Source organism: Streptomyces sp. HUAS 31, assembly GCF_028198125.1.
Lineage (GTDB): Bacteria > Actinomycetota > Actinomycetes > Streptomycetales > Streptomycetaceae > Streptomyces > Streptomyces chartreusis.
Map to the genome: position 1 here is coordinate 115,344 of NZ_CP116354.1, position 57,671 is coordinate 173,014.

At 70.2% G+C, this 57,671-nt stretch carries 49 protein-coding genes (1 of these 49 only partly in view); 17 read left to right on the forward strand and 32 right to left on the reverse strand.

All coding sequences use genetic code 11. The features are described 5' to 3' along the window. Nucleotides 1-58, forward strand: the end of a protein-coding gene (locus tag PGH47_RS42720; protein ID WP_271668393.1) for a DUF2079 domain-containing protein. Its footprint begins 1,214 nt before the window's first position; the window shows 58 of its 1,272 coding nt (coding positions 1,215-1,272); its start codon lies off the left edge, out of view; it ends in the stop codon at nt 56-58. 61 nt (nt 59-119) lie between these two features. Here the strand turns inward: PGH47_RS42720 and PGH47_RS42725 are convergent, their stop codons facing one another. Continuing rightward, the gene (locus PGH47_RS42725) at nt 120-866 is read right to left on the reverse strand and encodes a TetR/AcrR family transcriptional regulator (RefSeq protein ID WP_271668394.1); all 747 of its coding nucleotides are present in this window, start codon (nt 864-866) and stop codon (nt 120-122) included. A 113-nt stretch (nt 867-979) separates the two neighbouring features. Here PGH47_RS42725 and PGH47_RS42730 point away from each other — a divergent pair, with 113 nt between their 5' ends. Then, nucleotides 980-1,888: an arginase family protein gene (locus PGH47_RS42730; protein WP_271668395.1), complete on the forward strand. Its 909-nt coding sequence runs from the start codon at nt 980-982 to the stop codon at nt 1,886-1,888. A 141-nt stretch (nt 1,889-2,029) separates the two neighbouring features. Further along, a complete protein-coding gene (locus tag PGH47_RS42735; protein WP_271668396.1) occupies nt 2,030-3,187 on the forward strand; it encodes an RICIN domain-containing protein in 1,158 nt (385 codons plus the stop codon). Nucleotides 3,188-3,206: 19 nt separating this feature from the next. Here the strand turns inward: PGH47_RS42735 and fabG (PGH47_RS42740) are convergent, their stop codons facing one another. From fabG (PGH47_RS42740) to PGH47_RS42780, 9 genes are all read right to left on the reverse strand, one after another. Further along, nucleotides 3,207-3,980: a 3-oxoacyl-ACP reductase FabG gene (gene fabG, locus PGH47_RS42740; RefSeq protein ID WP_271668397.1), complete on the reverse strand. Its 774-nt coding sequence runs from the start codon at nt 3,978-3,980 to the stop codon at nt 3,207-3,209. Next, nucleotides 3,977-4,444 (reverse strand): MaoC family dehydratase, encoded by a 468-nt coding sequence (locus tag PGH47_RS42745; RefSeq protein WP_271668398.1) that lies wholly within the window; start codon nt 4,442-4,444, stop codon nt 3,977-3,979. The genes fabG (PGH47_RS42740) and PGH47_RS42745 overlap by 4 nt, the downstream gene beginning before the upstream one ends. 53 nt (nt 4,445-4,497) lie before the next feature. Then, nucleotides 4,498-4,905 (reverse strand): Zn-ribbon domain-containing OB-fold protein, encoded by a 408-nt coding sequence (locus tag PGH47_RS42750; protein WP_271668399.1) that lies wholly within the window; start codon nt 4,903-4,905, stop codon nt 4,498-4,500. Beyond that, a complete protein-coding gene (locus PGH47_RS42755) occupies nt 4,902-6,059 on the reverse strand; it encodes an acetyl-CoA acetyltransferase (RefSeq protein WP_271668400.1) in 1,158 nt (385 codons plus the stop codon). The genes PGH47_RS42750 and PGH47_RS42755 overlap by 4 nt, the downstream gene beginning before the upstream one ends. An 86-nt stretch (nt 6,060-6,145) precedes the next feature. Then, nucleotides 6,146-7,036, reverse strand: a complete 891-nt coding sequence (locus PGH47_RS42760; RefSeq protein ID WP_271668401.1) for an ABC transporter substrate-binding protein — start codon at nt 7,034-7,036, stop codon at nt 6,146-6,148. A gap of 59 nt (nt 7,037-7,095) precedes the next feature. Continuing rightward, nucleotides 7,096-7,881 (reverse strand): amino acid ABC transporter ATP-binding protein, encoded by a 786-nt coding sequence (locus PGH47_RS42765; protein ID WP_271668402.1) that lies wholly within the window; start codon nt 7,879-7,881, stop codon nt 7,096-7,098. Continuing rightward, on the reverse strand, nt 7,881-8,789 hold the full coding sequence (locus PGH47_RS42770) for an amino acid ABC transporter permease (protein ID WP_271668403.1): 909 nt from the start codon (nt 8,787-8,789) through the stop codon (nt 7,881-7,883). The genes PGH47_RS42765 and PGH47_RS42770 overlap by 1 nt, the downstream gene beginning before the upstream one ends. Further along, nucleotides 8,786-9,277: a hypothetical protein gene (locus PGH47_RS42775; protein WP_271668404.1), complete on the reverse strand. Its 492-nt coding sequence runs from the start codon at nt 9,275-9,277 to the stop codon at nt 8,786-8,788. Before PGH47_RS42775 ends, PGH47_RS42770 begins: the two co-directional genes overlap by 4 nt. Continuing rightward, nucleotides 9,271-11,421, reverse strand: coding sequence for an acetate--CoA ligase family protein (locus PGH47_RS42780; RefSeq protein ID WP_271668405.1), 2,151 nt, complete (start codon nt 11,419-11,421; stop codon nt 9,271-9,273). Before PGH47_RS42780 ends, PGH47_RS42775 begins: the two co-directional genes overlap by 7 nt. Nucleotides 11,422-11,614: 193 nt before the next feature. On the opposite strand from PGH47_RS42780, the gene PGH47_RS42785 reads away from it, so the two are divergent. Further along, nucleotides 11,615-12,553 carry an Lrp/AsnC family transcriptional regulator gene (locus tag PGH47_RS42785; protein ID WP_271668406.1) on the forward strand — a complete coding sequence of 313 codons (939 nt, stop codon included), beginning with the start codon at nt 11,615-11,617 and terminating at the stop codon, nt 12,551-12,553. A 65-nt stretch (nt 12,554-12,618) separates the two neighbouring features. On the opposite strand, the gene PGH47_RS42790 is transcribed toward PGH47_RS42785, so the two are convergent. The 4 genes from PGH47_RS42790 to PGH47_RS42805 all read right to left on the reverse strand — a co-directional run bounded on the left by PGH47_RS42790 (nt 12,619) and on the right by PGH47_RS42805 (nt 19,441). Beyond that, nucleotides 12,619-14,088: an SWIM zinc finger family protein gene (locus tag PGH47_RS42790; RefSeq protein ID WP_271668407.1), complete on the reverse strand. Its 1,470-nt coding sequence runs from the start codon at nt 14,086-14,088 to the stop codon at nt 12,619-12,621. Between the two features lie 169 nt (nt 14,089-14,257). Continuing rightward, complete coding sequence (locus PGH47_RS42795) at nt 14,258-14,872, reverse strand: HAD family acid phosphatase (RefSeq protein ID WP_271668408.1); 615 nt, start codon at nt 14,870-14,872, stop codon at nt 14,258-14,260. Nucleotides 14,873-15,140: 268 nt separating this feature from the next. Then, complete coding sequence (locus tag PGH47_RS42800; RefSeq protein WP_271668409.1) at nt 15,141-16,670, reverse strand: glycoside hydrolase; 1,530 nt, start codon at nt 16,668-16,670, stop codon at nt 15,141-15,143. A gap of 149 nt (nt 16,671-16,819) precedes the next feature. Next, the gene (locus PGH47_RS42805) at nt 16,820-19,441 is read right to left on the reverse strand and encodes a YwqG family protein (RefSeq protein WP_271668410.1); all 2,622 of its coding nucleotides are present in this window, start codon (nt 19,439-19,441) and stop codon (nt 16,820-16,822) included. Nucleotides 19,442-19,899: 458 nt separating this feature from the next. Here PGH47_RS42805 and PGH47_RS42810 point away from each other — a divergent pair, with 458 nt between their 5' ends. Continuing rightward, on the forward strand, nt 19,900-20,478 hold the full coding sequence (locus PGH47_RS42810; protein WP_271668411.1) for a hypothetical protein: 579 nt from the start codon (nt 19,900-19,902) through the stop codon (nt 20,476-20,478). 147 nt (nt 20,479-20,625) lie between these two features. On the opposite strand, the gene PGH47_RS42815 is transcribed toward PGH47_RS42810, so the two are convergent. Both PGH47_RS42815 and PGH47_RS42820 read right to left on the reverse strand, forming a co-directional pair. Next, nucleotides 20,626-22,116: an MFS transporter gene (locus PGH47_RS42815; protein ID WP_271668412.1), complete on the reverse strand. Its 1,491-nt coding sequence runs from the start codon at nt 22,114-22,116 to the stop codon at nt 20,626-20,628. Nucleotides 22,117-22,254: 138 nt separating this feature from the next. Continuing rightward, a complete protein-coding gene (locus tag PGH47_RS42820) occupies nt 22,255-23,532 on the reverse strand; it encodes an amidohydrolase (protein ID WP_271668413.1) in 1,278 nt (425 codons plus the stop codon). Nucleotides 23,533-23,695: 163 nt separating this feature from the next. On the opposite strand from PGH47_RS42820, the gene PGH47_RS42825 reads away from it, so the two are divergent. After that, entirely contained in the window at nt 23,696-24,781 is a 1,086-nt protein-coding gene (locus tag PGH47_RS42825; protein WP_443048643.1) for an Lrp/AsnC family transcriptional regulator, read from the forward strand. A 60-nt stretch (nt 24,782-24,841) separates the two neighbouring features. Here PGH47_RS42825 and PGH47_RS42830 read toward each other — a convergent pair whose 3' ends face one another. Continuing rightward, the gene (locus tag PGH47_RS42830) at nt 24,842-25,210 is read right to left on the reverse strand and encodes a hypothetical protein (RefSeq protein WP_271668414.1); all 369 of its coding nucleotides are present in this window, start codon (nt 25,208-25,210) and stop codon (nt 24,842-24,844) included. Between the two features lie 9 nt (nt 25,211-25,219). Between PGH47_RS42830 and PGH47_RS42835 the strand changes: the two genes are divergently transcribed. The 3 genes from PGH47_RS42835 (at nt 25,220) to PGH47_RS42845 (ending at nt 26,849) form a co-directional block, all read left to right on the forward strand. Beyond that, nucleotides 25,220-25,498 (forward strand): hypothetical protein, encoded by a 279-nt coding sequence (locus PGH47_RS42835; RefSeq protein ID WP_271668415.1) that lies wholly within the window; start codon nt 25,220-25,222, stop codon nt 25,496-25,498. 89 nt (nt 25,499-25,587) lie between these two features. Next, complete coding sequence (locus PGH47_RS42840) at nt 25,588-26,166, forward strand: hypothetical protein (RefSeq protein WP_271668416.1); 579 nt, start codon at nt 25,588-25,590, stop codon at nt 26,164-26,166. 47 nt (nt 26,167-26,213) lie between these two features. Beyond that, a complete protein-coding gene (locus PGH47_RS42845) occupies nt 26,214-26,849 on the forward strand; it encodes a hypothetical protein (protein WP_271668417.1) in 636 nt (211 codons plus the stop codon). Nucleotides 26,850-26,859: 10 nt separating this feature from the next. Here PGH47_RS42845 and PGH47_RS42850 read toward each other — a convergent pair whose 3' ends face one another. After that, nucleotides 26,860-27,825 carry a LysR family transcriptional regulator gene (locus PGH47_RS42850; RefSeq protein ID WP_271668418.1) on the reverse strand — a complete coding sequence of 322 codons (966 nt, stop codon included), beginning with the start codon at nt 27,823-27,825 and terminating at the stop codon, nt 26,860-26,862. A 514-nt stretch (nt 27,826-28,339) separates the two neighbouring features. Between PGH47_RS42850 and PGH47_RS42855 the strand changes: the two genes are divergently transcribed. Beyond that, nucleotides 28,340-30,874, forward strand: a complete 2,535-nt coding sequence (locus PGH47_RS42855; RefSeq protein WP_271668419.1) for a discoidin domain-containing protein — start codon at nt 28,340-28,342, stop codon at nt 30,872-30,874. A gap of 171 nt (nt 30,875-31,045) precedes the next feature. Here PGH47_RS42855 and PGH47_RS42860 read toward each other — a convergent pair whose 3' ends face one another. The 7 genes from PGH47_RS42860 to PGH47_RS42890 form a co-directional block, all read right to left on the reverse strand. After that, nucleotides 31,046-31,813 (reverse strand): CoA-transferase subunit beta, encoded by a 768-nt coding sequence (locus tag PGH47_RS42860; protein ID WP_271668420.1) that lies wholly within the window; start codon nt 31,811-31,813, stop codon nt 31,046-31,048. Further along, entirely contained in the window at nt 31,810-32,733 is a 924-nt protein-coding gene (locus PGH47_RS42865) for a CoA transferase subunit A (protein ID WP_271668421.1), read from the reverse strand. The genes PGH47_RS42860 and PGH47_RS42865 overlap by 4 nt, the downstream gene beginning before the upstream one ends. Continuing rightward, the gene (locus PGH47_RS42870; RefSeq protein ID WP_271668471.1) at nt 32,730-34,397 is read right to left on the reverse strand and encodes a class I adenylate-forming enzyme family protein; all 1,668 of its coding nucleotides are present in this window, start codon (nt 34,395-34,397) and stop codon (nt 32,730-32,732) included. Before PGH47_RS42870 ends, PGH47_RS42865 begins: the two co-directional genes overlap by 4 nt. A gap of 104 nt (nt 34,398-34,501) precedes the next feature. Then, the gene (gene fabG / locus PGH47_RS42875) at nt 34,502-35,260 is read right to left on the reverse strand and encodes a 3-oxoacyl-ACP reductase FabG (RefSeq protein WP_271668422.1); all 759 of its coding nucleotides are present in this window, start codon (nt 35,258-35,260) and stop codon (nt 34,502-34,504) included. 51 nt (nt 35,261-35,311) lie between these two features. Continuing rightward, nucleotides 35,312-36,145: an enoyl-CoA hydratase/isomerase family protein gene (locus tag PGH47_RS42880; protein ID WP_271668423.1), complete on the reverse strand. Its 834-nt coding sequence runs from the start codon at nt 36,143-36,145 to the stop codon at nt 35,312-35,314. A gap of 8 nt (nt 36,146-36,153) precedes the next feature. After that, nucleotides 36,154-37,497 (reverse strand): aldehyde dehydrogenase family protein, encoded by a 1,344-nt coding sequence (locus tag PGH47_RS42885; protein ID WP_271668424.1) that lies wholly within the window; start codon nt 37,495-37,497, stop codon nt 36,154-36,156. Between the two features lie 87 nt (nt 37,498-37,584). Further along, on the reverse strand, nt 37,585-38,961 hold the full coding sequence (locus PGH47_RS42890; RefSeq protein ID WP_271668425.1) for a carotenoid oxygenase family protein: 1,377 nt from the start codon (nt 38,959-38,961) through the stop codon (nt 37,585-37,587). 327 nt (nt 38,962-39,288) lie between these two features. Here PGH47_RS42890 and PGH47_RS42895 point away from each other — a divergent pair, with 327 nt between their 5' ends. Together PGH47_RS42895 and PGH47_RS42900 are read left to right on the forward strand one after the other, a co-directional pair. Further along, nucleotides 39,289-40,137: a MurR/RpiR family transcriptional regulator gene (locus PGH47_RS42895; protein ID WP_271668426.1), complete on the forward strand. Its 849-nt coding sequence runs from the start codon at nt 39,289-39,291 to the stop codon at nt 40,135-40,137. A gap of 174 nt (nt 40,138-40,311) precedes the next feature. After that, a complete protein-coding gene (locus PGH47_RS42900) occupies nt 40,312-43,083 on the forward strand; it encodes a helix-turn-helix transcriptional regulator (RefSeq protein ID WP_271668427.1) in 2,772 nt (923 codons plus the stop codon). A gap of 64 nt (nt 43,084-43,147) precedes the next feature. Here the strand turns inward: PGH47_RS42900 and PGH47_RS42905 are convergent, their stop codons facing one another. The 4 genes from PGH47_RS42905 to PGH47_RS42920 all read right to left on the reverse strand — a co-directional run bounded on the left by PGH47_RS42905 (nt 43,148) and on the right by PGH47_RS42920 (nt 47,469). After that, nucleotides 43,148-44,128, reverse strand: coding sequence for a helix-turn-helix domain-containing protein (locus PGH47_RS42905; RefSeq protein WP_271668428.1), 981 nt, complete (start codon nt 44,126-44,128; stop codon nt 43,148-43,150). A 145-nt stretch (nt 44,129-44,273) separates the two neighbouring features. Beyond that, on the reverse strand, nt 44,274-44,945 hold the full coding sequence (locus PGH47_RS42910) for a response regulator (RefSeq protein WP_271668429.1): 672 nt from the start codon (nt 44,943-44,945) through the stop codon (nt 44,274-44,276). A 320-nt stretch (nt 44,946-45,265) separates the two neighbouring features. After that, nucleotides 45,266-46,414 (reverse strand): ABC transporter substrate-binding protein, encoded by a 1,149-nt coding sequence (locus PGH47_RS42915; protein WP_271668430.1) that lies wholly within the window; start codon nt 46,412-46,414, stop codon nt 45,266-45,268. 146 nt (nt 46,415-46,560) lie between these two features. Next, nucleotides 46,561-47,469: an MBL fold metallo-hydrolase gene (locus PGH47_RS42920; protein WP_271668431.1), complete on the reverse strand. Its 909-nt coding sequence runs from the start codon at nt 47,467-47,469 to the stop codon at nt 46,561-46,563. A 327-nt stretch (nt 47,470-47,796) separates the two neighbouring features. On the opposite strand from PGH47_RS42920, the gene PGH47_RS42925 reads away from it, so the two are divergent. From PGH47_RS42925 to PGH47_RS42940, 4 genes are all read left to right on the forward strand, one after another. After that, a complete protein-coding gene (locus PGH47_RS42925; RefSeq protein WP_271668432.1) occupies nt 47,797-48,900 on the forward strand; it encodes an LCP family protein in 1,104 nt (367 codons plus the stop codon). Between the two features lie 54 nt (nt 48,901-48,954). Then, the gene (locus PGH47_RS42930) at nt 48,955-49,803 is read left to right on the forward strand and encodes a polysaccharide deacetylase family protein (RefSeq protein WP_271668433.1); all 849 of its coding nucleotides are present in this window, start codon (nt 48,955-48,957) and stop codon (nt 49,801-49,803) included. A gap of 116 nt (nt 49,804-49,919) precedes the next feature. Beyond that, nucleotides 49,920-51,332: an amidohydrolase family protein gene (locus PGH47_RS42935; protein WP_271668434.1), complete on the forward strand. Its 1,413-nt coding sequence runs from the start codon at nt 49,920-49,922 to the stop codon at nt 51,330-51,332. A gap of 149 nt (nt 51,333-51,481) precedes the next feature. Further along, entirely contained in the window at nt 51,482-52,600 is a 1,119-nt protein-coding gene (locus tag PGH47_RS42940) for a hypothetical protein (protein WP_271668435.1), read from the forward strand. Between the two features lie 27 nt (nt 52,601-52,627). Here PGH47_RS42940 and PGH47_RS42945 read toward each other — a convergent pair whose 3' ends face one another. The 3 genes from PGH47_RS42945 to PGH47_RS42955 form a co-directional block, all read right to left on the reverse strand. Next, complete coding sequence (locus PGH47_RS42945) at nt 52,628-53,293, reverse strand: hypothetical protein (RefSeq protein ID WP_271668436.1); 666 nt, start codon at nt 53,291-53,293, stop codon at nt 52,628-52,630. Nucleotides 53,294-53,517: 224 nt separating this feature from the next. Beyond that, on the reverse strand, nt 53,518-54,729 hold the full coding sequence (locus tag PGH47_RS42950) for a PucR family transcriptional regulator (protein ID WP_271668437.1): 1,212 nt from the start codon (nt 54,727-54,729) through the stop codon (nt 53,518-53,520). A 49-nt stretch (nt 54,730-54,778) separates the two neighbouring features. After that, entirely contained in the window at nt 54,779-56,491 is a 1,713-nt protein-coding gene (locus PGH47_RS42955; RefSeq protein ID WP_271668438.1) for an AMP-dependent synthetase/ligase, read from the reverse strand. A 186-nt stretch (nt 56,492-56,677) separates the two neighbouring features. Between PGH47_RS42955 and PGH47_RS42960 the strand changes: the two genes are divergently transcribed. Beyond that, complete coding sequence (locus PGH47_RS42960) at nt 56,678-57,145, forward strand: winged helix-turn-helix transcriptional regulator (RefSeq protein WP_271668439.1); 468 nt, start codon at nt 56,678-56,680, stop codon at nt 57,143-57,145. Nucleotides 57,146-57,671 lie beyond the last annotated feature (526 nt).

Consider the following 57,671-nt stretch of genomic DNA (forward strand, 5'->3'; position numbering starts at 1 on the left):
CGACTTCTCCGGTGAGGCGGGCGGTTATCTGCTGCTGGAACGCGCGGACCGCGGCTGAGACCCGGGGCGCGGACGTTCGCCGAGTGGCCCGCTCCTGCGCACGCCCTTCGTCGTGGCCGTCAGGGGCGGGTCGAGGGGCGGGGGGCGCGCCGTCGCCGGGGGTGGGGGGCCTGGAGGTCGATGCGCCGGGGGCCGGGGTCGGGCAGCGGCCGGAAGGGCAGGTCACCGGAGTAGCCCACGGCGAGGGTGAGCTGGCGGGCGGCCAGACGCCTGGCGTCGGCGAGGGTGAGCCCGCCCGTCTCCGTGATCAGCCGGTGCGTCAGGCCCTCCAGGAGGGCCATGGCGATGGTCGCGACCTCGGCCGGGTCGCAGTCGCTGAAGTCCCCGCCCCGCAGCCCGGCATCGATGACGGCGGCGAGCGGTTCGAGCAGCCGCTTGCGGAACTCGGCGAGCCTGCCGCTCATCTCCGCGGATCCGGCGGAGCGGATCTTCAGTTCCGCCCACAGACGGCATTCGAGGACGTCGTCGTGGGTGAGGGGGAGCCCGAAGTCGATGAGATCGGCCAGGCGCTCGGCGGGGCGGTCACGATGCGACTGGCGGCTGCGGCGCTGGAGGCGGGCTTCCTCCCTGGTGAGCGAGTACGCCAGCGCGTCGGTGAGCAGCCGCTCTCGGGAGTCGAAGTGGTAGTGCACCAGCGCGTTGGAGACACCGGCACGGCGGGCGATGTCGGCCAGCCGTACACCGTCGAAACCGTCCCGGGCGATCAGCTCGACGGCGGCCTGGAGGATGCCGTCCCTGGCCCCGCGCGTCCTGGTCCCGGTCTCTTCGCCGGCCGCGGCGCCGGCGCCCACCGTCTCGTCGTCCACGGGATCGGATCCTGTCACAGCCCCTTGCCTCTCCACACGCCCTGACCTTAATGTCAGGACCGTCTCCTGACTTTAACATCAGGAGATGCCTTCGGGGAGCTAGGAGAGCCTCAATGAGCCGCAACGCGACGATGTTCGGCCCAGACACATTCCTCGGGGTGGACCCCTGCACGCTGGACGATGCCGCCACGTACGAGGGCGCCGACGTGGTGATCGTCAACGCGCCGTCCGACGCGCCCGCCGGGGCCCGACCGGCGTTGCCGCTGCGGATCGACGCGCTGCGGCAGCTGCGGGTGCTCGACGCCGGGGACGTGGGGAGTGCGGCGGCCGTGGCGGACGCGGTGACGAGGGTCGCGACGGCGGGCGCCGTGCCGTTCGTCCTGGGCGCGCACGGCACGATCGCCCTGTCGGACATCACCGGTGTGGCGCTGCGCCACGCGACGGGCCGGATCGCGGTCATTCACATCGAGGCGCACGCGGAGAACGCGGACATCCACCCGGGGCACCCGCACGGCCCCGGCCGGCCGACGGACCGCCTGCTGGAGTCGGGCGCCGTACGCGCGGACCGACTCGTGGCGATCGGGCCGTGCGGCAGCCGGCCGGGACCAGGGACACAGCCGCCCGCCCAGGGGGTGCGCCGCTACGCGCCGACCGAGATCGCCGGCCGCGGCCTCGACGCGTGCGTGGACGAGGCGACGGCCACCGCCGCCCGTGACTGCGACGGTGTCTTCCTCGCGGTCGACCTTCATGCGAGCGGGCCGTGCGCGGCCCGAGGCACGGATTCCCGCGGGGGCCTGACCACCCGTCAATTCCTGCACGCGGTACGCCGGCTGGCGGGCGAGCTGCCGCTCGTGGGGCTGGACGTCGTCGAGGTCTCCGGGCCGCACGACTACCCGGACGTCACCGCGTTCCTCGGCCGGCGCGTCGTGCTGGAAGCCCTCTCCGGCATGGCGTCCCGCCGACGCGGCGACACCTGGCGACCCGCCCGCCCGCTGCTGGTGGGGCGGGGGACGACCGTCTGACGGACTCTCGAATGCCACGCCGCCGGGGCGAGTACCGGCACGGCCAAGTGCTCAAGTACCGCGATCGGTCGGTTCGCAGTGCCGGGATCCGTGTGTCTCATGGAGGGCATGACTGAGAACGAGCATCTCGCGGGCCTCACCGTGTACGAGGCCGCCGACGCGATGCCCGATGTTCCCGCACTGCTGGAACGGGCCCGGGCACTGGCGGCGATCGCCGTGATCATGCAGGACGAGTGGAACGAGCGGTATGAGATCGGGGCGTCGCAGTGCACGGACAGGGGCGGTGTCGTGCTGCGGGGCTGGACACAGAGCCGAGGAGTTCAGGTTCACTTCCATGATGAAGCGGGCACCGTGGTCTTCCTGTGGGACGTCGACGCCGACTTCCTGCCGGAGAACCTGCCCCGCGCTTGGGAGGCGATCCTTGCGCAAGTGCCGAAGGACCTGCGCCCATGTCTGTGGAACGCTGACACGGTGCATTCCGACACGGACCTCCCGTGGATCAATGCCGTGATGTGGCGGCTTCCGGGAGACACCGCCTGGCGCACGGCTGACCTCACGGATGCAGCCTTGTCGGGTGGGTTGGATTGGGAAGACGCGGGTCTTGGAGCATGTATGGGCGAATCCGACGGAGCCCACAACGTGCTGACCGACCTGATCGCCCCGTCGCCCGCAACGGTGATGCTGGAGAGCGGGCTGGGGGTCGAGAAGGCGTCACTCGCGATCGCCGGCGCCGTCCGGCACGTTCTGGCCCTGCGGCCGCTGACGGAGGACATCGTCCGGACCCTGAACCCCGAGGTGTCACTGGCCGACGTGGCCGAGGAGATCGCGGCGACGGGCCACCGCCCCGTTCAGCCGGGCGACGCCCGGCCGCTGGACCGGGGAGAGGGGGAAGGGGACCCACTGGTGATGGGGTCCCGGCATGACCCCCCATTCATGATCGGACATCTCCTGCCGGAGGCGGACGGGGAGGGGTTCCACCGGGTTCTCGTCCACCACTCGGGCAAGGCCCTCACAGCCGAGGGAACGGCTGTGGTGCAAAGCGAACTGCACGACGGCGACAGCCAGAAATGGCTTCTTCAGACGCTCGGCCAGGGCCCTCGACTCCGGGTCGTTGCGAAGGAGTCCGGGCTCGCGCTGCAGGCGGGCTCAGGGCCGGGGGAGCCGGCCCTGCTGGCCGAACCGCACGACGGGGACGAGCAGATCTTCCGTTGGGAGAGCCGCTACGGCTACGGCCATTGGGCTTTCCTGGAGAATCCCGCCACCGGACTGTCCGTCACCATCCGGCCACGGCCCGCCTGATCGGTCCGCTCCGCCCCGCTCAAGGGTGCGAGGAGCCGCCGTCGACGGCGATGACCTGCCCGGTGATGTAGGAGGACTCCGCGGATCCGAGGAAAGCGACCACCGCCGCGACCTCCGCGGGCCGGGCGAGACGGCGCAGCGGGATCTGTTCTAGCCAGCCGTCCACCACGTCACCGGGCACGGCGGCCAGCATCGGCGTGTCCACCGGCCCCGGCGCGACCGCGTTCGCGCGCACCCCGTGGCGGGCCTGCTCAAGGGCGATGGTGCGGGTCAGCCCGACCACACCCGCCTTCGCCGCGCTGTAGTTGGCCTGGCCGAAGGAGCCGTGGCGGCCCTCCGAGGACAGGTTCACGATCGCTCCGCCCGACTCGCGCAGCAGCGGCAGGAACGCCTGGCAGCCCAGCCAGGTACCCGTCAGATGCACGTCCAGGACCTGCCCCCAGTCGGCGTCCGTGAGTTTCTCCACCGTCCGGTCGCGTGTGATGCCCGCGTTGTTGACGAGCAGGTCGAGCCCGGCCTCCCGGTCGCGGACCTCCTGGACCACCCGGGACCAGTCCGCACGCCTCGACACATCGAGCCCCACCGCACGGGAGCCGGTCGCGGGACCCCCGACGGCCGCGTTCGCCGCCTGCGCCGCCGCGAGGTCGCGGTCGGCGAGGAGAACCATCCAGCCGTCCGAGACGAGCCGGTCGGCCACGGCGAGACCGATACCGGATCCCGCCCCCGTCACCAGGGCCACGCGCCGCCGGGAGCCGGGCGTCGCGCGGGCCTCGCCCGCGGGGCCGGCGCTCATCGTCCCTCCTGCGGACGCCGCTCCACCAGCCAGACGTCGCTGCCCTGCTGGACCACGACGCCTTCCTGGTTGCGGACCTCTATGTCGGCGGTGACGACGCCCGTGCCGCGGTCGGAGGCACGCTCGCGGGCCTCGGCGATCGTCCAGGTCGCGGTGACCGTGTCGCCGGGCCTGACCGGGGCCACGAAACGCCGGGTGGTCTGCAGCCAGGCGACCACCTGGAGGCTGGCGAGCATGGGGGTGTGCAGCGCGTACGACATCGACGCGACCAGCATCCCGTGGGCGAAACGGGAGCCGAAGGGATGGTTCGCCCTGCTCCAGGCGTCGTCGACATGCATCGGCGCGTAGTCGCCGGACAGGCCCGCGAAGGTGACGATGTCAGCCTCGGTGACGGTCCGTCCGGCCGTGCTGAACGACGTACCCGCAGGCAGGTCCTCCAGATGGCGCGGGACCTTGATCTCCACGGTACGGGTTTCCTTTCGTGTCGCGTGACGGGCAGCGGCGGCGGCGCTGCCCGTCACCGGTCGAGTTCGAACAGGGGGAGGTGACAGCCGCCGGCCACCGGCTTCCACACGAGCCGGACACGGTCCCCGACGGCGGCCGTCTCACGGTCCGGGCCGACGATGTCGGACAGGAAGCGCACGCCGTCGTCGAGGTCGACGAAGGCCACGACGTACGGGCAGTCCTGCGGGGTCATCACTTCGAACGGGCGGTGATGGACCGAGACGGCGTGCACGCTGCCGCGGCCGGTCGACTCCTCCCAGACGAAGTCCTGCGCCAGGCAGTGCGGGCAGGCCTCCCGCGGGTGGTGGATCAACTGCCCGCAGGCCCGGCAGCGTTGCAGCAGCAGTCTCCTGGACCGGGTGGCGTCCCAGTACGGCGCCGTGCCCGGCCGCTCGGGGGGAAGGAAATCGCTCTGGCTCACAGGGTGTCCTCCGTGCCCAGGACGACCGTGGAGGTCGCCGACAGAATCTCGCCGGTGCCGTGCGCCACGGCGATGTCCGGCGCGTCCAGCTGGCGTTCACCGGCCTCACCGCGCAGTTGGCGCACCGCCTCCGTCAGCAGGAAGATCCCGTACATGCCGGGGTGCGTGTAGCACAGTCCGCCGCCGTTGGTGTTCATCGGCAGCGCGCCTCCCGGCGCCGTCCCGCCGTCCGCGACGAACTGCGCGGCCTCGCCCTTGGCGAAGAAGCCGAGGTCCTCCAGATGAAGCAGCGCCGTGATGGTGAAGGAGTCGTACGCCATCAGCAGGTCGACGTCCCGGTGGGCGATGCCCGCCGCACCGAACGCGCGGGGCCCGGACACCGCGCCCGGTGTCAGCGTCAGGTCCGGCATCGCGTGGATCATCCGGTGCGAGTGCGCGGTGGCCGCGCCCAGGACGTACACGGGCGGCTTTCGCAGGTCGCGGGCCCGTTCCGCGGACGTGACCACGACCGCTCCCGCCCCGTCCGTGACCAGGCAGCAGTCCAGTAGACGCAGCGGCGTGCAGACCTGGGCCGAGGAGAGCACGTCGTCGACCGTGATCGGCTCCCGCAGCCTGGCGCGCGGGTTCATCGCGGCCCATCGCCGGGTGTTCACCGCGATGGCGGCGAGCTGTTCCGATGTGGTGCCGTACCTGCTCATGTGCCGGTTCGCCGCCAGGGCGTAGGAGCCGATCAGGCCCAGCCCGTAGGGGACCTCGAACTCGTCGCGCGGGCCTGGGGGATCGACCCAGCCGCCGCCCCCGCGGCGACGGTCTCCGCGCGGTGTCGCCGCGTAGACGATGAGGACCGTCTCCGCGAGCCCGGCCGCGATCGCGGCCGCCGCCTTCTCGACATAGAGCTCGAAGCTGGAGCCGCCGTTGTAGGTCGCCTCGCTGAACACCGGGGCGATGCCGAGGAATTCGGCCAGGTCGAGCGAGGAGTCCGTGTGCGCGACGCCGTCGACGTCCGCGAGGGTCAGGCCCGCGTCGTCCAGTGCCGCTTTGATCACGCGTGCTTCGAGCGCCCGGCCCCATGCGTCGAGTTCTCCGGTGGGCGACGCCTCCTCGGCGATTCCGACGACGGCGGCGGCACCGCGCATCGTTCGGTTCTGCGGCATGGCCGTTCCTGCCTTTCGGGTGGTGTGGTGATGACGGGATGCGAAAGTGATCGGGCCAGGGGAGGGCCGTGGGTCGACGGCGGTGGCTAGCCGGCGGGTGCGGACTTGGGGTTCACGGGGAACGCGTCCACGGCGGAGTCGCCGAGCTTCCACTTCGTCATGATCCGGTCGTACTCGCCGGACTTCCTCAGCTCCCGAAGCGCCGCCGAGACGGCCTCGGCCAGGTCCTTCGACTCCTTGGCCACCGTGATCCCCATCGGGAACACCCCGGGCAGCCGGCCGTGCACCTTCACGTCCGCCTTCAGCTTCCCGACGACGTAGTCGGCGTTGACGTTGGTCACCAGCGCGGTGTCGGCGCGATTGCTCGTCACCGCGAGCAGCGCGTTGTTGGCGTTCTCGAACTGCTTGATGTCGAGAGCGGGCTCACCGCCGGCCCGGCATTCGCGCGAGGCGTCCTTGAGCAGCGGGATCTCGGTGGAGCCCTGCGGAATGGTCACGCTCATGCCGCACAGCGCCGCGTACGAGTTCAGCTCCGGGCCCTGGTGGGCCACCGGGACCAGCATCTGATCGAAGGCCTCGGCGTACTGCACCATGGTGACCGACTTGAACTTGTCCTCGGTGATGTACATGCCGGCGATCGACGCGTCGAACCGGCCCGCGGCCAGGCCGGGGATGATCCCGGAGAACGAGCCGCGCTTCCACTCGACCTTGACGCCCATCTCCTCGGCGACGGCGTTCATCAGGTCGACGTCCGAGCCGACCATCCGGCCCGAGCCGTCGATGGACTCCAGCGGCGGATAGGTCGGATCGGTCATCACACGCAGGGTCTTGCTCTTGGCGATGTCGTCCGGCAGCAGGGCGACGACCTCGGGGTTGCCGGCGGGAGCGGAGTCGTCGGCCACGAGGTCCGAGCCGCAGGCGCTCAGGGCCGTCGCACAGAGCAGGACGAGACAGAGGGACTTCACGGATCTGGCCATGGGGCGGTTCCTTGGGGGCGCGGTGGTACGAGGCGGGGTGGTGGCCAAAGGGCCGGTGTTCAGTGCAGAACGTGGGACAGGAACGCCTTGGTGCGCTCCTCGCGCGGCGCGTCCAGTACGGCGGCGGGAGTGCCCTCCTCGACCACGACGCCGCCGTCCATGAACACGACGCGGTCGGCGACCTCACGCGCGAAGCCGATCTCATGGGTGACGACGATCATCGTCAGTCCGTCGTGGGCGAGGCCCCGCATGACGCCGAGCACCTCGCCGACGAGTTCGGGGTCGAGCGCCGAGGTGGGCTCGTCGAACAGGACCACGTCGGGCTTCATCGCCAGGGTCCGCGCGATGGCGACGCGTTGCTGCTGGCCCCCGGACAGCTGGTCCGGGTAGGCGTCCTTCTTCTCCGCGAGGCCGACCCGCCGCAGGAGTTCAACCGCCTCCGCCTCGACGACGGACCGTTTGCGCCGGTGGACACGCACCGGCGCCTCCACGACATTCTCCAGGACCGTCATGTGCGAGAAGAGGTTGAAACGCTGGAACACCATGCCGACGGCGGTCCGCTGCCTGCAGACCCTGCGCTCGCTCAACTCGCGCAGCACACCGCCCGATTCCTCGTAGCCGATGGTGTGGTCGCCGACGACGACGATGCCGTCGTCGACCTTCTCCAGATGGTTGATGCAGCGCAGCAGCGTCGACTTGCCCGAGCCGGACGGTCCGAGCACACAGACGACCTCGCCGCGCCCGACGCGCAGACTGACCCCATTGAGGATCTTCAGGGAGCCGTACCGCTTGTGGACGCCGCGTACCCGCACGATCGTGTCCGGCGGTGTCGTGGACGTGGTCATCAGGACCCTCCTTCGGCCCGGCGCGGCGCGCGCTTCGGTCTGCGGACCTGCACGCCCTTGGAGTAGCGCTTCTCCAGGAAGTACTGGCCGACGCTGAGGACCGAGGTCAGCGCGAGGTACCAGACGCTCGCCACGATCAGCAGCGGGATGGTCTGGAAGTTGCTGGCGTAGATCTGCTGCACGGAGTACATGAGGTCGGCGACCGCGAGGACGCTCACCAGCGAGGTGGTCTTGAGCATGTTCACGATCTCGTTCGCGGTGGGCGGGATGATCAGCCGCATGGCCTGCGGCAGCACGATCCGGCGCAGCACCAGACCCGGCGACATCCCCAGCGCCCGCGCCGCCTCGATCTGGCCCCGGTCGACCGAGCGCATGCCGGCCCGCACGATCTCGCTCATGAACGCGGCCTCGTTCAGGCCCAGTCCGATGATCGCGGCGGCGACCGGGGTGATCAGGGCGTTGGTGTTCAGGTCGACGACGGAGAAGACGCCGGGCACGCCCACCCCGATCGTCGGGAACAGTGCGGCGAGGTTGTAGAAGAACACCAGCAGGACCAGCAGCGGCACTCCGCGGAAGAACCAGATGTAGGCCGCGGCCAGCCCCGAGATGATGAAGTTCTCCGAACTGCGCATCACCGCGAGGACGATGCCGAGCAGGATGCCGATCGCCATCGAGACGACCGTCAGCCACAGCGTGAGGACCAGGCCGTCCAGCACGGGTCCGGAGAACAGGTAGGTGCCGATCACGTCCCAGCCGAACCGCTCGTTGCGGGACAGCAGGTAGGCCGACCACAGGGCGGCGGCCAGCAGGGACACGGCGAAGCCGGTACGCCACGGGTGCCGTCGCGCGGCGACGGGCGGGAGCTCGGATTCCGGTCCGCGCCGGAGAGCCTCGACGACGGAGGTCACCGCGCGCCGTCTTCGGTCGTCGCCTCGCCGGCCCGGCCGACCGTCGGCAGCTGGTAGCACAGCCAGGTGGCCGTCATCCCGGGACGGTCGGCGCCCTCGTGTTCGAGCACGCACTCGAAGACGATCAGGTAGCCGTCGTGCTTCGGTTCCACCCGGGCCACGGTCGTGCGGAAGCGCAGCGGCCGGCCGGCCACCATCGGGGAGACGAAGCGGACCCGGTCGAGGCCGTAGTTCAGGCCGTGGGTCGAGTTCATGTCCCAGTTGATGTACTTGCTGATGAAGTGGTCGAGCAGGCCGAGCAGATGGAAACCTTCGAGCAGGCCGTCGGGGTAGAGCAGCCGGTCCTCGGGCGTCATGAACTCGTCGATCATCGTGGCCTCTTCGAACAGCCCTCGAAGCCGGGTGTCGACGCTGATGTAGGGGCTCTCTATCGTCTGCCCGAGCAGGCCGGGGATGTCCTCCAGCCGGACCTCGTTCGTGGTCAGCATGGGTTCTGGTCCTCTCTGCGAACGATGGCGTCGACGGCCCAGAAGTCCTGCGCGGCCGTCATCAGCGGGTTGATCTCGACTTCCTGCAGGGTGTGGTCCTCGGCGAACGCCCGGCTGAAGGCCGCGATCCGGGCCGCGAGCCGTGCGACGTCGACTCCCTTGGAGCCGCGGTAGCCGTGCAGCAGCGGCGCGATCCCCAGCGAGTCGAGGAGCGCGACGGCCTCGTCGTCGGTGAGCGGGGCGGCGAAGGTCCGCACGTCCCGCAGCAGTTCGGCCAGTACGCCGCCGGCGCCCACCGTGACCACCGGTCCGACGGCGGGGTCCCGGCGGGCGCTGAGCAGAAGTTCGGGGCCGTCGGCCGCGACCTGCTCCATGACGATGACTCCCTCGGCCGCGTGATCGCCGGCCGAGGCGAACCGCTGAAGCATCGCGCGCGCCTCCGCCCAGGCCCGGTCACCGGGCACGTTCGTGCGTACGCCCCCGATGTCCGACTTGTGGTGCACGCCGGCGATGACGATCTTGAGCACCACGTTCGGGGCGGTGAACGTGAGGGCGCCCGCGTCGTCGGCCTGAAGCTCGCGCGCGCTCAGGAACCGGCGGGCCGGCACCGGCAGGCCCAGTTCTGCGACGGCCGCGAGACTCTCGAACTCGGGCAGGGCCGCCGAGGGCCGGCTGTCGTGGCCGGTGTGCGGCTGCTCGGCCGCCCCCGTACCGGCGCCTGGCGGGCCGCTCGCTTCCCGGCCGGCGCCCGGCGAGGCGCTCGCGGCCAGCGCCCGCCCTGCGATCCGTGGCGTGCGCACCACAGGGATGCCCTCGTCCAGGAAGGCCCGGACGATCGCCTCGTCGGCATCGCCGTAGGGCGAGTAGACGAAGATCGGGATCCCGGTCGCCTTGCTGACTCCGCCGAGAGCCCGTGCCTCGCCGACGACGGAGGAGAACTCACGCGATCCGGCCTCGTCCTTGTAGAGACCGAATTTCAGTACGGCTCCGATGTCGTCCCGCACCACGATGTCCGCGAGGTCGCCCCACAGCGAACCGTCTCCGTCGTCGTCGATGACGGCGTCCACCGGATTGCCGACCGCGGCCAGCGGGTTCAGGGCCTCGCGCAGCGCCGCCTGCACACCGGGGCTGAATTCCGGGACCCGTAGTCCGGCCCGCTCGACCGCGTCGGCGGTGAGCGTGGCGAAGCCGCCGCCGTTGCCGATGACCGCGACCCGGTCGCTGCCGGCACGCGGCGCGATCGACAACGCCTCGATCAGCGGCATGAGTTGCGACTCGTCCTCGACCTCGATGACACCGGCCTGGGCGAGCAGACCGTCGTAGATCATCGACGGCGAGACGATCGCGGCGGTGTGCGAGACCGCCGAGCGTTGTCCCGAATCGGTCTGCGCCCCGCGCAGGACGAGGACCGGCTTGGTGCGGGCGGCGGCCTTGAGGGCGTCGACGAAGTGCCGCCCGCTCTCGTTCCTGATCCCCTCCAGGTAGACGGCGATCACGTCGACACCGGGATCGCTCGCGCAGTACTCGACGTACTCGTGGATCTCGATGTCGGCCTGGTTCTCGAAGCCGACCACGTTGCGGAACCCGAGCCCGCCGGCCCGCAGCTTCGGCGCGATCGACTCGATGAGCGTGCCGCTGGCGGAGATGAACGCCACGCCGCCGGGCCGCGCGGGCAGACCGAGGAGGTTGGCGCCGGTGGCGCCCGCGTAGACGCCCATCGAGTTGGGGCCGACCACGCGGGTGCCGCGGGCCCGTGCGTATGCGGTGAGTTCGCGTTCGGCGCTCTCGCCCGCCTCGCCGGTCTCGGCGAAGCCCGCGGTGTGCAGGACGACCACCGGGACGCCCAGATCGGCGGCTTCCCTGGTCACCGCTGCCGCAGCCGCGGCGGGCACGGCGACGAAGGCGACGTCCGGCACCTCGGGAAGGTCGGTGAGCGAGGGATGGGACGCGACGCCCTGTACGGGACGGCCGCTGCGGGAGACCGGGTAGCTGGTGCCGTCGAACGACTGGAGCAGGTGCTGGAAGTACAGCCCGCCCATCTTCGCCGTGTCGTTGGACGCCCCGACCACCGCGACGGAGGTGGGCGCGAACAGCGACGACAGCCCGCCCGCTGGGGCGCTGCCGGTGTTGGTGTTCCTGGACATGGCGGCGAGGCTATGGCTGCAAAACCATCTCGTCAATACCTTTTCGGCTGTAGTCTTCCGTCTCAACGAACGAATAGTCTGCCGAATACGAGTACTGCTGGTTTATCGAAGATCTGGTGGTGAGTGGTTCCCCCGCCTCCGGCCGTGCCGTGTTGCTAGGGTCCGGCGTGGTGGCTGACCAGGAAGGACCCGCATGGAGCTCGACGAGTTCGATCTCGCCCTGATCGAGCAGTTGCGCATCGACGGACGGGCCTCGTTCGAGTCGCTCGGCGCGCAGGCCGGCCTCTCGCGCACGGCGGCCCGGGCCCGGGTGCAGCGCATCTTCGAGTCGGGGGCGCTGCGCGTCGTGGCCATGGTTCATCCCGAGATCGACGGGATCCACGCCTTCGGGCATGTGTCCATCGCGGTGCACGGCAGAGCCACGGCCCAGGTCGCGGCGTCCGTCGCGCAGTTCCCGGACACGCCGTTGGTGTCGATCGTCTCCGGCCGGCACTCGATCGTCGCCGAGCTGCGGTCCTCGGACGTGGCGAATCTGGCCGACACGGTGAGCCTGATCCGGTCCGTCGAGGGGGTCCAGTTCGTCGACACGCTGCTCTACACCCACCTGGTGAAGGAGTCCCACGCCCCGGCGGCACATGAGCCGGAGAGCCTGGACCAGTTCGACGACACCGATCGCCTGCTGCTGAACCTGCTGCGGCAGGACGGTCGGATGCCCTACGCCGATCTGGCCGAGCGGGTCGGACTGTCCCGGGGAGCGACGCGCACGCGAGTCCTGCGGCTGATCGAGTCGGGAGTCGTCGCGATCACCGGGATCGTGGATCCGACCGCGTTCGGCATGACGCAGATGACCGGATTCCAACTCCATCTGGAAACCGACGGGGAGACGGCACTGAGCGAGATCGGACGCATCGGGGAGGTGGACTTCCTGGCGCGCACCCTGGGGCGCTGCGACGCGGTGGGCACACTGATCACCCGCACGCGCGCCGAGACGATCGACATCCTGGACCGGATGCGGGCGATCGACGGGGTACGGGACCTCCAGTCGTGGACACACCTGGAGCTGGTCAAGGAGCAGTACGACCGCAGACCGCTGCGGGCCCTGCCACGCTCGGGCGCCGCCGCGCGCGGCTGACAGAACCTTCGGCAGCCACCGGAGCCATGAGGTGGACGGGAGCCGGCACACGCCTCGACCGGCAGTCAGCCGTGACCGAGGCCGGCGGACACGCGGGGGGAAGCACTGTGCACGGGAGGCCCTTCCCCGCCTCCGGCGGCAGCCGCTTGCACGGCCGGTCGGGGCCGGGCGGGTCCCTCCCGCAGTGCGGTGATCGCCGCCAGGGCGTGCACGCACGGGCCGCGCGCGCCCTGGCGGCGGGTCCACAGCAGGCAGGTACAGGTGCGTCGGCCATGGAGTTCGCGCACATGGTGAACCGTTCCGCCGGAGGCCACGACGGCCGTCCCCGACCGCCGGTTCACCGTCACGGAGCCGGAGTCGACCAGGGCCCGTGCCTCGACCAGACGGGGGTGGCGCGGCTCCCTCTCGCGCGGGCAGAACGGCAACTCCCGGTGGAAGTACGCCGCCTCGGCCAGGTCGTAGCCGCATCGGCCGGCATCGACCAGGCGGTCAAGGGCCGCCCGGGTACGCGCGAGCGTCAGCCCGGCCTGCCCGGCGAGCGCCGCGGGATCGACGCACGCCTCCCACGACAGCAGCAGCGCGAGCAACTCGGCGTCCTGCCCGCTCTGCCCGGCGTCGCTGACCGCATCCGACGCGGGGGCCGCGCCGTCGGCGACGAAGCGGCCCTGCCCACGCGACAGCGGCACCAGGGTCAACCGCATCCCGGGCAGCGAGGCCTCCCAGGCGGACACCGGGTTCGCGCCATCATCGGTGACCTGTGGGCCGTACAGACGCAGCGAGGTCATGTGGGGCGCGACGCACTGCAATGCCTCCAGCCGCCCGGCGTCCGGCACCGGAACGGCGCCCGGTGACCGCAGGGTCGACAGCCTGAAGGTGCCGCTGAGGGGCACCGACCACAGCCGTACGCCCCCCTGCCGGGCCAGGCCCCGCACCAGGCGCTGTGCGCGCGCCCGCGTCACCTCGCCCTGCACGTCGAGCCGGGAGGCGATGGCCTGTGCCTCGGCGAAGTCACGCAGGGGCAGCCGCGACAGGCGCCCGTTGCCCGGCCCGTCCGGTCGGTCGGGTTTCGCCCGCGCGGCCGTCCGGACGACCCCCACACGCAAGTGCAGCGGGTGGGACGAGCGCACCCGGGCCAGGGCCGTGAGCAGCGCGTCGTTCACGTCGAAGTGCGCGGTGCCGCGGCGGATACGGGCGCCGTTGACCCCGTCGCGGAGTATGTCGAGCCTCGCGTAGACACCGCGGCAGGGGGAGATCGCCTCGAAGCGCAGCCGGTCGTGGTGGCCGGTGACCACCGGATCCAGCACGGCACGGCCGGGTTTCCCCTCCGGGTACCAGGTCCGCGCGACGCCCGCGACCGCGAGCAGGCCGGCCGCGGTGGCCTGCGAGGCGGTGACCACACCGGAGTGGAAGTGGGGGTGCCGTGCCGTGCCGCAGGGGGTGGCTCCGCCGCTGGTCTCCAGGCCGACGTCGGGCGATCTGTGCGCGCCGGTCACGGCGGAGGGCCGCACGTAGGTGTGAGTCCGCACGTCGCTCATCTGCCAGTACCCGTCGTTGCCGTGTTGTCGGTCCTCCGGCCGGCTGCAGCCGCCGCGACCGGCCGGAACGCCGGCATCGTGGCACGCGCCCACCGCTCCCCGGCCGCGGCGGACCCGACTGATCAACAACGCTGCGCGCTGAGCGGTGGGTCGCATGCCCCCGTGGCCGCTAGAACAGCCGGCCGCCGTAGTCGGGGAGTTTGAAGGCGCGTTCGGCGTGGCCGCCGGCGAAGTCGCCCGAACTGTTCCCGATATTGGCGATGATCCTGTAGCCCTTGGCCTCGATCTCGGCCCGCTTCTCGGTCTTGTAGGCGCTCACCTCGAACAGGTCGCTGAGGTCGGTGAGGTAGAGCCCGTCGACGGGATAGCCGGTCTGCTTCAGGTTCCATTCCGTGAGGGACCCGACGATGCCAGGGCGCGCCGTGACGAAGTAGACGGCGACGCCCCGGGAGTCCGCATAGCGGGCCAGGTCCCGAACGGCGGCGACGGCCGGCGTGGGCTGCTGCCAGATCGGGTGGAAGTACGTCTCCAGCGCGGTGTTGTCGATGTCCAGGACGATCGCCTGCTTCTCACCGCCGGCGCCGGCGGTCCGGGACTCGATCCACGGACGCGCCTGGGCGACGACGGCCGCGACGTCCTGTTTCCAGGTGGCGTAGTCGACGCTGCCGAGGATGTCCGCTGTGCCCGTCGGGGCCGCCTCGGCGGCGGTGGCCGGGACCGTGGCGAGAACGACGACCGCGGTGACTGCCGCGGCCCTGCGTGTGGTGGTGGCGCGGGCATGCATGTGGGGGTCTCCTGGGGGAGTGGGAGAGCTGCCGGCGGAGGGTATGACTGCGCGCACGACACGATGTGTCCTGCGCGCAGTCATGATGGGGAGTCAGCTGCCCTCGCGCTACTGGCCGGTAGACGCTCTTGCGCGGCACCACCCGGCCCGCCGAGTCCCCCTTGCCCGGCGCGAGCCGCCCCGACCCGCCCGGCCCCGGCCCTGCGGATACCGGCAATGCTCACCGGTGATGAGCATTCGGCCCGAGGCGGGTCATCGAGGGCCCCGCTCAGACGACCACACCCTGGATCTCCAGCGTCTGCACGCAGTTCGCGTTGATCGGGATGGTCACCTTCTTCCCCGACACCGTCGCCGTCCGGCGGACGTACTTCTCGCCCACCCCGGTGTTCCAGCGGTACACCACGCCGTTGGCTCCGCCCGTCGCCGTGGTGAAGGCGGACAGGTCGAAGGTCATGTTCGTGAGCGGGCCGTTGTTCGCGACGACGACGACCAGCTTGTCCGCGCTCTCGTCGAGGGCGGCCGCCGCGTGCGGCACACCGGTGCGGAGCATCTTCATCCCGGGGCGGATGTGCCGGCTGAATTGCCCCATCACCCAGTACTTGGTGTTGACGTCACCGGAGAGAGTCACGCCCTTTGCCGGATCCTGGCCGTCGTTGACGGTGAAGTGGATCATCGCCCAGTCCGGATGGGTGTCCAGCGGCTGCCAGTACGCCCACGCCGTCGGATGCAGGGCGTAGAGGTCGGCCAGCAGGTACTGGGCCATCTTGAAGCCGTCCGCGTCGGCGGTGCCGTTCTCCGAACTCCACAGCGCCTTGCCGGAGCCCTGGACCACCGAGCTGTAGAGCTGGGCCCGTTGGGTGCCCGCGTTCGCGCTCCCGGCTCCGTAACCGTGCACGTTCACGCGGTCAAGGTGCGTGCTTCCGCCGTTGCTCTTGAGGTCGTTCCACGTCGGGATGGCCTGCTCGAACGTCGCGTCGTCCGACGCCGAGATCCGCGTCGTCGCCAGGCCGCGCGTGTCGAGTTCCTCGCGCAGGAGGGACAGCACGACCGCCTGCTCCGCCGTGTTGATGCAGCAGCCCTCCTGGGGGTGGGCGTACCCGGTCCACCAGTTGCCGGCCTTGGGCTCGTTGAAGGGCTCCACGGACACGAAGTCCACGCCCCAGTTCTCCCGGGCGTGCAGCGCCACGGTCGCCAGGTGGGAGGCGTGGTGGCGCCGGTAGGTGTCGTTGAGGTTGTCGCCGTACTGCTTGGTGGCTCCGGAGGGGTTGAGGCTGTTGGTCATCCACCACATGGGGGAGTTCGCGAACAGCTCGCTGATCGCGCCGCGCTGGGTGGCCTTGAGCAGCATGGCCCGCTGCGCCGGGTCGGCGTCCCAGTTCCAGACCGATGACTCGGCGGTGCCGCTCCCGGGATCCAGCCAGAAGCCCGCGATCTGCTTGTGCCAGGGGATACGGCCGGGATCCATCCTGACGGTCCCGGAGGACCGCTGCACGGTGTTCCAGCCGCACGCCCCGAGGTTGTAGCGGGCGATGTCCAGATTCAGGCCGGGAAGCGCGGTTCCCATGTAGGTCACCGTCTTGTCGGTGAACAGGAGATCGGCGAACACGTCGGAGTATTCGGCACTGCTGCCGAAGACCTTCGCCCACCAGGCCAGGGAGGTGCCCCAGCCCTCCCAGGTGCCGTAGGTCGTCGACGGGTCGACGCTGATCGTCGAGTCGGCGCGCGCGGTACCGGTCGCGAGCGCACTGCCCAGGGCTCCGGCTCCCGCCGCGGCGAGAAGGCTTCTCCGTTTGATCATGTGCTGCTCCGTGAGGTGTGGCGAGGGTGCGTGGGAAGGGGGGAGGGGGAGCGGGCGGGGAGACCGCTGACGAAAATAATTAGCATGACTGAGACAATTTGCACCCAAGTCTGCAACATATTTTCTCGCCTCTGGGGTCTCTAGGACCTCTAGGACTGGGCCACCGCTACGACCTTGTCGAAGCGGCGGGCGGCCAGGTCCTCGCGGCGGATCAGCCAGTACAGGGCGTTCGCGGCGGCGTCGTCCTCGAAGCAGGCAAGCAAAACCAGGTCGCGTTCCTCCCGGCGCACGGCCTCTTCGGTCGCTTCCGGGCCGAGGAGGCGACGGGCCATCACGTCCTCCTCCCCGCACTGGGCCCACTCCGCGTATCCCCCGATCTGCATGAAGCGGCCGCCGTACAGCCCGTGAACCAGGTCCCTCACGTCGTCGAAAGCCTTCGCACCCGCCTGGCCGTGCAGGTGCACGTCGACGTGGGCGTCCCGCAGGTGTATGTCGCCGTCGTCGGGCATGGTGAGCATCACCCGGTTCAGACGCAGTGGTTCCCGCTTGATGACCTCTCGGCCCACGGGCGCCGGGCGGCGGCGGGTCGGGACCGAAGCCGGGACGTACAACACCGCTGTCCCGGCGCCCGGTTCGAAGTCGTCGCATCCGACGTAGAAGTTGATGAAGTCGCCGGGGTCCTCCTCGCTCTCGTAGCGGAAGAACAGGAGTGTGCCGTCCTCGGGCAAGGGGATGTCCAACTCCTCCCGCGGCAGCAGGGCGCAGTCCACGGAGGCCATGAGGCCCAGCGGGCGTTCCCGCCACACCGGCCAGGGCGTGTCCTTCGGCAGTTCCGGCAGACCGCCGAGGTGCCCGACGACCGGGCCGTCGCCGTCCCCCAGGTCGAGGCCGATCGAGGGTCGCAGCAGTGAGAGCCACCGGTCCTTCGCCTCGCCCGGCAGAAGGCGCAGCAGCGGGTCGAAGACGCTCATGTCGAACGCAGAGGCGACGGGCCCGCCGGGTTCGCCTGCCGTGGACGGCTCGGCCGCCTCGGGCGGGGGCGCCGCGCCGAAGACGTCCTGGGCGCGGGCTCGCAGGTCCGGATCCAGTTGCAGGGCCTCGGTGGCCAGTACGGCGAGCGTGCTTTTCCCGGCGTGTGCACGCTGTTCGCCGGCGAGGGTCAGAGCCTGCTCCTGCACGGCCCGTGAGGGGTTCCAGAAGGCACCGGCGAGGACGGGCAGGACCGTGTCGGCGCCGGTCGGTTCGCCGTCCAGTGCTTGGCCGAGGAGTGTGATCAGCGCAGTGGGGACGTCTTCCTCCGGCCAGAGCAGGACCTCGTGGGCGCAGGCGACGAGCTGTTCGTGGGTGAGGCGGCCGTGCTCGGCGTGTCGCGTCAGCGCCCGCATGACGTGCAGAGGACGTTCGGTGCGGGTGCCCGTGACGAACTGGACCAGGGCGGCGATGTGGTCGTCGCTGAGCAGGTCTGATCCGCTGATCTCGCCGATCGCGACCGCGCAATTGCGAGAGGAGCCGGTGAAGTCGGTGTCTTCATCGAGGATGGCTTGGACCCACCTGTCGACCAGGTCCGCCGGGAGCCGGCCCTCGCGCAGGAGCGTTCGGACCGCGTGTGCCGTCCAGTCAGCGCTCATCTGCGAGGATGCCACGACACCGGTGAGCTTGGCGTAGCTCTCGCGGCAGGGGGCGAACTCCTCCTGAGAGGGCCCGAGGTCTTCGAGCACGGTGGCGAGATGACCGGCGGGGGCCCAGTTCTCCTCGTCGGTGACCTGCTGGAGGGTCTGGATCACCTTGCGCAGGAAGAGACCACGGTCGAGCAGACCGCTCTCCAACACCAGGCGCAGGAAGCGACGCCCCCGGGCTGAGGGGTCGTCGTCGCCCAGACGGCGGCCGACGTGGTAGTCGGCAAGCTGCAACTGCGGCAGCACGCGTGGCAGCAGTGGGTCCTCGCGCGGGTCGGCGGTGACCGCGAGGCCGTGCGGGGGGAGCTCCTCATGGCCGTAGCCCACGTAGAAGTCCACGCAGCCCCCTGCGAGATGGGACGTGGGTTCGACGGTGATGCCGGTGCGGCGGCACAGACACATCAGGAGCGGGTAGAGGGCCTGGGCGTGCGGGCCTGCGGCGGCGGCCCGGATGAAGTCCGTGATGCGCTCCGGCTCCCAGCACGCCACGGCCGCGTCGGTCAGGTGGGCCGCCATCCCCTCCGGTCCGGCCGGCTCTCGGCACCCGGCGAACGCCGGCCGGACCAGCCAGTCCGCAGCCTCGCCGGAGTCGGTGTGGCAGACGAAGCCGGCGGTGGTCACCCGCATGTAGCGTGCGCCGCCGCGGTCGTTGAAGTCGGGCAGCCGGTCCGCCAGGGCGAGACGCACGTCGGTGGCGCGGTTGATCAGCGCCCGGCGCTCCTGCGCGTCCAACTCCGTGCCGGACAGCAGTGCGGCGACCGACTCCTGGGTGCCGCCCTCCATGGCGGCCAGCAGAGCGTCGAAGCCCTGCTCGACCGGGGCGCCGGAGCCGGCAGGGCCGGGCGGGGGCGTGTCGTCCACCATCTCGTGGAGGTACCGCTTCCACGCGGACATGAAGGTCGGCAGGTGCGGATGGCGGACCCGTCCGTCGACACTGACGGTGTCGGGATGCCGGGTCAGCCATATGAAGTACGTGATGCGGTCGCTGATCGTGCGAGGCGGCATGTGCGGGTCCGCCGCGGCGTAGCGGGCGAAGTCGCCCAGCTCGCCTTCGTCATCGATGAACCGGGCCAGCCATGTTCCGAAGCCTGACACGTGGGAACGCCCTTCCTGCGGGGACAGTCGAATGCCGGCGAACGTACGTCTCGGCACCGACAACCCACCTGACTCCGAGCGGCGGACCGGTCACCACGGGTTCGGCGATGCGGCCACCGGAGCCCGACTCATCCCTGTCGAAGGCCATTTGACCCGCTCGGTTCGCCGGTGAAGCGTTCACGGTTGTTGAGCAGAGTGCTGCCGCCCACCGCTCACCATGACTGCCCCGCCCGCCCCGCCGTCCTGGGCCGGGCCGCCACGTGCGCCGAGACAAGCCGGACCGGCGGTTCTCTCGTACGTCGGAGATGTCGCCGCCAGCAGATCCTCACCAAAGGTCCCGTCTGATCTCCTCCTCCCGGAACGGACACCCGGCACCCGGCGGTGCGCTGTACCCGGCGGCCTTGGTCCGTTCTCCAGTCCGGCGGAGGAGCCGGTCCCGAAATACCGTGGAGGAACAGATGAACTCGCCAGCCCGTGTCCTGCGTACCTGGTTGGCCGTCACCGGGACGGTCCTCGTCGTCGTCACGAGCGGTGCTTGCACGGCCCAGGACGGCGCCGGCGAACGCGGTGCCAGTTCCGCGAGCGCGCCCGACCCCGAGCAGCAGGACCCCCCGGTCGCGTCCGACGGCTCCGCACAGGACGGCGACGACGCCGGCCTGCGCTACGCCTCATGCATGCGCGACAACGGTGTTCAGGTCGACGACCCCGCCCCGGGACGCGGCGCGGAGGTACCGATGGACGTCCCGCAGACCCAGGTGGACCGTGCGGAGAAGGTGTGCGGGAAGAACCCCACCGGCGGCGCGCAGTCCACCGACCTCCCGGACACGGTGCAGACCGACGCCGAGTACCAGGCGCTGCAACTGAAGTTCTGGACCTGCATGAGGAAGAACGGTTTCGAGAACCCGAAAGCGCAGAAGGGCGGCAGCGCGGTCCTTGAGAACACTCCCAAGATGCGCGCGGCGATGGAGGCCTGCAAAGCCGAGGACGAGGCTCAGAACAAGCGGCTCGAGGAACTGATCGAGGCGGGCAAGGGGTGACGGCCGAACTCAGGACCGCTTGAGCCGACCGCGCAGGCTCGCGGCGGATGTTGCTGTCCTACGTCCCGTGCTCCGGCACCCACCGGGCCCCGCCCCGCCGAAGACTCCGTCGTCCCGTGCACACGGCCAGTTGGTCGACGCCGCTCGTCACGATGCCCCGACGCCGGGGGAAACGGACGTGCCGGTCGTCGGGGCGGGGGGCCTGCCGGTGCGGATGCGCAGGGTGAGCAGCGCCCCGAGCACGCACGCGCCGCAGCAGATGCCCCAGACGAGCTGGTAGGCGAACTCGTCGGCGACCTTGGGACCGGGGCCGCCGAGGTCGAGGACGTACAGGTTCATGACCACCGCGAAGACGGCACCGGCCGTGGCGCCGCCGAGTGTCTTGGCGGTGCTGGAGAGTCCCATGGCGATACCCGTGCGGTCCTGGGGGACTTCGGAGACGAGGACGGTGGGCAGCGAGCCGAGCACCAGTCCGCACCCGATGCCCTGCACCAGGGTGCCGAGGAGCACCTGCCACAGCGCGCCGTGTGCCACGACCACCTGCAGAAAGCCGGCCGCCGTGATCGCGAACCCGCAGCCGAGGACCAGCCGCGGCCCGGTCGCGACGAGGACCCGGTCGGCGGAGATCGCGGTCAGGAACGTCACCAGGCTCCACGGCAGAGCGGCCAGCGCCAGCTGCATGGTGCTCAGGCCGAAGCCGAAGCCGAGTTCGGGCGGAGTTGCCATGAAGGTCATGCCGGCGCTCTGCGGACCGAGTATGACGATGCCCTGCAGGAAGCTCATCGCGTAGAGCCCGGCCAGCGGCCCCTGCATGATCAGGCGTACGTCGAGCAGCGGCTGCGGCACCCGCAGTTCGACGCGGACGAAGACGACGAGCGCCAGCACGCTGAGGACCAGCAGGCCGATGAACGGGGTGGATCCCCAGCCCCACGTCCCGCCGCGCGCGAGGGCGAGCAGGGCGCTGCCGAGCGCGAGTGACAGCAGGATGACGCCGGTCCAGTCGATCCGGTCCGCGCTGCGCTGGACGGACTCCGGTACGAGGAACCACACCACCGGCACGCACAGCAGGATGAACACCGCGGGCAGCCAGAGCATCACCCGGAGGTTGTCGAATTGCTGGGACAGCAGACCGGTGCCCATGGCGCCGACGGTGATCCCGATCGTCATCGAACCCATGAGCATGCCGACCGCCCGGCCGAGGCGCTGCGGGCCGCCGCGGTCTCTCGCCAGGGCGATGTTGAGGGGCAGCCACGCGGCGAACAGGCCCTGGAGCGCACGGCCGACCAGCAGCAGGGCGAAGCTGTCGGCGACGGCCACGATGACGGAGCCGGCGGCGACCGCGACGGTGGTGATGCGCATGACGCGGCGGTGGCCGTGGATGTCGCCGAGTTTGGCCGCGGCGGGGGTGGCGATGCCGGCCACGAGCAACGTGATGCTGATGACCCAGTTCAGATCGCCGGAGCTGACGCCGAAGTGCTGTCCGATCAGGGGGATGACCACGGGAGTCGAGCCCTGCATGATGCCGCTGCTCAGCTCGATGAAGACCAGGAAGCCCACCAGTGCGGTGATCGACTCGGTGCGGTGGGGCTTGTGCCCGGAGGGCGGGGGCGGCGCGGGAACGGCGGAAGGATGGGACATAGCGGCTCCAGAAGGGGATGGGAACGGCGCCGTGGTGGGGGGCTGATCGACGCGGCGTCGACACAGGTGAGATGGCCCAGGGGTACGGGGTACGGGGTACGGGGTACGGGGGCCGGGGAATCCAGAGGGGTGCGGCGATCAAGCGCCGGTGTCGCTGCGCAGCCACCGGGCCGCGGCCGCCAGCAGTGCCGTCGTGCCCGCCTCGATGGTCGGTTCCGGCACCGGGGCGAAGCGCGCAGAGTGATTGGAGGGGACCTCCGCCGTGGCCGCCGGGGCGAGATCCCCCTCCGGGAACAGAGCGGGGTCGGTGCCGCCCAGGCACCAGTACACGGAGGGTGCCTTGAGCCCGGTGCCGAACATGCCGAAGTCCTCGCTCGCCGGCACCGGCTGCTGGAGCGTCAGGACACGGTCCTCTCCCACGGCGGCGACCAGGGCGGACCGGACCGCCGCTGCGGCGGCGGGGTCGTTGTCCGTGACGGGGAAGGCGGAGATCGGGGTGATCCTCGGGGCGCTCGGGCAACCGGTGGCGGCGGACTCGGCGTTCGCGATCCGCCGGACCGACGCCAGGACCCGTTCGCGCAGCGCTGCGGTGGTGGTGCGGACGCCGACGGTCAGTTCGGCGGAGTCCGGAATGATGTTCTCCTTGCTGCCGGCATGGACGGAACCGACCGTGAGCACGGCCGACTGGTTCGCGCCGACCTCACGGGAGACGATCGTCTGCAGGCGCATGATCGTTGCCGCGGCGGTGACGATGGGGTCCACGGTCGTCTCCGGCAGTGATCCGTGCCCACCGTGTCCGAAGAAGGTGATCCGCAGGAAATCGGCGGCCGCCATGATGGGGCCCGGTTTGATCGCGATGGTGCCGGCCGGCATGGGCGTGACGTGCTGGGCCAGACAGATGTCGGGGCGCGGAAAGCGTTCCGCGAAGCCGTCCGCGATCATCGTCGCTGCGCCACCGACCTCCTCGGCGGGCTGGAAGACCGCAAGGACGGTGCCGCGCCAGTGCTCGCGGTGGGCGGCGAGCCGGTCGGTGGCCCCGAGTAGGCAGGTCACATGCATGTCGTGGCCACAGGCGTGCATGACGGGAACCTCGCCACCGGATGCGTCGGTGCCCTTCGCCGTCGAGGCGTACGGCAGCCCGGTCTCCTCCTCGATGGGCAGGGCGTCCATGTCCGCGCGCAGCAGTACCACCGGCCCGTCGCCGTTGCTGAGAACGCCGACCACTCCGGTGCCGCCGACCCCTTCCGTGGTCCGCCAGCCCTGCTCGCGCAGGCGCTGCGCGACGACACGGGCCGTGCGCAGCTCCTGAAAGGAGAGTTCGGGATGAGCGTGCAGGTCCTCGTAGAGAGTCCGCAGCCCCGGCAGGCGTTCCGCGAGTCCGGCGAGCAGCGGTGCGACGGGGGGAACAGCGTTCATGGCATCTCCAGGCGGGGCTGAACCGGGCCGGTCCTGTGGAGCCGAGAGCGGGACGAGAATGCGAAGGCGGCGAAACGGCGACGATCAGCCGCCCGGCCCTGCTCCGAATTCGACAGGTTCCGGACCGGTGTCGGCGTACCGAAGTGGCATTACGATCCGCCCTGTGGGACATGAACAGCGGAAATTGCAGGAAACCGTCCCAGCCGCGCCCCTCCTGCAGGAATCCGGCACAGACCGCGTCCGGCACAGCTTCTCGGAGCTGGACCTGGCTGTGATCGACGCGCTCCAGACCGACCCGCGTGCCCCGTGGACCCGGATCGGCAGGGTGCTCGGGGTGGCCGCGACCACGGTCGCCCGGCGCTGGGAGCGGATGCGCGATGAGGGCCTTGCCTGGATCACCACCTACGGTTCGACGAAGATGATCACGCTCGCTCATGTCGAGGTGCGCTGCCGAAGCCGGTACCTGCCCTCCGTGAGTGCCGCTGTGGCCCGGCTGCCCTGGGTCGTCAGCGTCGATGAGACCGCCGGTGACTACGACCTCCACCTCGGGGTGGCGGCCACCGACCTCGCCTCACTGGGCCGGTCGGTCCACGAAACCATCGGCGGGCTCCGCGGAGTGCGCGCGCTGCGGCTCAGCGTCGGCATCACGCACTACAGCGAGGGCAGCCAATGGCGCACCCGGGCGATGGGCCCGCAGGCCCGGGCCGCCCTGCTGCCACCCCAGCCCCCGAACCGTTTCGCGTTCAACTCCAAACCGCACGACCTGCTCGCGCCCCCGGACCTGGCGCTGATGTCCGCGCTCAGCGACGACGGCAGGACCGGCTGCACCGAGCTCGCGGCGATGACCGGCATGAGCGAACACACCGTCCGCCGACGGCTGCAGCGCATGAGACGGGACGGCGACGTCGTCCTGCGATGCGAACTGGCGCACCGGCTGGCCGGTCTGCCCACGGTGATGATCTACCGCGCGTCGGTCCCGCACTCCCATCTCCATCAGACGGGCGCCGCCCTCGCCCGCATGGAGCCGATACGTCTGTGCATTTCCCAGAGCGGCCCGCACAACCTCCTCATGAAGGTCTGGACGCGTGGTCCGGACGCCGTGGACCAGTTCGAGGCGCTGCTCGCCGACCGTTTTCCGGCGCTGGAGGTCAGGGACCGCGTCGTGGTTTTCCAGTCGCCCAAACGCATGGACCGAATTCTCGATGTCCACGGCCGGGCGATCGACCGTGTGCCCATTACGGCGCCTTAGCCGGCGGTCGCTCCCGATCGGGGGCAACTAGTGGACATCGAGTGACATTGCCCCCGCCATTCACAACAACTCCCTTTGTATCGCCCTCTGTTGTTGCAGCAGGTCTCCCGGCGACACCACCATGACCAGCGTTCGAGCAGGGCCATGGTCGGTCACCGCACGCGAGAGGTAACACTGCCAATGGGGAACAGAAAACGCCGCCGCAACCTGGGAGTGGTCACGGGCGTCGGCATAGTGGGTGTCGCTTGCGCGGTGGCCGTCACCATCTCCTCGGCGGGCGCCGCGCCCGATGACAGCGGGAACCACTGCGCCGTCAACACGGGCAACAAGGAAGAGCGGTGCTTCAGCACGCAGGAAGAGGCTCAGGCGTACGCGAGTATCAAAATCAAGGGTAATCCCCTCGTCGCGCAGACCGGTGTCGAGAAGCACACGGACGTCGTGATCGCGACCATATTCGAGGACTGGCGCTACGGGGGCGACTCGATCACCCTGTGGGGCAGCCGACCGTGCGGCAAAGAACGCGAGACCGCCTTCTACTTCAACCTCCCGGAGGACTGGAAGGGCAGGGTTTCCGCCGTGCAGGGCTGGGCGGAGTGCGAAGTCACCCTCTACTCACGCCCCTACCTCGAAGGCGTCGCCTCACCCAGGTTCCCGGATCTGACGCCGGTGCTCGACGGCCAGTGGAACGACTACGCCCAGTCCATCGAGTTCAGGTGACGGGGGTGCTCGTGACCAGGACAACGCCCCGTGGGGCGACCGGCGGCCGTTCGCCGAGGCCCTCTCGCAGCTGGGCCCGGAGCGCCGGTGTGCTCGCCCTGCTGCTTGTCTCAAGCACCCTGCTGACAGCGCCCTCCGCGCAGGCCGAGGAAACGTGGCCGACCGACGCCGAGCTGCTGGCGAAGTGCGACAACGGCACCAAGAAGTGCGTGTTCCATCCCAGCGGCCCGATGGTCCAAGTACCCGGTGAGACGCGCAGAGTGGGGGACGAGGCGTACAACTGCACTTCCCGGACTCAGCGGTCGGGCGTCACCTGGTCGGACACGGTTGGTGAATCCAACTCGCTGGGCCTGGCCATGACCGTCGGTGTCGGCTTCGGAGGGCCTTGGTCCCTGAGCATCACCACGTCTTACGAGACGACGTGGAAGACCTCGAAGACCGAGAGCGAGACCACGTTCATCGACGTGCGTCCCGGCCACATCGGCTGGCTCACCCGGACCCCCGACATGCAGAGGGTCAAGGGGACCTACGAGTTGATCTTCAAGGACCGGTTCCGCGGCAAGCGCTACTGGTACGTGCCCTTCGAGGCCACCGGTCCGATGGAGACCAGCAACATGACGCAGCGAACCCGCCCCATGACGGACGAAGAGCGCGACAACCACTGCTGAGGTGCACGCGTCATGACGGCGCGGCTCGCAAAAGGAGTCACCGAACCATGTCCCGTGTGCTCAACCGTGCCTGCTGGGCCGGCGGGCTGGCCCTGCTGGTCGCCAGTGGCAGTCTCGTCGCCGTCCCGGCGGCTCGGGCGGACGACGGCCCGCCCACCGATCGTGAGCTGCTCGCCAAGTGCGACAACGGCACGAAGAAGTGTGTCTTCCACCCCACCGGTGACCTCTCCATCGTGCCGGGAGAGGACCGGGGGGTCGGCGCCCGCGCCTACAACTGCACGGACGACGACCAGACCTCGTCACGGACCTGGGAGGAGACCACCGAGGAGTCCAACTCGCTCAAGATCTCCCTCAAGCAGGAGTTCGAGTCGGAATTCCTGTTCATCAAGGTCTTCAAGATGTCCTTCGAGCAGTCCTTCGGCCGCACCTGGTCCTCGTCCCACACGGAAGGAGAAACCACGGTCATCAACGTTCCCGCGGGAGAGGTCGGTTGGGTGACCGTGGCACCGAAGATGCAGAAGGTCAGGGGAACCGTCGAGCTGATCTTCAAGGACCGGTTCCACGGCAAGCGTTACTGGTATGTCCCCTTCGAGGCCACGGGCCCCGCCGAGGGCGAGCCCGGCGTCAAGACGCAGCGCACCCGGCCGATGACCGCCGAGGAGCGCGGCGCGTACTGCGGGTGACCGCACGTCCTCACCACAGCTCCGGCGCCGGCACCTGCGTTCCCCGTTCCGGTGCGCCGGACGTCCAGGGATACCGGGCCGCCTCGGTGAAGGCGGAAAGCACCTGGCTCAGACAGGGCGGCGAGGCCGGCGCGCTCCACACCGCCGAGAACCGGCCGACCGGGGCGTGCCGGAGTTCGACGGGCACCATGCCCTGCGGGATCTGGAGCGTGAAGGACACGGGCTGAAGCATCACCGCCTCGGTGGTGGTGAGACGGGCGTGCGCGATGCTGAGCCAGGTCTCGGTGACCGTCGGGGGCACACCCGCCAGCGCGGCGAGCCGATGGACCGCCCGCCAGTGTCCGGGGTGGCTGGATCGCGGCCAGCTGAGCCACTCGTAGCCGGCCAGATCCGCCACCCGCACGTGCCGGCGGTCCGCCACGGGGTGCTGCGAGCCGACCACGGCACACCAGGGCTCGCGCCCCACTTCCTGACGGGCCAGCCGGCTTCCGCTGAAGCCGAGTTCCAGTCCCACCCCCAGGTGCACCCGCCCCTCTTCGAGGGCGGCGCGCAGACCGACCTCCGAGTACTGCTCGCTGCGCAGGCGCAACTCGGGAGACGTACGGCTCAGCAGGCCCGCGGCCCGGGGAAGCAGCCGGTGCGCGGCGGAGGCGGTGTGCCCCACGGCCAGGACCGCCCCGCTGCCGTGGGCCGTCTCCCGGGCCTCGACGATCGCCTCGTCCAATGCCTGCAGGAGCGGTTCCATGCGGCTTCGCAGTACCTGGCCGCACCGGGTGAGTTGCACGCGGCGCGTGGTGCGCCGGAACAACTGCATGCCCAGGCCGGCTTCCAGCGTCCGCACGTGCGACGACACGGCCTGCTGGGAGAGGTAGAGACGTGCGCCGGCGCGGGTGAAACTCAGTTCCTGGGCGACCACCAGGAAGGTCTTGAGCAGACGGATGTCGATCAGGTCGGCGTCCGGTCCCGCGCCGGCCATGCGTGCTCCTACTCTCGGCTCCCGTTTCGAGCCGCGTGGTCCGCCCCCTCGGTTCGCTCCGAGTCTGCCGCCGGGCACCTTGTGTGTCCGTATGCCCGACGGCTGTCGGTGAGTCGCCGGTGCCGCCGCCGGACTGCCCACAGCCGATGACCGGGGGAGCCCACGCCGAGCGTCGCGTTGTCCTTCGGGACTGATGAATCGCCGGGTCAGCCGACGTGTCACGGGTGCGGCGGGGGAAGGCCGGCGGTGTTTCCGGGGCCGCCCGGTGCGGGGACGCACGGCGGACACAAGCGTGCACCGCACCTGAGCACTTGTGCCATGCCCCTGACACCTTGGTGATGAGTGTCGAATCTTTCGAGCATCCAAGAGGTTGTCCATGACCTGGGGAGGGGCGTCGCGCAGGCATTCGTCACCGGTCAGGACTGGCACCGTCAACTGCCGCTGCTTCAGGGCTGCTTACCGTACATCTGGCCTAGATTCCTCTGGATCGCACCGTTCGTTCCAGGAGGTCGGATTGAGATCCGGACGCTTCACCGCCCGCTCGCGCTCGTTACGCAGGGCCCGCCTGTACCTCGCACTCGGACTCGGCCTGGCGCTCGTCGGGCTGACGACCTTGTTCACCGCCGCGAGACCGGCGATGGCCGACCTCACCCCCGAGCCCCCGGAGCACCACTCGGCGATGAGCTCGCCGCACCACCCCGTCGCCCCGGCGAACGCCATGGAGCCGGCGGCGGCGGCACTCGACCGGACGGGATGGACGGTCTCGGCGGGCAGTGAGGAGACCAGCAGCGAGAACGGGCGGGCCGCCAACGTGCTCGACGGCGACACCGGCACCTTCTGGCACAGCAGGTGGAGCGGCACCGCCGACCGACCGCCGCACACCATCACCCTCGACATGCACCGTACGGCCGTCGTCTCCGCACTCGTCTACCGGCCCCGCACCGGCAATCCCAACGGGCGCGTCGGCGAGTACAGCATCAGCGTCAGCAAGGACGGACAGGACTGGGGCAGCCCGGTGGCCACCGGCACCCTCGCCGACGACGCCGCCGCCAAGACCCTGGGCTTCGCCCCGCAGGGCGCCCGGTTCGTGCGGCTGACGGCCCTGACCGAAGCCGGCGGCCGCGGTCCCTGGGCCTCCGCCGCCGAACTCGACCTGCTCGGCGACCCCGGCACCCCGCAGGCCACCGTCGATCTGCCCCGGACCGGGTGGACGGCCGCCGCCAGCAGCGAGGAGAGCGGAGCCGAGGACGGCCGCGCCGCCAATGTGCTCGACGGCGACCCCGGCACCTTCTGGCACAGCAGGTGGAGCACCGCCGCCGCCCCCCTGCCGCACAGCATCACCCTCGACATGCACCGCACCGCGGACGTCTCCGCGCTGAGCTACCAGCCGCGACGGGACCGTACGAACGGCCGCGCCGGCGCCTACACCGTCACCACCAGCACCGACGGCACCAGCTTCCGCGCACCCGTCGCCCAGGGCACCTGGCGCGACGACGACACGGTGAAGACCGCCACCTTCACCCGTACCGAGAAGGCACGCTTCGTACGGCTCACCGTGACCACGGAAGCCGGCGGACGCGGCCCGTGGACCTCGGCCGGCGAGATACGTCTGAGCGGGCCGGCCGACCCGTCCGTCCACGGCTCCTGGGGCAGGATCATCGGGTTCCCCCTGGTACCGGTGGCCACCGCCGTCCTGCCGGGCGAGAAGATGCTGGCCTGGTCCGCCTATGCGACGGACCGCTTCGGAGGCAGCAACGGCTACACCCAGACCGCGATCCTGGACCTGAAGACCGGCAAGGTCACCCAGCGGCGCGTCGACAACACCGGCCACGACATGTTCTGCCCCGGCATCGCGATGCTCGCCGACGGCCGCGTCCTGGTCACCGGGGGCAGCAACGCGGAGAAGGCGAGCATCTACGACCCGGCCACCGACCAGTGGACCGAGACCACCGACATGAACGTCCCTCGCGGCTACCAGGCGATGACCCTGCTCTCCACCGGCGACGCCTTCGTCCTCGGCGGATCCTGGAGCGGTGGCGAGGGCGGCAAGGACGGCGAAGTGTGGTCGCCGAAGACGCAGACCTGGCGGAAACTGCCGGGTGTCCCCGCCGGTCCCGCGATGACGGACGACCCGGACACCCCCTTCCGGGCCGACAACCACATGTGGCTGCACGCCACTTCCGACGGCAAGGTCCTTCAGGCGGGCCCGAGCAAGCAGATGAACTGGATCACGACCACCGGCGACGGCACCCTCACACCGGCCGGCACCCGCGCCGACAGCGGCGACGCGATGAACGGCAACGCCGTCCCCTACGACGTCGGCAAGCTGCTGACCCTGGGCGGCTCTCCCGCCTACGAGAAGTCCGACGCGACCCGGCGCGCCTACACCGTGAGCCTCTCCGGGGAAAAGGTCGAGGCCGCCCGCACCGGCGACATGGAACAGGCCCGCGGCTTCAGCAACAGCGTCGTCCTGCCCGACGGGAAGGTGGCCGTCTTCGGCGGCCAGTCCTACGTGGTGCCGTTCAGCGACGCAACTTCGGTCATGACGCCCGAGTTGTGGGATCCCGCCACCGGCAGGTTCACCTCGCTCGCCACCATGGCAGTGCCCCGCAACTACCACAGCGTCGCCAACCTGCTGCCGGACGGGCGCATCTTCTCCGGCGGCGGAGGACTGTGCGGTGACTGCGAGACCAACCACCCCGACGGGGCCGTCTTCACCCCGCCGTACCTGCTCGACGCGGACGGAACGCCGAAGCCGCGCCCCGCCATCACCGGGCAGGTGCCCTCCAGGACGACGCCCGGCGTGACCCTCACCGTGACCACGGACAAGCCGGTTGAGTCCTTCGTCCTCATGCGCGCGGCTGCCGCCACCCACTCCACCGACAACGACCAACGGCGGATCCCCCTGAAGTCGACCGCGGCGGGAGAGGGCAGTTACAAGCTGTCCGTCCCCTCCGATCCCGGCGTGGTCCTGCCCGGCAACTACATGCTGTTCGCCCTCGACGCCGACGGCGTGCCGAGCGTCTCCCGGTTCCTGACCATCGCCTGACCCACGCGCGGCCCGGCCCCCCAACGCCGAAGGGCGGGGCCGGGGCCGGGCCGCGGCATCACCGTCGTGCGTCCCGACATCAGCCGGCGCGGAGGGGTTTCGCGAACGTCAGCGGATCTCTTTCGGATCACCCGACATCCGCTCGCCCGCCACCGGTCCGGGTTCAGTTGGTCAGCGCAGGTAGAGGCGCTGCGGGTCGAGTTCCTCGCGCAGCAGCCGCAGTTCCTCGGTGCTCGGCGGCGGGATCTGTGCCACGTCGTGGTGGACGCGCAGTTCCCAGCCGGTGGCGGCGCGTACCTGACCGATCGTCACGCCGGGTTGCACGGCGATCAGTTCGAGTTCCTCGTCGGCGCCGTCCCGTGCCAGGATTCCGAGATCGGTGATCACCCGGGTGACGCCTTTGCCGAACGGCTGGGCCCCGCCGCGTGCCTCGCCGGCCCGGCGCGGACTCGGGGAAGTGCAGAAGTCCAGCCGGGGGACGAACGAGCTGCGGTCGTGCCGGCGCATCACGACGAAGATCTCGCCCGCGTTGGCCATCACCTCGATCGCGCCGCCCGATCCGGGCAGCCGTACCCGGGGCCGGGCCCAGTCACCGATGATCGACGAGTTGAGGCTGCCGAACCGGTCGATCTGCGCGGCGCCGAGGAACCCCACGTCGATCCGTTGCCCCTGCAGTACGTAGCCGAACATCTGCGGCATCCCCATCACGCATTCGGCACCGGTGACGATGACCGGATCCGTCACGCTGCGCGGCAGGTCCACCGGATGGGCTCCGGTCACGCCGGACTCGTAGACGGTCTGGATGTAGGGGGCCACCGTGCGACGGGCCAGCGCGACCGCCAGGGTGGGCAGGCCGTGCCCCGAGAAGACGAGCCGGCGCAGCGCCAGTTCGCGTGCCGCGGTCACCGTCAGGAGCTCGCTGCCGGTGACGCCGCTCATCGCCGGCCGCCGTAGTTCACGGGGGCCGACAACTGCGTGCCGACCTCCAGGCTCTGCCAGTGGTCCGGGCCGAGGCCGGCGAGGAATTCGTCGTGGTCCTTGGTGCCGCGGATGTGCCGGTCGATCCATCTTCGCAGGGCGGCAGCGTCGCGGGCCAGCTTCGACCATTCGCGCTGGAAGCGGTCGTCGCGGTCGTAGTGGCCCTGCACCGCCGTCGGATGGGCGCCGCGTGGGCACGGCACCACCGCGTCCACCACATGCGAGGGCACGATCGTACGGTTCGGGTCGGAGCGCACGACGCAGTCGTCGACGATCTCCTCGACGGTGGCGATCACCGCCTTGCCGGCGAACGCAGCCTCCTGATGGACCCCGAGCATGCCCCACGCCTGGATGTTCCCGGCGCGGTCGGCGCGCTGCGCGTGGATGATCGACACGTCGGGATTCAGGGCGGGGACCACATGGATCTGTCCGCCGCCGTACGGATCGCTCACGCTCTTGACCATCGGGTTCAGTGCCACCAGATCACTGCCGGTGCAGGAACGGATCGGCGCGAACGGCAGCTTGGCCGCGCCGGCCGTGTACCGGGCGATCATGCCGCCCATGCTGTACTCCTCGAACTCCAGCGGCTCGGGGTCCCGAAGTTCGATGCGCCGGCGCAGTTCGTGCAGAGAACCGGCGGAGCTGTTGCCGACGAACGAGGAGATCAGTCCGGACACGCAGCCGGCCGCCAGCAGCTGGTCGACGAGCGGGTCGCACGACATCCGTGCCAGCGTCAGGCCGGTGAAGCCCTGCCGGATGATCTCGTGGGCGGCGGCGGTCGGCACCAGGTGACCGAATCCCTCGATCGCGACCGTCTGCCCGTCCCTGACGTAGCCGGCTATCGCTTCGGCGAGGGTGGCCCGCTTGTCCTCGTGCCTCATCCTTCCTGCCCCGTCGTACTCGGCACGCGCAAGGCGGACTTGAGGACTTTCCCGGCGGCGGAGAGGGGCAGCGAGTCGACGACGTGCACGGCGCGGATCCTCTTGTACGGAACCACTCGCTCGGCGACGTACGCCATGAGCTCGTCGGGGTCGATGACCGCGCCGGTCCGCGCGACCACGAAAGCGGTCGGCTTCTGCCCCACGCGCGCGTCCGGGCTTCCGACGACCGCGGCGGCCCGCACGCCGCGGTGGCTGCGCAGGATGTCCTCGAGTTCGCGCGGGTAGACGTTGTACCCCTTGTAGATCAGCATCTCCTTGGCGCGACCGGAGAGGAACACGAATCCTTCCTCGTCCGTGTAACCGAGGTCTCCGGTACGCAGCCAGCCCTCGACGAACTGCTCGGCGCTCGCCTCCGGCTGGTTCAGATAGCCCGCCGTGACCTGAGGTCCGCGTACCCACAGCTCCCCCACCTCATGGGGTCCGCACAAGGCCCCGTCCCCCGTGGTGGACCGGATTTCGAGGGTGGTGTCGCAGAGCGGCAGGCCGACACTGCCGAGCTTGCGTGGGGCGTCGCTCCGCAGCGGCGCGGACGTCACCACGCATGTCCCCTCGGTCAGTCCGTATCCCTCGACGACCAGCGCTTGAGGAAAGACTGCCTGGAGGGCGAGAAGGGTGGCCTTGTCGGCCGGGGCGCCTCCGGATGAGATCACGCGGACGCTGGACAGGTCACGGGTGTGCACGTCGGGGCTGTCCACCAGGGCGTGCCACATGGTCGGGCTGCCGAGCAGATAGGTGGCCCGGTGGTGCTCGACGGCAGCCAGCAGGTTCTCGGGGGAGAAGCGTCCGGTGAGCACGACGGTGGTCCCGCACAGCAGCAGGAAGCTCATGTTGACGAGCGCGTGCACATGGAACAGCGGGGACACCATCAGCGTGACCGCGGCTCCGGGGTGCACCCGCTGGTCGTGCGGACCTGACAGCGGTCGAAGACGGATCTCTCCGCTCTCGCCTGCGGTGATCAGGTGGGCGGCACGCCAGGCGGTCATCTGGGCGACGTTCGCGATCACGTTGCGATGCAGGACCCGGACGCCCTTGGGAACCCCGGTGGTGCCGCCGGTGTAGATGATGTGGGCTGTGTCGTCCCCGGCCACCGCGGTTCTCGGCGGGGCGCCCGCCCCGTCCGCGGCGAAGTCCGCCAGGGGGACCACACCGTCGTGGGCCGGGGGGAGCTTCGCGCACGGCGCAGTGGCGGTCGGCGGCACGACCACGACGGTTCGCACCCCGGTCCCTTCGCGGGCGTCGAGCAGCGTGGCCAGGTGCGCCGGATGGCTGACGGCGAGGACCGCGCCGGTGTCGAGCAGTTGGGAGCGCAGCCCCGGCGCCGGCTGCAGCGGGTTCGCCGGCACCACCGTCGCTCCGGCCAGCAGCGCACCGTAGTAAGTGACCAGGAACCACAGGGAGTTGGGCTGGTGCAGCAGCACGACGTCGCCGTCGCGCACGCCCGCGCCGCGTACGCCGTGGGCGAAGGCGACGGCCTGCTGGTGCAGCTCGGCGAAGGTGAGCTGTTCCGCGCCGTCGACCACGGCGAGCCGGTCCCCGTACAGCCTCGCCGCCGCGGTGAGGAGCTCTCCCGCGGCCAGGTCGGGATAGTCGAGGGAGGTCGGCATCCCCTCGGGCCAGTACCTGTTCACAACACCGCTCCTCGCGTCAGCAGAAACTCCACGGGTGGCCGGCCGGGAATGCCGGTGAGCCCTCTCGGCGGCACGCCCGCTCAGCGTGCCCCACCGTTGACGTACAGCGTCTGACCGCTGACGTACGAGGCGTCGTCGCTGGCGAGAAAGGCGACCACGGCGGCGATCTCCTCCGGCTGCGCGACCCGCCGCAGGGGAGTGCGCTCGGCGGTGAGCCGCTGATGCTCCTCGGGTGCGTGCCCGGTGCGTTCGGCGGTGGCCGCGGTCATGGCGGTGGCGACGTAGCCGGGGGCGACAGCGTTGACGTTGACGTTGTAGGGGCCCAACTCGATGGCGAGTGTCGCGGTCAGCCCCTGGATGCCGGCTTTGGCGGCGGCATAGTTCGCCTGTCCGCGATTGCCGAGCGCGGAGCGGCTGCTGAGGCTGACGATCTTGCCGTACTTCTGTCGCGTCATGTAGGTCTGCGCCGCCTGCGCGCACTGGAAGGCGCTGGTGAGGTTCACGGTGAGCACGCTGTCCCAGTCGGACTTGGGCATCCTGAAGAAGAGATGGTCGCGGGTGATGCCGGCATTGTTGACGAGGATGTGCAGCCCGCCCAGCTCCTGCTCGACCTTTGCGAACACCGCCTCGACGGCCTCGCCGTCGGTGACGTCGCAGGCGTACGCGCGGGCGGTGCCGCCCTCCTCCCGGATGGCTGCGGCGACGTCCCGGCCGGCTTGCGCGGTCAGGTCGAGGACGGCGACCGCCGCGCCCTCCGCGGCGAGGCGGCGGGCCGTGGCGGCCCCGATGCCCTGGGCTGCGCCGGTGACGACGGCGACCTTGCCGGTGAACCTGTTCACGGGTGGTACTCCTGGGTCGGCTGTGACAATGGATCGGGTGCTACGACCGCGTCAGCTCGGCGTCGTGTCCTGCGGCGGCCGTTGCGGCGGGTACAGCTGCCACCGGCCCTCGAAACGGGGCTCGGTCCCTTCCTGGAACGCCTGCCGCGCGGCAGGCGCGTCGGTGGCGAGGTTGACCACCTGCGCCCGGGACTCGCTCTCCAGCGCTTCGCGCAGGCTCTGACCGCTCGCCTCGTTCAGCATCTGCTTCGACTGGGCCATGGCGACGGGTGGCCCTGCCGCGAGACGGGTGGCGAGGTCGTCTACGAACGCCCCGATCCCCTCGGGCGGTCTCACCCACGTCACCAGACCCAGTCGCAGGGCTTCCTCGGCGTCGACGAAGTCCGCCAGCAGGGCCAGTCGCTTCGCCTGCTGAAGACCGATGAGTCTGGGAAGCAGCCACGTTCCCCCGAAGTCCACGGACAGTCCGCGGCGGGCGAAGATCTGGGAGAAGCGCGCGGTCGTGGACGCCACCACCAGGTCGCAGCCCAGGGCCAGGTTCCAGCCCGCGCCGACGGCGACGCCCTCGACCTCGGCGATCACCGGCTTGGGCATCTCGTGCAGTGCCAGGGCGACGTCACCGAGTCGGCGCATCCGGTCCATCGGGTGTCGCCGGGACCGCGTCTCCGTCAGATCGGCGCCGGCGCAGAAGTCCCCTCCGGCGCCCGCCAGCACCACGGCCCGTACACGTTCGTCGGCCCGGGCGGTGCGCAGTGTCTCTCCCAGCAGGTCCCAGGAGTCCTCGGTCATGGCGTTCTTGCGGTGCGGGCGGTTGAGAGTCACCCGCAGCACGGGGCCCTCGCGCGCCACGAGCACGGACTCTTCTGCCTCGGTGGTGCCGGACATGGCCGGTGTCAGAGCTCCTGGGTCAGGGGTACGTCGAGGACGCTCTTGCGGTGGCTGAACGTCTCCAGGGAGTAGCCGCCGCGGTACCGGCCCATGCCGCTCGCGCCGACGCCGCCGAAAGGAAGGGCGGAGACGGCGAGTTGGTGCATCGGCCAGCCGAAGGTGAGACCGCCGGAGGAGGTCTCGGCGGCCAGCCTGCGCCGCGTGGTGGCATTGCCCGTGAACGCGTACAGGGCCAGCGGCTTGTCCCGGTCGTTGATGAAGGCGATCGCCTCGTCCGGGCCGGCGACCGTCAGGATCGGCAGGACGGGGCCGAAGATCTCCTCGCCCATGACCGGGTCGTCCGGCGTGACGTCGGCCAGAATCGTCGGCGCGATGTACCGGTCGGCGCGGTCGGTCAGTCCTCCGGCGACCGTGCGGCCGGAGTCCAGAAGCGCGGTGAGCCGGTCGAAGTGGCGCTCGTTGACGATCCGGCCGTACAGCTTCGACTTCTGCGGATCTTCCCCGAACCGCTCGCGCAGGGCGGCGGTGAGCGCGGGTTCGAGGGCGGCGGCGGTGTCCGGGTCGGTCAGGATGTAGTCGGGTGCGACACAGGTCTGGCCGGCGTTGGTGAACTTCGTCAGGACAAGGCGCTCGGCGACGACGCCGAGGTCGACGTCCCGGTCCACGAACACCGGTGACTTGCCGCCGAGTTCCAGGGTGACCGGGGTCAGATGCCCGGCGGCCGCGGCCATCACGGCGCGGCCGACCGTGCCGTTGCCGGTGTAGAAGATGTGGTCGAAACGCTGCTCCAGCAGCAGGGCCGTCTCCTCGGCGCCGCCCACGACCACGGCGGTGGCGTCGTTGTCGAGATAGCGCGGCAGCAGCTCGGCGAGCAGCGCGGAGGTCGCGGCCGCCTGTTCGGCCGGTTTGACGACGACGGCGTTGCCGGCCGCCAGGGCTCCGGCGACCGGCACCAGCAGCAGGTTCACCGGGTAGTTCCAGGCGGAGACGACCAGGGTGACGCCGAGCGGGTCGTACTCGGTGAAGGCCGCTGTGTCATGGGGAAGGTGCACGGGGACGGGCACATGCTGCGGTTCGAGCCAGCTGCCCAGGTGGGCGAGGAAGCCGTCGATCTCCCGCAGGGTCCCGCCGATCTCCATGGTGTCGACCTCGGCACGGTTCTTGCGCAGGTCGACGTGGAGGGCCTCGGCGATGGCGTCCGCGTTCTCGACGAGCAGCTCCCTGAGCCGTGTGAGCTGCTTCCTGCGCCAGGCAAGGGGCTTGGTACGGCCGGTGCGGAAGGTCGTGCGCAGCCGCCCGACGATCGCGACCGCGTCGGCGCTCGTGAGAACGGGGGAGTGAGTGGTCACAGGACCTTCTCTCTGCTGTCGATGGACGCCCGCGCCCTCCTCGGCCCCGCGGACAAGGGTCGGTCGCCCGGCGTGCTGCCGGACGCCCTACTTCTGCCGGTCCGGCACCCAGCTGCCGTGGAAACCGAAGGGGACCCGTCGCGGCATCTCGACCGAGGCCAGCCGGGTCATGTCCTGGGCGTCGAGGACCAGCAGTTCGGAGGCCTGGTCCAGGCCGTGGGAGACCATCGACAGCAGATAGCCGGCGTCCTCCTGCCCGGCGGCGTCCCGCGCGGGCGCGAAGACCGCCTCGCCCGGCGCTGCGCCGGGCGGTGTGTCGTAGGACTGCGAAGTGCCCGCGAGGGTGTCGTACTTGACGACGGCGCTCTCGGTGATGGTGTAGAGGTAGCGGCTGCGCCGGCCGGTCAGTTCGTCGTTGAGGGTGGGCATCTCCACACCGCGGTCGTCGAGGGCCTGCTCGCTGACCGTGCCCGTGGCCGGGTCCAGCAGCCAGCGGTGCACGTTCCCCACCTGGAGCTCGCCCATCCTCGGGCCGCCCGCCAGAGGTTCGTCGACGTGGCCGCCCATCATCTGCCACATCGTGTGGAACGACTTGCGGGAGTAGCGCACCGCGTCCAGCACGACCCTTCCGGCCGCGTCCTCGTGGGCGTTGCCGACGTGGAAGACGTAGCAGGGCTCCACGTCGAACCAGCGCACTTCGCCCGCCCGGTCGCGGCGCATCAGCCCCAGCCGGGCGCCGTGAGCGTCGTCCCACCGCACCGGCATGCTGTTGCGCCCGAACAGCGCCGGGTCGAAGACGAGGGGGAGGTCCAGCCAGATGACGTAGTTCTCGGTGATGGCGAGGTCGTGCATCATGATGCCCGCCGGGACCGATATCTCCTGGGTCTCCACCAGTTCGCCCGCAGCCGACAGCCGGTGGTAGGTGACGTACGGGGGCCTGGGGCTGTAGCCGAAGAAGAGGAGTTCGCCGGTGACCGGGTCCTCCTTGGGGTGAGCGGTCATCGAGGTGGTCAGCCGGCCGCCGAAGTCGCAGGGGCCGACGGTCTCCAGCTCGTCGGTGACCTCGTAGGGCAGGCCGGCTTCGACCAGGGCGAGGAGCTTGTCGGCGTGCGAGATGACATGGGTGTTGGCGGTCACCGCGGTGAGATCGGGAGTTCCGTCCGCGCGCTGGGAGGGTGACCCTGCGAGCCTGCTCGTTCGTACCCAGCGGTTGCGGTACCACTCGGCGCGGCCGCCGCGCAGCCGGACGCCGTGCAGCATTCCGTGACCGGTGAAGACATGGCCGGAGTCCTCCCCGGGGCGGGGGTTGGGGCCGTTGCGCAGATAGCGGCCGTCGAGGTCGGGCGGCAGAGTGCCGGTGACCTTCAGATCGAACCCGTTGATCTCGTCCGGCACCGGTTCGTAGTGCCCGACCTGGTACTGACGGTCCTGCGTTTCCATGGCCTCTTGCGGACTGCTGGACATGGTTCCCCTTAGTGACGACGAGTTGGGCGAGACGGATCCGGACGTACTGGGCGCAGGTCCGCGAATCCGGTGACGGGTGACTCGATCCCCCGGCTCTCCTGATGCGAAGGCTGATGCGGAGGCCGCCGATGAATGCAACAATCTATGCATGCATTGTTCGCATGCAACGAACCTTGCGTCAAGGGATCTGCTTCCCCGCGTCACGCGGTCGGGCCGGGGTGTCGCCCCTCCTGCCCGTCCGCCCCTCGGGGCCAGGGCGGGCGCTCGCGTACCATCGGCCCCGCGGCCGCTGCCGGTCGCTGTCTCGACCGCTGGGAGAAGGCGCACGTGTTGGTCGGAAATTGGCTCAGCGCGCTGAACGGAGCCCGGGACCTCGGCCCGCAGTCCGCACGGGTGCTCCGTTTCCTCGGCCGTGAGCCACAGCTGGCCGCCTACGCCTCGGCCCGCGAGATCGCCGAGCGCGCGGGCGTCAACACCTCCACGGTCGTCAGGACCGCCCAGCAGCTCGGATACGAGGGATGGCCGGCGCTGCGCCACCAGCTGCGCAGCCACTACATCGCGTCGATGGCCAGCGGTGAGGTGACGGTACCGTCGGCCGGGCCGGCCGACGCCGACGGGGCGGCCGCCATGCTCCGGCAGGACGCCGCCAACCTCCAGACGCTCATCACCGATGACACCATCGCGGCGATCCGGGTGATGGCCGCGGCGATCGACGCCTCCCGCCGCACCCTCGTCATCGGCTCAGGGCTTGCGGAGACCCCGGCCGGCGTGCTCGGGCACCTGGGTGCGGTCATGGGTCATGACGTGCGTGTCGCGTCCGGTTCCGCCACCGCTCTGAGCGCCCAGGTGTCGCTGCTCGGCGAGGGCGACTGTCTGCTGATGGTCAACGTATGGCGTCTGCTTCGCGTCCTGCCCCCCTTGGCCGAACTGGCCAGGGAGCGTGGTGCGACGGTCTGTGTCATCACTGATCTGCATGCCTCCCCGCTGGCCGCCATCGCCGACCACGTCGTCGTCGCGCCGATCGAGAGCGGTCGGCCCACCCCGTCGTTGACCGCCATGGTCGCGGTGATCCAGGCGGTCGTCGCCGCTCTGCCCGTCACCCCGGAGGCGGTGCGGGCGGTGGGGCGTGTCGAGCAACTCTGGCAGAGGCTCGGCCTCATGGACGAGGACGTGTGATGCGGCACAGACATCCGTGAATTCGCTCGCAGGTTCGAAGGCGAGGTCGAATGGCGCGCCGACCTGCACGGTTGCCCCTAATCAGCCGCACTAGTGGGACGATGAAGACCTCAGGGCAGTCACTCGGAATGCTCATCGCCGTTGCGAGAACAGCCACGGATGGAAGTACAGGGGATGTTCGTCGGCAGGGAGCTGGAGCTCGCGCAGCTGCGGGACTGCGCGCGTGCGGTCACCGGCGGACAGCCGCGGGTGGTGCTGGTCGAAGGCGAGGCCGGCATCGGCAAGACACAATTGGTGCGCCACTGGCTGACGGATCCCTTCATGAAGGACTTCGTCGTGCTGCAGGCGCGCTGTGACCCTTCGGAGCAGGATCTCGCGTTCGGTCCGATTCAGCAGCTGATCTCTGCCACGCCGGGAACGCTGCTGGACGATTTCCCTCTGCTCAAAGGCCCGATCCCCGCCACGATGCCGCCGTACGAAGTGGGCAGGCAGTTGCTGGAGCTCACGAGCGCGCTCCAGGCCCGCCGCCCCATCGCGCTGGTGGTCGACGACCTTCAGTGGGCCGATACGGCTTCGCTGCATGCCTGGGGATTCGTCCTGCGGCGCCTCGACGCGGACGCGTTGCTCGTGGCGCTCACCCTGCGCACGACGCACCGCGAGCGGGACCCGAAGCTGGAGGAGATGCTGCGCCGGCTGGTGACCGACGTGCGCGGCAACGTGCGACTGCCCCTGGAGGGCCTGGCCACCGGCCAGGTCGCCGAACTCATCGAGGGGACCACCGGACAGCCGGTGAGCGAGGCGAACGCCGCGCGGATGCGCAGGCACACCGGGGGCAATCCGCTGTATGTGACCTCGCTGCTGGCCGAACTGCCGAAGGGGGACCTCGCCGGAGCGCCCGTCACCGCGCTACCCGTGCCGCTCTCACTGGCCACGGCCATCCACGGGCAGCTGCTGAACCTGCCGGAGCCGTCCCGGGCCCTGGCGGAGGCCGCCGCGGTCCTGGGCACGCCGATGCCGCTCGCACTGGTCGGCAAGATGGCCGGAGTGAAGGCGCCGGCTGCCGCTCTTGAGGCCGCGCTGGAGGCAGGGCTGATGCGGTGGCTGCCCAACGAGCCGTCGGCGCCCGTGGAGCTCACTCACGAGCTGCAGCGGCAGGCCGTGATCGAAGCGATCCCTCCGGACCGGCTGCGGCAGCTCCACGCGAAGGCGGAACACCTGGTGGACCGGCACGCGGCCTGGGCCCACCGGGTCGGGGCGGCCGGCCCCACCGATCTCCGGCTGGCCGCCGAACTCGTCACGGCGGCGGACGAGGAGTTCGCGGCCGGGGACGCCGACCGGTCGGCGACCCTGCTGCTGTACGCGGCCGACCTGGAGGCGACCCGCGTACAGCGCGAACGCCACCTGCTCACCGCCGTCGCGAGACTGGCCGCCTTCGAGCGGTACACACGGATCGCCACACTGCTGACACGCGTGCGGGCGACGGAACCGTGCGCCATGCGCTGCCTGGTCCTGGGAGCGGACGCCATGAACCGGGGCATGCTCGCGGCGGCGGAGGCCCACTACGCCGAGGCGGTCGCGCGGAGCGAGGAGGAGGGGGACACCTGGACCGGCCTCATGGCACAGGTCGCGATGAGCGGTGTCCTCAATTTCCTGGGACGCCACGACGAGGGGATCCGCGCGGCACGCCAGGCCCTGGCGATCGACCCGGACATGTCGTGGGCCCTGGTGAACCTCAGCACGGGGCTCGCCCTCGCCGAGGGAGCACCGGCAGCGCTGCGCGAGCTGGCTCAGGTGACACCCGAGGTGGTGCGGTCGGCCGCCCGAGGGAAGCCGGCTGGTGCTCATCTGCTGACTGTGCAGGGGGCGATCCGCATCACCGCCGGATCGCTGACGGCGGGCATCGAGGACTGCGCGCTGGCCGTGAGACTGAGTCGGTCGCACGGAGTGCCCGCACTTGCCGACTTCGCGTACGGGCTGACGGCCGCCGCCCAGTACCTGCTCGGTGACTGGGACGACGTACCGATCAGCGTCGACCATGCGCACGCGATCACCTCCAACGGCGACGGCAAGGCAGCCGCATACGACTGGGAGTATTCGGCCGCCGTCTGGCTCGCCGCGGGACGAGGCGAGTGGGACCGGGCCGAGGAACACCTGCGCGCCGCGGAGAGCCGGTCGGGCCTGGAAGGCAACGCCCACAACTCCACGCTGATGGCGATCAGCCGGGCCGTCCTGGCGCAGGCCCGCGGCGACCAGCACGCGATGCTGCAGGCCGTGGAGCCGCTCCTGCAGGCCGAAGCGGGATGGCCGCGCCACCTCCAGGTCTTCTGGCTGCCCCTGCATTCGGAGGCACTCATCGCCGCGGGGCGTCTCGACCAGGCCGCGACAGCCGTCGCCCGCCTGCAGGCGACCGCCGCACGGGACATTCCCTGTCTTCGAACCGCCGCGGCATGGCTCTCCGGCCGGCTCGCGGAGCGCCTGGGGGATACGGCCCGGGCCCGCACGATTTACGAACAGGGGCTGTCACCGGGCCCGCAGGCCGACGTGGTGCTCCTGCACAGGGCCATGCTGGAGCACGCCCACGGCCGGATCATGCACCTCGAAGGGCAGACGGCCGACGCTGCCAAGTGGCTCGACCAGGCACGGCACCGCCTGGAGAAGGTACGGGCCCGGCCCTTCCTCGAACGCCTCGCGGGTGACATTCCGACACCGCGTACGCCCTCCGTCCCAGGGCCCGCGAACCCGGTCGCGCTCTCCGGCAGGGAACGCGACATCGCGCATCTCATCGGCCGCGGTCTGACGAACAAGGAGATCGCGAACGAGCTGTTCGTCAGCTCCAAGACCGTCGAATACCACCTCAGTCACATCTACTTGAAGTTCGGCTTCAGCAACCGTCGGGAACTGCGTGACCATGTGCAGCGCGGAGCCCTCAGCGACGCGAGCTCCTGAACATCGCTGCCGCGCACCGTATTCCACGTCCTCGCGCGTCATCGGTGGTGCCGGCCGCTCGGCGTCATCTCCCGCGGGCGGGGCCGCCCGCCCGGTAGCGGGTCGGGGTGGTTCCGTACGCCGTGCCGAACGCCCGGGCGAAGTGGCTCGGGTCGGCGAAGCCCCAGCGCGCCGCGATCACGGAGACGGGCTCCGCACCCGAGGCGAGATCCGCACGCGCGCCGGCGAGCCGGCGGGTCCGGACGACCCCGGCGACGGTCTCCCCGCTCTCCTCGAAGAGACGGTGCAGGGTGCGGACCGAGACGCCATGTGCCCGCGCGACCGCCGCCGGCGTGAGGCCGGGGCGGGTGAGGTTGCGGTCGATCCACCGCAGCACGGCCGCACGTCGCAGGGGGAAGGGGAGCGCCGCCTCGGCCGGCACCGGGCCAGGCCTGCCGAGCCCGGCGTGCAGTGCGGCCGAGACCAGATGCAGTGCCGCGTTGCGGGCCGACACCGCCGCCGCAGCAGACAGCTCCTCCGCCGATCCCGCGAGGAGTTCGAGATATCCGGCGAGCAGCCGGGTGGAGGCGGCGGATCCGTCCAGGATGCCGCAAACGGGTCCGCTGGGTCCGCCCACCTCGCGCAGCGCCCGCCGCGGGATCATCAGGCTGCGCTTGGCCAGAGGCTCCCAGACCTGGAAGCGAGTCGGCCTGGCGCTGTCCCACGCGACGGCGTCGCCCCGGCGCACCTCCCCGGTCAGGCCGTCCTGCGTGACCGTTTCCCGTCCGGCGTGCGTGAACGTCATGACGACGTGGCCGGCCGATGCGCTCTCGACGAGATCACGGCCGCGTACGCCCGAGCAGGGGTCGCACCGGGTGTCCACCAGGGTCAGATCGTCCACGAAGATCCGGCTCACGGATGCCCGGAACAGTCCGCCACCGTGACCGGGCGGCGTGAGCCGCACGCGTGTGGCGAAGTGCGTGGCGGACAGGAGTTCCTCCCAGCGCCGCTCCCGCTCCTGCGGCAGAACCCCTTCCAGACTGAAGTGTTCGACCCTCGTCGCCACCGTCCTGCCTCCGCGTGTCCTGAGTCCCGGCCGTCGTGCGAGCCCACCGAAACACGCCGGCGAGCGGCCCCGCACCGGCGATTCACCAAGTGCGCGCCCGCCGTGAGCGACCGGTGGTGCCGACCGGCCGACCCCGGCTTCCTCCTCAGGGCAGGGTGTCGACCTCGACCAGGCCCAGGCGTATGGCTTCCTTGACGGTGGACGCCCGGTTACTGGACCCCAGTTTGCGGTAGATCCTTATGAGATGGGACTTGACGGTCGCCTCGGCGAGGAACAAGGCGTCCGCGATGCCCCTGTTGCTGAGCCCGTGCGCGAGAAGCCGCACGACCTCGATCTCCCGTCCTGTGAAGGCCGGTTCGGGCCGCATCAGGTGCCCCACCAGGTGTTTCGCCGCTTCCGGGGCGAGCCCCATACCGCCTGCCGCCGCGATGCGTACGGCTCGCAGCAGCTCGGCGGGCGGGCCGGCCTTGAGGACGTACCCGGTGGCGCCCGCCTCCACCGCGCGCCGGACGTCGCTCTGACTGCCGTAGCCGGTGAACATGACGACTCGGGTGCCGGGGACGGCGGCCAGGAGCCGGCGTGTCGCGTCGACCCCGTCGCTCGCGGGTCCGGCGCCGCCCGGCAGCCTGAGGTCCATCAGCACGACGTCGGGCCGCAGCCGCTCCGCCAGGCGAACGCCGTCCGAGGCGTCGCCGGTCTCGCCCACGACCTCGAACCCGGGCTCGCCGCCCAGGAGGGCGCGCAGTCCGGCCCTGACGACGGTGTGGTCGTCCACCAGCAGCAGCCGCACCGGCGCACCCGAGACGGCGCTCGTCACGGGCTGCTCCGCACGAGCCGGGGGACGGGCAGCGTCGCGTCGACGCGAGTGCCTGCGCCAGGGCCACCGTCGATCGTGCGAAGGCCGCCCGGCGGGCGCGGCTGCCACGCCGGCAGCATGGGGCGGGACAGGAACCCGGCCCGTGGAATCGGTCGGCGTCGGGCGGGGGCGGAGGGGCTGGGGGGCACGGCGGGGCTTCCTGCGGTGGCTGGAGCGGGACTCGGCAAGGAAGCAGGACTCTAGGACGCCGCCCATTTCATCTTTGTAAGCGTTCGGCGCCCGGCGCGAGAGTTCTGGCCGCCCTCCGGCCGGCCCCCGGTCTACAGCCCCGGCCGCAGGCCCGGCCAGCCGGGGGACGGGGGGCCCTCGACCTCGCCGAAGTACAGGGCGAAGGTCTGCCTCAGCCGCTCGGTCTGCGCCCGATCCTCCATGAACCGGCGGAATCCGTCGATGTGAGCGTTGGGGAACTGCCACACGGGTTTCACAGCGGAGTTCGGCACGATGTCCTCGCGGACCGACCAGCCGTTGAAGGACGCCTTCTGGCGTGCTTCGGAGAGCTGCCAGTTCAAGTACAGCTTGGCGGCCGCGGGATGGGCGGCCTGCCTGAGGATCGCGGCCCGTTGCCCCCAGGCCATGAACGGCGCCTCGTCGGGGACCACCCACTTCAGCGTCGTCGACGCGGACACCGCGCTGCCCGAACCGCCGACCCCGATGGCCTTGTGCCCGCCGGAGACCGAGGCCCCGGGGGTGTGCGTGCCGCGGGCGAACCGAGGCTGCTGCGCGGCGAAGGCAGCCACCCAGTCCCAGCCGTAGGCGCGCTGGTAGAGGGAGAAGAGGTAGAGAACCGCGTCGTCGTCGTGCGGGTAGGAGGAGGCGATGGCGTTCCTCCAGCGCGGGTCGACCAGGTCCTGCGGCGTCCTGGGCGCGTGGGCGCCGACGGCCCGGACGTCGTACAGGAAGCTGAAGGCGAGGACCATCAGCGCCGTCCATGCCCCGTCCGGGTCCTTGAACTCCTTGTGGACCTCGGCGAATCCGGCGGGCTTGTAGTGCAGCAGCCTGCCCTGCCGCTTCCAGCGGGTGAAGTCCTGCAGGGTCTGGAGCTGGACCACATCCGGGACCGGTGTGCCGGTGGCGAGCTGATGGTCGATCCGGACGTCGTGGTACTTGCTGTAGTCCACGACCACGGTCAGCTCCACCTCGGGGAAGGCCGCGGCCCACGCCGTCCGTACGCCGGCCGCCTGGCTGTCCACGTCCCCGCCCTGGTAGACGACCAGCCTGCCGCCCTCGGCGACCGCCGCCTCGTACAGGTCGTCCAGTGAACGCCGCTCCTCACCGACCGTCTCACCCTCGCCGTGCCCTGCGGGCCGGGCGAGGCCGCTCTCCGCGGACGCCGGTGCCGCGCCGGCGGCACCGAGCGCGAGACCCGAACCCGCGGCGAGAAGGCGGCGTCTGCTGAGATGCCCGGCCATGGAGGTTCCTCTCTGCTGCTCCTGCCGCTGTTCACGGTCGGCGGCACGGGAAGCCTGCCTCAGGAGGCCCTCGTCCCTCGTCGTCCGCACGGTGCCGCTGCTTCAACCGTTCGGTGGAATCGGCCTCGCGCGGGGGCGGCACCCGGTCACCGGCTCCCGGCGCCCGACGTCGCCCGATAGCGTCCCTGCTCCGCCTGCGTGACCAGCCCGTCGGCCATCAACCGCTCCACGTGGCGCAGCGCCGTCCGCCGCTCCACCGGCATCACGGCCGGCCCCTGGACGTGGGGCCGGTACACCAGCCTGTGCTCGGCGATCTCCTCGATCGTCCGCGGCTCACCGAGGAACGCGAGCAGTACGGCCTCCCGCCGTCCGATCACCTCGGCGTAGCCGTCCAGGCGGCGCCCGAACGCCGCGGCCCCCTCGATCACGCCCTTTTGATGGGCGGTGCCGTACCAGCGCGCGTCGATGTCCCGGCACCGGCGCATCGACGCCTCGAAGGCCGTGAGATCGCTGCCGACGTCACCGTAGTAGGGGCCGAACGACGTCAGGTCGATGTCCGCGATGAAGAAGAAGCCGTCCGGCTCGATCAGGAAGCCGCAGTGTCCGGCCGTGTGGCCCGGCAGCTGGACGACCGTGACGGTGCGTCCGCCGAGGTCGAAGACAGCGCCGTCCTCGAAGCCCGTCGCCTCCGGACGCCCCGTCACATGGAACGTGTCCCGCATCATGGCGTCGACCTCCTCGACCGCCTCGGGCGGAAGACCGAGCCCCCGCACCATGACCTCGCGGGAGCGCAGCGCCGCCAGATCGGCCTCATGGACCAGGACCGGTACGTCGTAGCCCGCCAGGCCGGCGATGTGGTCCTCGTGCGTGTGACTGATGAGCACCAGATCCGCGGGCGGCGCGCAGCCCAGGAGGCCGAGCGAGGGATCGACGACCACCGAGGTGTCCGCGCCCCGTACGCGCAGTGAGTTGGCGTACGGATAGGCGCCCGTGCCGGCGCCGACGAGCACGCTCACTGCACCGAACCGTGCGGTTGTGTATCCAGCGGTGGTCATGTTCCGGCCGATCAGTCCTCACCCCGATGCCGCTACCGAAAACGGATCCGGCCGCCGGTCAGGCCCCGACGGGAGAGCGGCGAGCGGACCGCGCACGAGCCGAATGCTCAACCAGGTGCGCGTTTGCCGACGTGACCGCTCACCGAGGAGCCGCTGAACAGCGGTCATCACGAGGTGTGATCGTCCACCACCTTCCGTGAGCAACGCCGTCACCCGGTGCGCCGTCTTCGGCGCAGGCAACCACGTTCGCGAGCGACGAGCTCGACGACCAAGCGGCAGTGAGCCGCGACAGATCCGGTGTCGACGAGTGTAGTGAGGGGAGGCTGCGTGACCGAGCGAAGCCGGCGCGGCCGGGACGGGAGGAGGCCCCGCGGCCTGTTGCGTCGCGCGGGATCCAGGGCGGCGTACCTCGTCGCCGTCGTCGGCGGCGCCGTAGTCCTGACGGCGGCCGTGACGGCGGGATACGCCTATATCAGTGTGGACAGCACCAGGAAATCCGTGGATCTGGACCGGGAACTGGGCACCCGGCGACCGCGGAACGTCGAGGACGGCTCGCTGGACATCCTGCTCCTGGGCTCCGACTCCAGGGCCGGCGACAACGCCGAGTACGGCCGGGACGAGGGCTCCTCCCGCTCCGACACTGCGATGCTCGTGCACATCCACGAAGGGCGCACCCGCGCGACGGTCGTGTCGATACCGAGGGACACGCTGGTGTTCCGACCCCCGTGCCCCGGCCGCGACGGCAGGACCGTGGCCGCGCAGGACCGGGCGATGTTCAACTCGGCGTACGAGGTCGGGGGCCCGGCCTGTGCGGTCAGGACGGTCGAGCACCTGTCCGGCATCCGGCTCGACCACTACATCGAAGTGGAGTTCTCCGGGTTCAAGGACATCGTGGACGCGCTGGGCGGGGTCGAACTGACCACCACCGAACGCATCGTGGACACCGACAGCCGAATCGACCTGCCCGCCGGCACGCACACACTGAACGGTGAGCAGGCGCTGGCCCTCGTCCGCACGCGCAAAGGGGTGGGAGACGGCAGCGACCTGGGCCGGATCGAGTTGCAGCAAGCGGTGTTCACCGCCCTGCTCCACCAGATCAAGAGGGCAGGGACGTTCACCGATCCGAAGAAGCTGTACGACCTCGCCCGGATCAGCGCCCGGTCGATCACGACCGACGAGCCACTCGCGTCGACTCGTGCCCTGATCGAGTTCGCGAGCGCGCTGAAGGCCCTCGCCGCGGACCGGGTGCACCTGGTCACTCTGCCGGTCGCGATGGACGCCGTCGACCCCAACCGGGTGGTGCCCCTGCCGGAGGAGAGCCGGCTGCTGTGGCAGGCGCTCAGGCAGGACCGGCCCGTTCCGGGCGGCATCGGGCGCGGCGCGGCCGGGGGCCGGGCGAAGGACGTCGTCAAGCCGAAACCCCCTTCGTAGAACGCCGGTCGAGTCGTCCGTTCGCACAGTGATGAATCCCGGGAGGAGTGAACCATGCGTGCGGGAACCCGCGGAAGCGCAGCCATGGCGGTGCTGTCGATGCTGGTCGCGATGGCGATGGCAGCGGCGTGGACCGAGCGGTTCCAGCAGGACGCGGGGGAGGCCGGCGCGAACTCCCCGCTGAAGGGTGCCGCGCAGGGCGGCGAGCGCAGCCCGTCCGGCCCTCCTGCGCGGCCGACGCAGGACACCGACAGGAAGGGACGGGGGAACGAGCCCGGTCCGGCGCGTTCCCCGAAGCCCGTCAGTGACGAGCTGAGCCATGCCTCCGACAGCGGCCGCAAAGCGGTGAACATCACCATCGACGACGGACCGCATCCCGAGTTCACACCCCGGATGCTGGATGTCCTCAAGGAGTACGGGGCCAGGGCGACGTTCTGCGTCGTGGGCGCACAGGCCCGCAGACATCCGCAGTTGGTGAAGCGGATCGTCGCCGAGGGAAACCGGCTGTGCAACCACGGCGATTCGCACGACTCCACCATGGACAGGAAGCCGGCTGCCCATCAGGCCAAGGAGATCCTCGACTCCGCCGAAGCGATACGGGATGCTTCGGGGGGCGTTCCCGCGATGTACTACCGCGCACCGGGCGGAGCCTTCACCGCCTACAGCCGCAAGCTGGCCGCACGGCACGGTATGCGGCCCCCGGGCTGGAACGTGGACCCCCGGGACTGGGCGCTGCCCGGCGTGGACGCCATCGTCAGATCGGTCAGGTCACAGCTGGCGAACGGGCCGACCGTCCTCCTCCACGACGGGGGCGGCGATCGAGCCCAGTCCGTCGAGGCGCTGCGCCGGCTGCTGCCCTGGATGAAGAAGCAGGGCTACACCTTCGGCTTCCCGGTCCGCTGACCGGGACGATCCGTGCCCGTGTCCGCCCATCGCAACCTATTTCGCTGATGATTCCACGGCCGTCGCGTGGTGTTCTTCAGGGAATTGAGTCGCCACGTCACGAGGTGGGTTCCATCATGCCGTCGCAGCGAATACTCCTCCGCGGAGGCACCGTCATCACCATGGATCCGCGGCACGGCACTCTGCCCTGCGCGGACGTCCTGATCGAGAACGGCCTCATCGAGAAGGTCGCCCCTCACATCGAGGCCGACGCCGAGATCATCGACGTCAGCGGCCACATCGTGATGCCCGGAATGATCGACACCCACCGGCACACCTGGCAGACGCTGCTGCGGTCGCTGTGCGCCGACTGGACGCTCATCGACTACATCTTCGGTGTCCGGCTGGCCGTGGCCAACGCCTACACCGCCGAGGACATGTACCTCGGCAACCTGCTCGGCTCACTGGACGCCATCAATTCCGGCGTGACCACGTTGCTGGACTTCTCCCACTGCACCAACACCCCCGAGCACGCGGACGGGGCGATCACAGGTCTGCGGGACGCCGGCGTCCGGGCCGTGTTCGGGTACGGGTTCTACGAGTCCAACCGCGCGGCCCCGCCCCACTTCACCACGCATGACGAGCGGTTGGCCGACCTGTCCAGAGTCGCCGGCACCTGGTTCAGCGGCCGGGACGGTCTGCTGACCCTCGGGGTGGCGCTCACCGAGCAGGAGACGATCCCCTTCGAGACGGTCCGAGCGGAGATTCTCGCGGCCCGCGAACACGACGCCCTGATGGTCACCCACACCGGATCGGTGTGGGGGGTGCCCACCGGGATCGCCGAGCTGGCCGAGGCGGGCCTGCTCGGCCCGGACCAGGTCCATGTGCACTGCAACTCGCTCAGCGACAACGACTGGCAGCTCCTCGCGGAGCACGGGGCCAAGGTGTCCATCTCGCCGGAGACCGAGCTCAACATGGGAATGGGCCGGCCCGTCTTCGCCGCTGCGGAGCGACACGGGATCAAGCCGACCCTGTCCTGCGACATCGCCTCTTTCAACAGCGGGGACCTCTTCACGCAGCTACGGGTGGGCCTGGGCTTTCACCGCTGGGCCGAGACGGAGGAGATGAATCTGCGCGGCGTCAATCCCGAGCAGGTGAAGCTCAGCGCCGAGGCGGCACTGCAGTGGACTACGACGAACGCGGCCGACGCCATCGGGCAGGCGGACCGCATCGGCGCGCTCCGGGCCGGCATGAGCGCCGACATCGTCGTCATCGGAGGCCCGGGAACCTCCCAGCACCCGCAGCTCGACCCGGCCGGGACCGTCGTCTTCCAGACCGGCCCCGAGGACGTGCGGCACGTCCTGATCGACGGCCGGTTCGTCAAGCGCGACGGGGCGCTCGTCGGCGTGGACCTCCCCCATCTGCTCGGTGCCGCCGACACCAGCGCCGAGAACATCCTCAAGCGAGTGGGCGAGACGGGCCGGGAGCTGCCGGGAACACCGCGCGAGGGATGGCAGTCGCTCGCCGCCCAGATGGTCCCTCCCGCGTAGGGGCCGCGCGACTCGGCGCTCCCACCGTCGCCGACGCCTTGAATCACGGCTGAACGTGAAGCCGGCACGCACCGACGCGTGAACATCGCACTCGTGGCACGACTGGACACGGACGACGCCAGCCGCGTGCCGGAGGAGGAAGGACAACCATGACCACTCCGCTTCATCAGTCACCTCACCCCCTGACCTTCGTGGCCCAGAGCGGTGGCGAGGGTTCCCCTCGCGACGGGGAAGTGGCCTACCACATCGAAGTGATGGGCCTGGGCGGATTCCAGAAGGAGGGCCTCGCCCGAGACGTCCGCAGCGACCGGACCTGGCGCCTGGTATGCGATGAAGGCGCCTACTTGAACGGTGCCAACATGGCACCGGCACCGCTCGCGTACTGGGTGGGCGGCCTGCACGCGGACATCACGGCCCGGATCGCCGAAGCAGCCCGTGAGGCCGGCGTGGTACTCGACGATCTCGCCGTGACCGTCACGCAGGGTTTCGGCGTCCAAGGGTCGTTCGCCAAGGGAGAGGCCGTCGCGCAGGTCCACCACATGACCTGTGACGTCGACCTGACATGTGATCAGGACGACGCGACCGTGAACAGGCTGGTCGAACACGCCCTGGGCAAGTCCTCCGCCATGGCCGCCGTGGGCGGCGCCCACGAGGGCCTGTTCTCCCTGAGCACCAACGGCAAAGCGACACCCGTGCGCCTTCCGGTGTCCACGGAGCCATTGACCGACCCCTTCCTCCGGCACGCACAGCAGCCCGAACCGGCCGAGACGCGCCCCGAGGCGGTGCCTGTCGCGCACCCCGAGGGGGACAAGCCGCCCGTCATGCTGAGCGATGACAACGACGGCACGGTGAGCTGGCGCATCCGGACCGACGGCGGCCTGGACCCCGCCACGGGGCTGGTCGCCTCGCACGTCTGGTTCTCGGAGAACTCCGCCACCTGGACGCTGGTCAGTGACCCGGCCAACCAGGCGGCTCCCGACCCGCTCGTGTACTTCGCCATCGGCACGGCCTTCTGCTTCCACACCCAGCTGTGCCGCTACGCCACCATCCGCCGGCTCCCGGTCGACGCTCCCCGCCTCGCTCAGCTGAGCCGGTTCCCGGCATCCGGCTTCAAGCCGCTGGACACGTGCCTGTTCCTGAACGGCCAGTTGTCCGAGGACGACGCGACCAATCTGATGACCGCCGCGGCGAACACCTGCTACGCGCACCGGGCCCTCACCGTCGCGGTCGAGCAGCGTGTCACCACCACTCACAAAAGGGCCGGCTGACCCGCCGACGACCCGCTTCGGCAGGTCCTACCCTCCATAGTCGCCGCACGGCGTCGCCCTTTTCTCCTTCGGCAAGTCCAGGTTGAAGAGGGCTCCGTCTCCAGGCCGGCCCTCGAAAGGGCGACGTCGTTCCGACAGGCCGACTCGCGTGCGGTGCCAGTGCTTACCGTCACGGTCGGTGAAACGTAGATACCGGACGTCCCACTCCATACGGTTCAGATGCACGTGAGTGGATGGCCCGGACAGGGGCTGGATGTCTTCATCCGGGAACACAAGCTCGGTGCAAGGGGGGACGTTGTTCAGCAGCAGGAAGTACAGGTGTTTCGCACGGGTGGCGGTGATCGGGGCGGCCGGTACGGCGACCCCAAGTCTCGTGACCGGGTCGGGCGAGCGGTTGACGACGTGGAGGTTGTCGCCGTCCCAACCGTCTTCAACCCAGTAGGTGACGCGCATCGCCTGCTCGCGCCTCTCGCGCTCAGCATCGTCGCCGGATTGGTCGAGCTGAGCCTCGGAGACCTTCGCGCCGTAGAACGTGGCTACTCCGGTGAAGATCAGGCCCCCAATGGCCGCTACAGCGCCAACAACCGTTCCGATGTGCGCCCAGGGGACCCGGCGCCACCAAACTCCCGGTGGTTCCGCCCGCGGCCGGGCTCTCACCTGGCCCGGCCGCTGCCGCGACAGGCGCAGAGTCACCCGCCGTCCTTGATGCCCGGGCCCCGAATGGCGCACAGCTCCCTCCCCTGGGCCGCGAACACCCGCGCCAGGCAAGTGGTGACGAGCTGATCGGACCGCGGACCCCACGGTCCGGGTGATCGAGGCCGCACCACACCCAGCGCCTCACGTCGGCGGCCGACGTCACCTCAACGACTCGCAGTTGCAGGGGTGACGGGGGTACACGGTGCGTGGTGCCGGCTGTGCTACGACCTTGTGCGTGAGGGCCCGGGACCATCGATGCGGGTGACTTGTACGGCCCACCAGACCTCGAGCGCGGTGCCGGCTTCGCGGAGGTCACACCCGGTCAGTTCTTGGTACCGCCTGATGCGGTAGCGCAGCGTGTTGGGGTGGATGAGGAGCTCTCGGGCTGCGGGCTCGATGCGTTGGCCGTGCGCCAGGTAGTACTTCACCGTCGTGAGGAGGTTGTCCGCCACGTCGTCGGAAAGAGCGGCCAGGGGGGCCAGGTAACGCAGGGCGAGTTCCTCGCCCACCTCCTGGTCCGACATCACCGCCGGCAGGACTCCGAGGCTCGCCATGTCGTGGATGCCGGGCATTCCGAAAGCGACAGCGGTCGTCAGTGCCCTGGTGGCCCTGCGGAACGAGTGAGCCAGATCGTCGAACGGGACCGCCGGGCCGAGGCCCACGTAGCCGTCGTCCAGCCGGTCGGGGGGAGTGTCGACGAAACCTGCGAGGTCTCCGTCGATGACGCTGACCAGTCCGCTCCGCCCGCCACCCGCAAGGCCGAGTCTGCCCTCCAGCTCCGTCACGGACTCCCCCGAAGAGCAGACCCGGGCACGTATCGCATGGAAGCGACGCCCGAGTTCGAATCCGTACATCTGCGCGCGCAATCGGATGTCGCCGATGCCGAGAGTGGAGTGCAGGACGCCCCGCACGAATTCCGAGCGCCGCTCGTACTCACTGCCCACGTTCTCCAGCTCGGCGTCCCGATGGCCCTGGGCGCTGACGACCATGGCCGCGTTGCAGGTGGTGTGCAGGTCCATGACCAGTTGCAGCAGCACCGGTTCGGCGACGGCTTGGGCATGTCCGTATCGGGCGATCTCCTCGACGAAGGTCTGGGCGCACACCCGCCAGCCGTGCAGCAGATCATCGATCGGCACACCCATGCCGGCGCGCTGCCGGCCGTGCGTTTCGATCTCGGCGAGCTCCGAGGCACTGAAGTCTCTGTTCGCGGAGAGCGCGCCGATCACGATGTCGTCGAGGGTGACGATGGCCGGCAGCAGCGTCGATGGGTCGAGCGACCGATAGGTGGCGTTGTCGGCTCGCAGGCGCTCCACGCACAGAGCGGCCAGGCGGGTTCCCTCCTGGGAGCCGTAGCCGATCAACTCCCCCCGGTCATCGACGTCGGTGTCCTGCGTCCGTGTCGCGGGGTGTTCCTTCGGCGACCACTCCTGCATCGGTCAGCTCCTGTCCGTGCGCCCGGATACCGAGGTCGGGCACGGTCGTTCAGTGGCCCGCCTCCGGCCCGGCCCTTTCCTCGCAGTAGAGCCGTTCAATGAGGTCGGCGTACTTGTCGTGGATGACCTTACGGCGGAGTTTCAACGTGGGGGTCAGCTCTCCATTCGCGACGGTCAGCTCACTCGGGAGCACCTCGAATTTCTTGATCTGCTCAACTCGGGCGAGCATTTGGTTACCGGTGCCGATCGCCCGCCGCACTTCGGCGATCACTTCTGGATGTTCCGCAGGACCATGCACCGAGGTGTCGATCCCATGAGCCGCACAGAAAGCGTCGAGGGCATCGGCCTCGAGAACGACCAGAGCCACATTGTACGGCCGTCCGTCACCCACGGCGATCACTTGGCCGATGACCGGACTGGCATCCTTGATTTTGCTCTCGATGGCGACGGGCGACATGTTCTTGCCCGCCGCGTTGATGATCAGCTCTTTCTTGCGGCCGACGATCCTCACATAGCCGGCGTCGTCGATCACGGCGAGGTCCCCGGTGTGCAACCAGCCCTCCGGGTCCAGCACCTCATTCGTGAGGCCGGGTTCGCCGCGATATCCGCGCATCACCGTGGGCCCCCGGAAAAGCAGTTCCCCGTCGTCGAGCAGACGTATTTCGGTACCGGGCAGGGGCAGCCCCACCGTGCCCGCCTCGAAGGCCCCCAGCGGGTTGACCGTGCCCAGTCCCGCGTTCTCCGACATGCCCCACACTTCACAGATCTCGATCCCCAGACCGAGGAAGTACTCCAGCGTCTGTACCGGCATGGGGGCCGCGCCGACCACGGCGAGGCGGCACGCGTCCAGACCGAGACGCCGCAGCACGGCCGAGCGCTGCTCGCCGGTCAGCGCGGCCGGGTCGTCGATGCCCTGTGCCTGCAGGGCCGTCCGCAGCTTCTCCCATACCCGCGGCACCCCTCCCCAGTAGGTCGGCCGCACCTGAGCCACCACGTCCATGATCTGCCGGGCGTCCGCCACGCTGGTCGTGGCCGACCCCGTGACGGCGGGCAGGTAGTGGAACCATCCGCGATCCGCGATGTGTGCGGACGGCAGGTACGAGGTGCTGCGCCCGCCCCGAGGCATGGCGAGGGTCTCGCAGATGCCCTGCAGCGCGAAGACCATGTTCGCGTGGGTGATCTCGGCGCCCTTGCGCTGCCCGGTCGTACCCGACGTGTAGATCAAGGTGAGCACGTCATCGGGCCGCACGGCCCGCCACGCCGCATCGAAGTCGAACTCCGGCGCTCCGAGTGCCTCCAGGTCGGCCAAGGACATGACGTCCGCCGAAGTCGGCCGGTCAATCACCACCACGGACTTCACGGCCGTACCCTGGCGTGCCGTCAGCACCTGGTCCAGGAACTGTGCCTCCATCACCACCACCCTGGCCCCGGAATTGTGAAGGAGTACGGCGATCTCGTCGACCGGCAGTGTGTTGTAGACCGAGAACGGCACCGCACCCAGGTGAACGGAAGCCATGTCGAGGATGTGGAATTCCGGCCGGTTGGCAAGCATCAGCGCCACGCAGTCCGAGTGTCCGACTCCGAGGGCTGACAGCCCGCCCGCTGTGTCACGCACCCGCTGCGCATAGTCCCGCCAGGTCAGCTGCACGGACCCGTCAGGGGTACCCAGAGCGAGTTCGTCGGCGCACGTTCGAGCCGTCAGCTGAAACGCCTCACACAGCGTCGAGGCATTCAGTCCCGGTGGGGTGGCTCCTGCGAACATGTCATCTCCTTGCCGCCGAACGACTCCACTCCGTTTCGAGCATTCCTGTGACGGGATCACAGCGCCATGGAGCGGATTCCAAAGAACCGACTGCGGAGGTTGTGGAAAATTACAGTCGGCCGGATCGTTCAAGGAGGAAAGGGAAGCTGCGGAGTTCCGGCCGGCGGCGCTCACTACGATGACCGCATGCAGTGGCTGGAGATAGGCACGGACAATTGCACCGTCCAGCGCACCCTCGACCTGGTCGGCGAGAAATGGACGCTGCTGATCGTGCGCGACGCCCTGACCGGTGTCCGCCGCTTCGAGGACTTCCGACGGCATCTGGGCGTCTCGGAAGCGGTCCTCGCCGACCGGCTGCGCAAACTGGTCGCCGCGGGAATCATGGAGACCGCCCCGTACCGGGAACGAGGCAGCCGGACACGGAACGAGTACCGCCTGAGCCGGAAGGGCCACGATCTGTGGCCGATCCTGATCGCCCTGCGACAGTGGGGCGAGACTCACGCGGCCAACCCCGAGGGCCCGGTCCTGGACATCCGGCACCGTGACTGCGGCGCCCCGGTGCACGTCGTGGTCGAGTGCCGCGGGAACCATGCCGCACTCTCCCCGGGCGAGGTCACCATCACCCCGGGACCCGGGGCCCGCCCCCGGAGCTGACCGCGACACCCATTGCGGCGGGCGCGCGGGAGCCGGCCCTACGCTGCGGCGAAGCCCGCCGTCGGGGCGCGCGGGAGCCGGCCCTACGCTGCGGCGAAGCCCGCCGTCGCCACAGCAGCGTGTCGAGCTGCACGTCGGAAACGACCCAGGGGTCCGCCGATCGGGCTCTGCGACAGCGACAGCGACGGCGGCAGCGACAGCGACGGCGCCGGACTGCCCCGGCTGGGCCGATCCCGTGAACTCCTGCATCACGTCCGGCAGTTGCCGTTGCGGGAATGCGGCCCACAATTCAACTCCGGTGGAACGCGGGGATGTTGACCGTATTTCCATGTGCATGCCGAGTTGCGCTGCACGCGCTGTGCGGTGATACGGAATGGGTGCTTCATAAGCATTCCGTTCAGCTTCACAATAAGTAAGTCGCCGATTTTTTTACACCATGCAGTTGACAGCTTCTTGAGTCGGCGTAACGTGACGGTGTGGCCGCTTGGCTCACTGTCTGAGCGGCCGTGTTCTCGTCAATTCCGCA

Bases quoted from the DNA above. Each gene is read 5' to 3' on its own strand.
- PGH47_RS42730 (WP_271668395.1), top strand. From the start codon at position 980: ATGAGCCGCAACGCGACGATGTTCGGCCCAGACACATTCCTCGGGGTG.
- fabG (WP_271668397.1), bottom strand. From the start codon at position 3,980: ATGAGCGCCGGCCCCGCGGGCGAGGCCCGCGCGACGCCCGGCTCCCGG.
- PGH47_RS42755 (WP_271668400.1), bottom strand. From the start codon at position 6,059: ATGCCGCAGAACCGAACGATGCGCGGTGCCGCCGCCGTCGTCGGAATC.
- PGH47_RS42760 (WP_271668401.1), bottom strand. From the start codon at position 7,036: ATGGCCAGATCCGTGAAGTCCCTCTGTCTCGTCCTGCTCTGTGCGACG.
- PGH47_RS42765 (WP_271668402.1), bottom strand. From the start codon at position 7,881: ATGACCACGTCCACGACACCGCCGGACACGATCGTGCGGGTACGCGGC.
- PGH47_RS42775 (WP_271668404.1), bottom strand. From the start codon at position 9,277: ATGCTGACCACGAACGAGGTCCGGCTGGAGGACATCCCCGGCCTGCTC.
- PGH47_RS42780 (WP_271668405.1), bottom strand. From the start codon at position 11,421: ATGTCCAGGAACACCAACACCGGCAGCGCCCCAGCGGGCGGGCTGTCG.
- PGH47_RS42785 (WP_271668406.1), top strand. From the start codon at position 11,615: ATGGAGCTCGACGAGTTCGATCTCGCCCTGATCGAGCAGTTGCGCATC.
- PGH47_RS42790 (WP_271668407.1), bottom strand. From the start codon at position 14,088: ATGAGCGACGTGCGGACTCACACCTACGTGCGGCCCTCCGCCGTGACC.
- PGH47_RS42795 (WP_271668408.1), bottom strand. From the start codon at position 14,872: ATGCATGCCCGCGCCACCACCACACGCAGGGCCGCGGCAGTCACCGCG.
- PGH47_RS42800 (WP_271668409.1), bottom strand. From the start codon at position 16,670: ATGATCAAACGGAGAAGCCTTCTCGCCGCGGCGGGAGCCGGAGCCCTG.
- PGH47_RS42810 (WP_271668411.1), top strand. From the start codon at position 19,900: ATGAACTCGCCAGCCCGTGTCCTGCGTACCTGGTTGGCCGTCACCGGG.
- PGH47_RS42815 (WP_271668412.1), bottom strand. From the start codon at position 22,116: ATGTCCCATCCTTCCGCCGTTCCCGCGCCGCCCCCGCCCTCCGGGCAC.
- PGH47_RS42820 (WP_271668413.1), bottom strand. From the start codon at position 23,532: ATGAACGCTGTTCCCCCCGTCGCACCGCTGCTCGCCGGACTCGCGGAA.
- PGH47_RS42845 (WP_271668417.1), top strand. From the start codon at position 26,214: ATGTCCCGTGTGCTCAACCGTGCCTGCTGGGCCGGCGGGCTGGCCCTG.
- PGH47_RS42850 (WP_271668418.1), bottom strand. From the start codon at position 27,825: ATGGCCGGCGCGGGACCGGACGCCGACCTGATCGACATCCGTCTGCTC.
- PGH47_RS42860 (WP_271668420.1), bottom strand. From the start codon at position 31,813: ATGAGCGGCGTCACCGGCAGCGAGCTCCTGACGGTGACCGCGGCACGC.
- PGH47_RS42865 (WP_271668421.1), bottom strand. From the start codon at position 32,733: ATGAGGCACGAGGACAAGCGGGCCACCCTCGCCGAAGCGATAGCCGGC.
- PGH47_RS42870 (WP_271668471.1), bottom strand. From the start codon at position 34,397: ATGCCGACCTCCCTCGACTATCCCGACCTGGCCGCGGGAGAGCTCCTC.
- PGH47_RS42880 (WP_271668423.1), bottom strand. From the start codon at position 36,145: ATGTCCGGCACCACCGAGGCAGAAGAGTCCGTGCTCGTGGCGCGCGAG.
- PGH47_RS42890 (WP_271668425.1), bottom strand. From the start codon at position 38,961: ATGTCCAGCAGTCCGCAAGAGGCCATGGAAACGCAGGACCGTCAGTAC.
- PGH47_RS42900 (WP_271668427.1), top strand. From the start codon at position 40,312: ATGTTCGTCGGCAGGGAGCTGGAGCTCGCGCAGCTGCGGGACTGCGCG.
- PGH47_RS42915 (WP_271668430.1), bottom strand. From the start codon at position 46,414: ATGGCCGGGCATCTCAGCAGACGCCGCCTTCTCGCCGCGGGTTCGGGT.
- PGH47_RS42920 (WP_271668431.1), bottom strand. From the start codon at position 47,469: ATGACCACCGCTGGATACACAACCGCACGGTTCGGTGCAGTGAGCGTG.
- PGH47_RS42930 (WP_271668433.1), top strand. From the start codon at position 48,955: ATGCGTGCGGGAACCCGCGGAAGCGCAGCCATGGCGGTGCTGTCGATG.
- PGH47_RS42935 (WP_271668434.1), top strand. From the start codon at position 49,920: ATGCCGTCGCAGCGAATACTCCTCCGCGGAGGCACCGTCATCACCATG.
- PGH47_RS42940 (WP_271668435.1), top strand. From the start codon at position 51,482: ATGACCACTCCGCTTCATCAGTCACCTCACCCCCTGACCTTCGTGGCC.
- PGH47_RS42950 (WP_271668437.1), bottom strand. From the start codon at position 54,729: ATGCAGGAGTGGTCGCCGAAGGAACACCCCGCGACACGGACGCAGGAC.
- PGH47_RS42955 (WP_271668438.1), bottom strand. From the start codon at position 56,491: ATGTTCGCAGGAGCCACCCCACCGGGACTGAATGCCTCGACGCTGTGT.
- PGH47_RS42960 (WP_271668439.1), top strand. From the start codon at position 56,678: ATGCAGTGGCTGGAGATAGGCACGGACAATTGCACCGTCCAGCGCACC.